This window comes from Aeromonas sp. BIGb0445 (assembly GCF_024809075.1).
GTDB lineage: Bacteria > Pseudomonadota > Gammaproteobacteria > Enterobacterales > Aeromonadaceae > Aeromonas > Aeromonas rivuli.
On sequence record NZ_JANUES010000005.1, the window covers coordinates 169,191 to 224,933 of the forward strand.

The following is a 55,743-nucleotide window of genomic DNA, read 5'->3' on the forward strand; positions in this document are numbered from 1 at the left end:
GTGTCGACCATGCTGGTGCTGTGGCGACTCGATAAACCCATGCACAGCAACGCATTGCGCTCTCTCGGACGTTTGCTGTGCCGGATCAAGCCCTGGTTGATGGTGGATGTGTTCCTCATCGGGGTACTCATCTCCCTGGTCAAGTTGATGGGCATGGCCGACATCAAGATGGGTCTCTCCTTCTGGGCCTTTGTCGGTTATACCCTGCTGCTTATCAAGACGATTTCATCGCTGGATCGCATGTGGTTCTGGCAGCGACTGTTTGGCCCGAGCGAGCCCCGTGAGCTGGATCCCACACTGGGTGCCCGGGAGGCGGGTCTGGTGGGCTGCCACGTCTGCGGTGCCCTCGGCGAATGGGGGCAGCATAGCTGTCTGCGCTGTGGTGCTCATCTGCACAGCCGTAAACCCGGTGGCATGGCACGTACCTGGGCGCTGCTCATCACCTCGGCCATTCTCTATATACCTGCCAACCTTTATCCCATCATGGACACCGTCTTCCTCGGCGATATCAGCCCCTCGACCATACTCGGCGGCGTTGTGCTGCTGTGGGGAATGGGCTCCTATCCCATCGCCGCGGTGATCTTCATCGCGAGCGTGGTGATCCCGCTTGCCAAGATATTGGCCCTGTTCTGGCTCTGCTACCGGGTACAGACCGGGGACGGCGCCTCGCCGCTCGGTAAACTCAAGCTCTATCGCATGACGGAGTTTGTCGGTCGCTGGTCCATGATAGATGTGTTCGTGGTGGCCATACTGGCAGGCCTCATCCGGCTCGATAATCTGATGACCATTTATCCCGGCCCCGCCGCCGTCGCCTTTGCTGGCGTGGTGCTGATCACCATGGTGGCCGCCATGAGTTTCGATTCCCGCTTGATCTGGGATTTACAACAAGGAGAACGCGAACGTGAGTGAGCGTAAGACAGTGAGAAAAGTCGGTTCCGACTTCCTCGGTTCGGCGGCGGCGATCTGGATGGTGCCTCTGGTGGCCCTGCTCATCGGTGCCTGGATGCTGTTTCAGCACTGGTACTCCCAGGGGCCCAGCTTCCAGCTGACCGTGGCTACGGCCGAGGGCATAGTCGCGGGCAAGACGGTGATCCGCTCCCGTGAGGTCGACGTGGGCCGCATCGAGGCGGTGGAGCTCAGCGATGACTACAGCCATGCCATCATCACGGCGCGTCTCTCCAACAATGCGGCCAATATGCTCAAGGGGGATACTCAATTCTGGGTGGTCAAACCCAGGGTTGGCCGTGAAGGGGTCTCGGGTCTGAGCACCTTGCTGTCCGGCGCCTACATAGAGCTCTCTCCCGGCAAGAAGGGCAAGGCTAAGTCGCGCTATGAGATCCTCGACAAGCCGCCACTCGCCTCCCTCGATGCCAAGGGGCTCAGGCTGACGCTCAACAGCACCGAGACCCGCTCCCTCAGTGTGGGCTCCCCCATCCAATATCAGGGCTACACCATAGGCCAGGTGGAGGAGGTGAAATTTTTACCCGAGAAGAGTGAGCTGGAATACCAGATCTTCATCAATGCGCCCTACGATGTGCTGATCACCAACAACTCCCGCTTCTGGATGACCCCAGGCTTCGAGGCGTCGCTGACCAGCGAGGGGATGAAGGTGAAGATGGACTCCCTGGAGGGATTGCTCGATGGCGGCATTACCGTTGGCTTGCCGGCTGGCTGGGTTCCGGGCGGTGCGGTCAAGAGCAAGGACTCCTTCACCCTGTTCAAGGATCAGGGCAGCGTGTTGGCCGGTAGCCTCAATCAGTTCATTGACTATGTTTTCTTGTTCGAAGACAGCCTGGCGGGTCTGCATCCCGGGGCTGCGGTGGAGTATCGCGGCGTGCGGGTCGGTACCGTCATATCGTCCCCCTATCTCATCGATGACAAGGCGACCCAGATCTTCAAGAGCAAGGTGATCCCCGTGCTGGCGCGCATCGAGGTGCAGCGTCTCTCCCACCGTTATGCCAACGCCGAGCGGGAGCAGTGGCGCAAGCTGTTCAGCACGCAATTCAAGGAAGGGCTCAGAGCCACACTCAAGACCGCGAGTCTGCTGACCGGTGGCAAGGTGATCGATCTCAACTTCTACCCGGATGCCCCCGCGTTCGCCGCGCGCCAGATGGCAGGTACCGAGGTATTCCCCACCACCCAGGGCGGTCTGGATCAGATAGAGCGCAAGGTGAACCTCATCCTCGACAAATTTGTCGATATGGATATGTCCACGACCCTGGCTCAGGTCAACAGCAGCCTGGCGAACCTGGACAAGACCATGAAGAACGTCAGCTCCCTGAGCGCCAATCTGGACAAGTTGACCAGCCAGCAGTCGACCCAACAGTTGCCAGCCTCCCTCAACGAGAGCCTGCTACAGCTCAAGGAGACGCTGCGCAGCTACGATGGGGCCTCCCAGACCAATCAGGATCTGCGCCAGTCGGTGCAATCCCTCAACCAGCTGATGCGCGAGCTGCAGCCCCTGGTGCACTCTCTCAACGAGCAGCCGAGTTCGCTGATCTTCGATCGCACTCGCCCCCAGGATCCTGAACCCAAGCGAGGTACCGAATGAAATCACTCTTCATGGCCCTGGCCCTGACCGGTTTGCTGGCCGGATGCAGCAGCGCCCCGGCGCTGCACTACTACTCTCTGGATGCCGACGGCACACCTCAGGCCGCGCCAGTCAGCCGGCCTCAGCATCAGCTGGTGCTGCGCCCGGTTCAGCTCTCGGATCAGCTCGACAATGTCAGCCTGGTCTATCAGCTGGAAGGCAAGGAGCTGCTCTTTACCGAGTACCAGCGTTGGGCAGGCTCGCTGGATGGTCAGCTGAACCAGCTGACCCAGAATGGCCTGTCTGCCCGCCTGCCCGGCTGGGTGGTACGCCAGGATGGCGCTCGTCAGGGGCCTGTGCTCAGTATCAGCGTACAGCGCTTCCAGGGTCGTTTCGATGGCCGCGCCGTGCTGAGCGGACGCTGGCGCCTGCTGGCCGAAGATGGTCGGGTGCTGCAGGATAACCCCTTCCATATGGAGCGCGTGCTGCCCGCCGATGGCTATGGTGCCTTGGTGGGAGAGTTGGGGATGGGTTGGCAACAGCTGCTCGATCAGATTGCTGCCGAGCTGCGCAAGGGCTGAGCTCAGCCACATGTTGCGCAATCACAGAATATAAAACGGGAGGCCAGGCCTCCCGTTTTTTTATCACTTCAGTCTGGCTTATTGTGCGACTTCCGAGATGCCTTCGACCTTGACTTCGACCCGGCGATCCGGGGCCAGGCAGACGATCAGCTCACGTTTGGAACCGCTGGCGCAGCTGTCGCCGGTGACAGGGTTGCTCTCACCCATGCCTTGTACTTGCACCTTGTCGGCGGGCAGGCCCTTGCCGACCAGGTAGTCGGCGACTGTGCGAGCCCTGTGCTCGGAGAGCGTCTGGTTGTAGCCATCAGCGCCGAGGCGGTCTGTATAGCCCATGACGGTGGCAGTGCCATCCTTGGGTCTGGCGGCTTCAATCTGGCTATAGAGGGTATCCAGAGCCTGGCTGGCTTCCGGTTTGAGGGTCGCCTTGTTGAAGTCAAACAGCACATCCGAGCTGAGGCTAAAGCTTTGTGTCACCGGGGTCGGCGCCGGGACGGGAGCGGGTACCACGGCGGCTTCGGGGGCCTCCTGGCCAAAGCGATACAACATGGCAACCGAGAGCAGACCATTGTCGAGTTCGAGCCCGGTATGATCCATGTCCATATCACCCAGCGGCGTGGTGTATTGGTACTCGAAGCGAGCGGCCCAGTTGCGATCGATGGCGTACTCGGCACCCAGAGCGCCGACAAAGGCAGCGCCATCATCGTTATCCAGCTCTCTGCTACTGGTCCAGGCATAGGCGCCACCGAGGCGACCATACAAATCCAGGCGCTCGGCGACCGGGAAACCGATCTTCATGGTCAGCTGTGCCATCTGGGCCGTCACTTCATCATCACCCTTCAGGGTGGGATCGATCTTGTCGGCGACATCATATTTGTACTTGCCGAGCCAGTCGTACCCCAGCTCTATCCCGACATTCTGATTGATCTGATAACCGGCGAAGGCGCCAGCCCCCAGAGCATCGTCGTCCTCATCGGTAATGTTGAAGTTATCTCTGATGGCGTCATTCTGATCGACACCATAGAAGTTGGACCAACCCAGCTTTGCGCCGCCATACCAGGTGTTGTCTTGTCCTGCCGCCTGGGCGTTGGCCGCCAGCAATCCAGAAACAATCAATGTAATCAATGATTTATTCATATCGTGCCTCTGCAATTTCATGTGAGGGAGGTTTGCCTCAATGGCCCTCCCTTATGGGTCCGGCGGTCATGGCCGTGGGACAGATTAAAGTTAGTCGCTTTTGTAAATGTCGCAACTAACTGAAATAACAATAATTGTTAATGTGCGGGTCTGAGCGCTAATCAACAAACAGGGGGCTGGTCAGCCCCCTGTTTTTTTACATCTCCGTTGGCGAGCGTCGCTGCTAGTTGGGCAGGAATTCGTACTGGCTCTCGATGAAGGCAGCGGCCCGCTCACCCAGGGCGGCATGGACGACTCGGGTGGGATGAACCTGATCCCAGTACATCTTGCCCTCGCAGTCAGGGGCGGTCGCCTTGCGCGCCATCGGGCTGGTGACGGCCTGAGCCAGCAGGGGGTTACCCGCGATGGCGATCCGCTCCTGCGGGCTGAATGCACTGAGGCGGGCGTCATCGCTTGCGCTGCTGGCGGCAAACGGCTTCCACACATAACCACCGTCATAACAGGCGTGCTCGGTGTCGCTCAGCCCGAAATTGTGTGGCTCACGCAGCATCTCATCGAACTGCTTGTCTATCTCGAACAGCCGTACCAGGCCGGTCGGAGCGAGCTGGCGCGCGAGATTGAGCAGCAGGGCGTTGTGGTATTGGGAGACATGGCTGGCTGCCTGGACGACCTGCTGGCTACGGGCCGAGGGGTTTTGACCCAGGTCCGGCAAGTTGAACAAGAGCACCTGCTTGGCACCATTGAGCACGATGCGGTTGGCGGCGTCACTGATGGCATCGCGCACCCGCTTGGCGTCGGTCTCACTGTTCCAGCCGTACGCGAGGTAGTCGTTGGCGCCGACCCAGATGATCACCAGATCTTCCGGTTGGAAGCCGTCTTTTTTCAGAAACTGGGTGACCTCGTAATCCAGGTTGTTGATCACCTGATATTGGGGGTGCCAGGAGATCTTGTTGTAGGCGACGGCGGTGGCGCCCCCTTCGGCCTCATTCGCGATCTTCAGGCCGGGAAACTGTGCATCCAGATGCTCCAGCCAGACGGGGCCGTTGGAGAAGCGCCCCTGATAATAGGGTGGGCTGGAGGGAAGATAACCGCGCATCTTGCCATACATCTTGCCGGTGTCGGACAGGCTGTCACCAAAGACGACAATGCGGGAGAAGGCGGGACGTGGCTCGGCCGCCTGGGCGGTCCAGGCCAGCAGGCCCAGCAGGCAGATAAAACAGGCTCTCATCATGGGGGTTCTCATCTCTGGAGGCAGGCTGTCCTGCGATAGTGCTCAGATCTCGCCATTTTGCGAGTCATTTGAGAATGATAACCCTGTCGAATTTAATTCAACAATCATTGATTTGTCCGCAAGCGATTGCGGTCACACCTCGATCCCCCAAATGGGGTGGCTTCACATATGTTTCACGCTCCCTCTGACATCATGCCTCCATAGCCGCTGTGGCAACCTGTGAAACCTGAGGAAACTGACATGAAAACATTGAGCGCTCTTACCCTGCTGGCCCTGATCTCTGTATCCACCTCCACCCTGGCCGCCTACACCGGACCTGCGGAGCAGAATGTGGTCACTGTCATCCAGCTCAAGGATGTTGCCGATGACAGCTGGGCGACGGTGGAAGGCAAGCTGGTCAAGCACCTGGGCGGTGAGAACTATCTGTTCCGCGATACCAGTGGCGAGGTGGAAGTCGAGATCGATGCGGACGTATGGCGTGGCCAGGAAGTTGGCCCGGATGACTCGGTGCGTCTGCGTGGCGAAGTGGATCACAGCTGGAACAAGACAGAGCTGGAAGTGGAGCAACTGGAGAAGGTGGGTGCCACCCCCCAGAGCAAGGGCGGTTTCATCTCCAAATAGTGCACGGCGCTGGCGATAGGTTGATGTTGATATGAAAAGGGCGCTCCTGGAGCGCCCTTTTGATGTTTTCAATCGTCCGGTTGGGGGATTGAGGGGTGGCTCCTTCAACCCGCCCGGCTGGGCACGGCTCGCTTGAACCCTTTCTCGGCCTGATCGACCTTGTAGAGGTAACGACGTGCTTCCGCTTTGGGATGCTGCTCGGTCAGGACCTGATAGACGGCCTCGGGGGAGAGGCGGTTGATCATGCCGGGTGCGGCCTTGCGGTCGCGGGAGAAGGTATTGAGTACGCCGCCTGCCCCCCCGTTATAGGCGGAGATCACGGCGTAGCGCCGCGAACGGGGATCGGCGATGTCGACCAGGTAGACGGTCTGCAACAGATGCAGATAGGCGGTGCCCACGTCGATGTTGTAGGCCGGATTGAACAGGTCATCCCGGGTCGGTTGACCACTCTTGCCCTTGACCCTGACATAGACATCGCGCCCTGCGGTGGCCGGTATCACCTGCATCAGGCCGTAGGCGTTGGCATGGCTGACCGCATAGGGGTTGAAACTGCTCTCCGTCTTGATCACCGCATAGATAAGGCTCTCGGCGACCCCGTATTTGCGGGAGGCATCGCGGATGATGCTGGCGTACTTGTAGCCACGCTTGTCTTCGTGGTTCGCCACCATGGGGATGTCGACGTAGAAGATGTTGCGAATGCCGAGGGTGCGCTTCTTCATGGCGGTGCTGAGCAGGTAATCGGCATAGCGCTCGGCACGCCAGTCGAAGCGGATCGGCTGACCATTGTTATCGAGCACCTGACCATAGAGGAAGGGCTCGCCGCCGGGCAGTATTTCTCTGTCCGAATAGAGATCCACCTCAGCCGGATCGTCCGGGGTGAGCAGTGTCTCTATGATGGCGCGGCGCAGATGGGACTTGGGATCCAGCCCCGAGACGGTCTCTATCATGATGTGGCCACTGGAGAAGTCGATGTGGGCACGGCTCTTGTATTCATCCGTGTATTTGACGTAGTCAAACTTGCCCGCAAACAGCGCCTCCCGCCCCCATATCTCGTTTACGTTATGGGAGAGGGCGCTGATCATGTGCTCGAAGCCGCGCACGTCCTTGCCGTTGACCAGGTTGTCATCCTGATCATCGCTGGATTTAGGGGGAGATGAGCAGGCACTGAGCAGCAGGGTGGCGCACAACAACCAAAAAATTCGGCCCATAGGATCCTCGAAAGGGGCGGCCAGGCCGCCCGTCACTCACTGGCTGTGGGCTAGGCGAGACGTCATCGCCGACACGTCACCGACGAGGGGGATTCCGCCTGGCTCACAGGTACAACACATTGGCTGCGATCTGGGCGAGGTGTCACCGTCAGCCTGGATCACAGCTACAGCATATTGGCTGTGATCCAGGTGAGGTGTCACCGACGATGGGTATTCAGCCCAGATCACAGGTAGCACTCACTGGCTAGGAGGGGTGTAACCTTCAATGTCGACTTCACCCGCTTCAAACAGGTAGCTCACCATCTCTTTCTCCAGCAACTGACGATGCTCGACGTTCATCATGTTGAGCTTCTTCTCGTTGATCAGCATGATCTGTTTGCGCTGCCATTCGGTCCAGGCTTCCTGGCTGATGTTGTCGAAAATGCGTTTGCCAAGTTCACCCGGGTAGAGTTGGAAAGCCAGGCCGGGGGCCTCTTTTTTCAGGCGTTGGCAAAAAACGGTACGGCTCATATGGACCTCTGTGGTTGCAAGTCGGGATAGCCCAGCAGGCGCGCGGTGGCGGCGGCCAGACCGACCTCATCTGGATGGCACAAGTTATACCAGAGTCGGGTATCGGCTTCCATGAGCGAGGCGGGTGGCGCCTGCTCAAGTTCGATGAGCAGGGGGCGGATATCCAGATGAAAATGGCTGAAAGTGTGGCGAAATCCGGCCAGCTCCCGATAGGGTTGCCCGGTCAGTCCCAGCCGGTTCAGGCAGGGGCCAACCGCCTCCAGGCTGTCAACCTGAGGGAAGCAGTAGAGGCCGCCCCATATCCCCTGGGGTGGGCGCTGCTCGAGCAGCAGTCGATTGCCCTGGCGGATCATCAGCATGATGCCGTTGCGGGCCGGGATGCTCTTCTTGGGCTTGCTGTTGGGGTAGGCGGTGGGGTTGCCCTGCGACAGCCCCTGGCAATCGGCCTGCACCGGGCAGCGTTCACAGGCCGGTTTGCTGCGGGTGCAAATGGTGGCGCCCATGTCCATCATGGCCTGGTTGTAATGGGCGACCCCCAGCCGTGGTGTGAGTCGGGTCGCCAGCTCCCACAGATCATTTTCCACCGGCTTCTGACCGGGCCAGCCGGGCAGGGCCAGCCAGCGGGTGAGCACTCGCTTGACGTTGCCATCCAGGATCGCATGAGGTTGGCCGAGAGAGAGGGAGAGCACGGCGCCAGCCGTGGAGCGACCAATGCCAGGCAAGGCGACCACCTCGTCGAACTGTTCGGGGAACAGGCCCTGGTGCCGGTCGCGGATCTGCTGGGCCGCCTTGTGCAGGTTGCGTGCCCGGGCGTAGTAGCCGAGCCCGGTCCAGTGGTGCAACACCTCATCGATGGGGGCATCGGCCAGGGCCATCACGTCCGGGAAACGCCCCATGAAGCGCTCATAGTAAGGGATCACGGTGGCGACCTGAGTCTGTTGCAGCATGATCTCGGAGACCCAGACCCGATAGGGGGTCTTCTCCTGCTGCCAGGGCAGGGTCTTGCGTCCATGGATCTGATACCAGTCCAGGATACGGTTGGCGAAGGTGGTGTCGCTCGGTGTGCTCACATTGTGCTCATGTTATCTATCTGAGAGCGGAAAGGAGTCACGGACGGCGGCCATGGCCGGAGCCCCGTGCAAGGGCTGGCTGGCGCAACGTGTTGACTCGCAATGCTCTCATCTTGTTGATTAAAAAGGGGAGCTCTGGGGCTCCCTCTCTTGTTGTTTGCCGCGTTGAACGAACCTGACCCGGCAGCCTAGTCGCGGCGGACGGGATTACCCCAGCCAATCCTGCAAGGCCTTCAGGCTGACGGATTGGCCGGCCACGCCGAGGACTATGTAGTCCTGGGCAATGGCTTGCAGGATGACGCCGGGCGCCACCTCGTTGCCTTCCCGTATCTCACGGCCATTGATCACCACGCTGCGCTTGGCCGGATTGGAAGAGTAGAGGTGGGCCCCATAGGCGAGTCGAGGGATCTGCTGACGCAGTGCCGGGGGCAGTGCCGCAATGGGGACGACCTGGGACGCCGCAGACTGGGTCTGAAGCGGGGCGGACTCTGGCTCGGGCTCCAGCGGCACATTGTTGAGGGCGCTTTGCAGTAGTGCGGCGAGATCCTGGTTGCCGGGTTCGTGGATCACCTGTTCCTGGACCGGCTTGGGCTGAACCACGGGTTCGGGCAGGGGGGGCGGCAGCGGGCGGGTGATCATCTCCCCGGGTTCGACCCGCATGAAGGGCGCCGTGACTATCTCCTTGACCTCGACTCTCTCTTCTATGGGGCGGTTATGAAGCAGATGCCAGCCATAATTGGCCGCGGCCCCCATGGCGATGGCCAGCGGTGCCAGCAACCACCAGATCCAGGCGCGGTTTGGTTCCTCTTCCCGGGTGACCGGCAGCCCCATGGCGGGAATATGGGGGGCGTGCTGGGGGGCATCGGCCCGTCGCAGGGCCTTGAGCAGGGTCGACATCAGGCAGTCACTCCAGGGAGAGGGCGGACGGAGGCAACATGGTTCGCTGCCAGGATGGCGGTTGGGGCTCGCATCAGGAGGCATCCTCCAGCTTGGGCATGGGTTCACCGGCCAGCACGTTCAGGTGCAGCAAGGTATTGCTACCGGCGATACCATCCGGATTGAGCCCCTGTTCACGCTGGAACTGCTGCAGCTTGGCCTTGAGCGCGCCATCGAAGCGCTTCACCTTGCGTTCGGGTTGCTGCAAGGCCCGGCTCAGGGCATTGTCGAGCCACTGCACCTGCTCGGCGCCAGCGTTGTTGCCAATCAGGGCCACACCCCCCTTGGGCAGGCGCCACAGCAGGGTGTAACTGCCCCCCCAGTTGTCTTCAAGCCATTGGCGTTCCACCTGCCAGCGCTGCTTGCCGATCAGCAAGGATGCCTTGTCTGGGCCGAGCTGGGTGAGGGTCGCGTAATAGAGACCGCCGTTCTCATCATTCAGACTGATGAGTGCCGGGTATTGCAGGGCTTGCAGCTCCAGGAGGGAAGCCTCGCCCTCCTGACAGCGCAGCCCGGCGCGGGGGGCATTGTCACAGATGGCCTCCTCCAGACTGGTCTGATAGCCCCACACCTTGAACAGATTCTGCATGGCGACATCGGGCTCGATGGCCTGATTGATGGCACGGGTCAGCTGCTCTTGCTGCTCGGCGCTGTTGTCGACCTTGACCGGCACTTCGACCTTGACCACGGGACGCTCGGGGAAGATGCCGACGAACTGCCAGCCCCACCAGCCGAGGGTGACCAGCAGGGCGCCAGCCAGGGCCACGGTCAGCCCGGATTGCCAGCTTCCTTCGTCGCGAATACCACTCACTTCATAGGCCGCCACACTGATGTCCTTGTGGCTCACCTTGTGGCTGGCCCGGGCAAAGGCGCCGATCAGGGCGCGGTCGCAGATGAGGTTGATGAGCCGCGGTATGCCGCCGGAGAGCCGGTGCAGGGTGGCGAGGGCCTTGGGGGTGAAGATGGGTTGCACGCAGCCCGCGACCTGGAGACGAAAGCGCACATAGGCATCGACGTCCGTGGCCGAGAGCGGCAACAGGTGATAACGGGCCGTGATGCGCTGGGCCAGCTGACGCAGCAGAGGCTGGCGCAGCATCTGTTGCAGCTCGGGTTGGCCGATGAGTATCACCTGCAGCAGCTTCTTCTCGTCGGTCTCCAGATTGGTGAGCAGCCGCAACTGCTCCAGTACCCCGGGCAGCAGGTGCTGCGCCTCATCGACCAGTACCACGCTGCGCTTGCCCGCCGCCAGATTGGCGAGCAGATGGTCGCGGATCAGATCAAACAGCGTCTTGAGACCGGCATCGGCTTCATAGGGCAACTGATACTCGTCACAGATGGCCGCCAGCAGATCCCGTTCGGTGAGCGAAGGATTGAGGATGTAGGCTATCTCGGTGTCGGCGGGCAGCTGTTGCAGCAGGCAGCGGGACACAGTGGTCTTGCCGGTGCCCACCTCGCCGGTGAGCAAAACGAAGCCTCCGCCATCTTGCAGGCCGTAGTTGAGATGGGCGAGCGCCTCCCCGTGCCGTTCACTCATATAGAGATATTTGGGATTGGGCGAGATGGAGAAGGGCGCTTCCGACAGACCGAAGAACTGTGTGTACATAAGGATCCATTCCATTGTTATGGCGGCAGGTTAAAGCCTCACCGGGGTTATGTCAAAGACCCGAAAACCCCGGCAAGCAGGGGCCATCGTGCCCGAGGGGCAAAGCCGATATAATCGGGGCAGCATCCATGAGGGAGAGAGTCGATTTGCAGATCTATCTGGTAGGGGGGGCGATCCGGGATCGCCTGTTGGGATTGCCGCAAGGGGACCGGGATCATCTGGTGGTCGGGGCCACGGTCGAGCAGATGCTGGCGCAAGGTTACAGCCAGGTCGGTCGCGATTTTCCGGTGTTCCTGCATCCCAAGACCCATGAGGAGTACGCCCTGGCGCGCACCGAGCGCAAGCAGGGCCAGGGCTACACCGGCTTCGTCTGCCATGCGGCGCCCGATGTCACGCTCGAGCAAGATTTGCTGCGCCGGGATCTCACCGTCAATGCCATCGCCGAGGATGAGTCTGGCCAGCTCCATGACCCCTATGGTGGTTTGCAGGATCTTGAGCAGCGGCTGCTGCGCCATGTCTCCCCTGCTTTTAGCGAGGATCCCTTGCGCGTCTTGCGGGTGGCCCGCTTCGCGGCCCGCTTCCATGCCCAGGGCTTCGTGGTGGCGCCAGAGACCCTGGCCCTGATGCGCGAGATGACAGAGGCGGGGGAGTTGGCCCACCTGACCCCGGAGCGGGTCTGGAAGGAGCTGGAGCGGGTATTGATGGGGCCGACCCCGGCGGTCTTCTTCGAGGTATTGCGCTCATGTGGCGCCCTCAAGGCGCTCTTCCCCGAACTCGATGCCCTGTTTGGGGTACCGGCGCCTGCCAAGTGGCACCCGGAGATTGATACCGGCATCCACACCCTCATGGTGCTGGAGCAGGCTTGCCAGCGCTCTTCCACCCTGGCGGTGCGCTTTGCGGCCCTGTGTCACGACTTTGGCAAGGGGTTGACCCCCAAAGAGTTCTGGCCCAGCCATCATGGCCACGGTCAGAAGGGATTACCGCTCATTCGTGATTTTTGCGAGCGCTTCAAGGTGCCTGGAGATTGCCGGGATCTGGCGCTCTTGGTGAGCGATCTGCACACCCATATCCACATCGCCTTCGAACTCAAGCCCGCCACCCTGCTCAAGGTGTTCGACAAGGCGGATGCCTGGCGCAGGCCGGAGCGCTTCGCCCAGCTGCTCGATGCCTGCCGCGCCGACTTCCATGGCCGTACCGGCTTTGAGGAGCGAGTCTATGCCGAGCCGGATTATGTGGCGCAGGCGCTCGAAGCGGCTCAGGCCGTGCCGGTCAAGGAGATAGTGGCGGCAGGTTTCAAGGGGGAGGCGATCCGCGAGCAGCTCGCCAAGCGGCGGCTCGATGCCATCAGCCGGGTCAGGGACGAGTGGACCTTCCTGGACGAGACATGAGGCTGCCAGGGTCAGGGGAACGCTGATAGGGCACCGTCCCTGGAGAGTGGGAGATGAGGATAAAAAAAGCCCGGGTCATTGACCCGGGCTTTTTGCTGGCAGAGTGGCCTGTATCAGGAGAAACAGGCTTCTAGCACATAGAAGATAACGATGGCCAGAATGGCACCCGCGGGCAGGGTGATGACCCAGGAGACCACGATATTGCGCAGCACGCCCAGGTTCAGGGCCGCGATACCGCGGGCCAGACCCACCCCCATGACGGCACCCACCAGTGTCTGGGTGGTGGAAATGGGCAGGCCGGTACCAGAGGCAATCACCACGGTGGCCGCGGTGGCCAGCTGGGCGGCGAAGCCACGGCTCGGGGTCAGGTGCGTGATGCCGGTACCGACAGTCGCCATCACCTTCTCACCCATGGTCGCCAGGCCAATGACGATGCCTATCCCACCCAGGGGCAGGATCCACCAGGCGATAGAGGAGTTGCCGGTGATCTGCCCTGCACTCTCGACGGTGGAGACCACGGCGGAGAGTGGGCCTATGGCGTTGGCGACATCGTTGGAGCCGTGGGCAAACGCCATGGCACAGGCGGTGATCACCATCAGGATGCCAAACACCTTCTCCACGTTGGCGAAGTGCATCTTGTTGTCATCGACCGGGTTGTAGTTCTGTCTACGAATGTAGAACCAACCCGCAATGGCCAGGGCGATGGAGATGCCCACGGAGAGCAGTATGCCCTCACTGTTGCTCAGATGCAGACCAACGTGGGACAGCCCCTTCTTGATGGTCACCAGACAGATGACCAACGCGGTCAGGAACATGTAGAAGGGGACGTAGCGCTTGGCGTTGCCCAGGGGATCATCGGTGTTGAAGATGAGCTTCTGCACGCTGATGAACATGAAGTAGGCGATGACACCGGAGAGCGCCGGCGTCACTATCCAGGAGCCCACTATGCCGCCGAACTTGCTCCACTGCACCGCTTCCGGACCGACGCTCACCACGGCAAAACCAACGATGGCGCCAATGATGGAGTGGGTGGTGGAGACGGGCCAGCCGAAGTAGGAGGCCAGGATCAGCCAAAGACCCGCCGCCAGCAAGGAGGAGATCATACCGAGCACCAGAATGTCCGGGCTATCGGTGAAGGCGTTGGTATCTATGATGCCATTGCGTATGGTGGCAGTGACTTCACCACCGGCCAGATAGGCCCCGGCGAACTCAAAGATCATGGCGATGATGATGGCCTGACGGATGGTCAGGGATTTGGTGCCGACCGACGTGCCCATGGCATTGGCAACGTCATTGGCGCCAATACCCCAGGCCATCAAAAAGCCGAACAAGGCCGCCACGATCACCAGAGTGGTGCCGTAATTCGCGATAATGTCCATTAGTAATTTTTACCCAGTCAGTCGATTAGGAACGAGCCAGCATCAGTTCCAGACGGGCGCCTACACGCTCAGCCTGGTCCGCCAGATCACCAACCCATTCGAGGATCTTGTACAGGAAAATAACGTCGATCGGATTGTAGTTGTGCTCCACAGTCTGGAGTTTCTGCCGCAAACCAATCTGCATGGTATCAGTATCGTCCTCGATCAAATCCAGCTGGTGGATCATCTCGGCAACCATCTCAACTTCACGTCCCTTGAAGCCGGTTTCGAGCAGCTCATCGAGTTCTCCGATGGCTTTTTCGGCTTGGGCGGTCGCATCGATACAGCGTTTGAGATAGGCCATGACGTCGGCACGCATCTCGGTGGGGAATTCCATATGACGGCCCAACATGCGGCCGGAAATGTCCTTGGCACGATTGGCTATCTTGTCCTGTTGGGTCAAAAGCTCCAGCAAGTCGGTGCGCGCAACCGGCAGAAACAGACCGCGAGGCAGTTTCAGACGAATTTCACGCTTGAGGATGTCGGCTTCTTTTTCCAGTTGGGAGATCTGCTGACGAATACGTTCGGCATCACTCCAACGACCATCGGCGATGGCGTCAAAGAAGGGGATAAGTTGCTGAGAACACTCGTGAACTTTCACAATATGCTTTTGCAACGGCTTGATGGGCGACTTGGCAAAAAGCCCTAAAATAGTATTTACTGGCATGGTAAAAACCTGTGTCGGTGAAAAAACACTCGATACGATTCTATGAGGCGCGCATGGTAACCGAACTGCGCGACCAATAAAACAGCGAACTTCATCTTAACGTCACGCAGGCAGTATATCCGCGCCGTCTGGTGGCCGCCTCCCTAAACTCCCTTTTTGCCCGGAAAACCTATGCAAACCGAGATTGAAATCAAATTTCTCATCGCTAGCGCCCCCCATGATGACTTGGCGCATAAGCTGAATATCCTTTTGAATTCACTAACTATTACCTCTCACTCCCAGGCCTTGCTCGGCAACACCTACTTTGATACCGCAGACTTGGCGCTGCGTCGGCTCGACATGGGGCTGCGTATCCGCCGCAGCGATGATTTCGCTGAACAAACCATCAAGTGTCGGGGCCAGGGAGTGGGGGGGTTGCATGCCAGACCTGAATATAATGCCCCTGTCATGGGGGACTCGCCGAATTTGGGCGATTTTCCTGCCACTATCTGGCCCAAAGGGGAGGATCTGGCCGCCTTGCAGGCTGCGCTGTTGCCTCAGTTTCGAACCGATTTCCTGCGCCGCCACTGGCTGATCGCCTATGAGGGAGCGGAGATAGAGTTGGCCTGGGATCAGGGGGAGATAGCGGGCAAGGGGGGATGTGAGGCTATCGATGAGTTGGAGCTGGAGCTCAAGACGGGGTCGACGGCGGCCCTGCTCGCCCTGGCAGAGCGCCTGGGGGCCATTCCCGGCTTGAGACTGGGCGTGCAGTCCAAGGCCCAGCGCGGTTATCGTTTGGCGGGGCTGGGCAAGGCGCTGGTGCCGCGCGCCATCCCCTCAGTGGCGCAGTGGGACGCCCTGTCGCTGCGCCAGCGAGTACAGGCTGGCCTCGAACATTGGCAGCATCATGAGCAGATCTGCGCGCTGCAAGAGGATATGAGCGGCTGGCCCGGCCTGATGGCGGGTCTGGCGCTGATAGCCAAGGGGCTGGATGGCGCTCAAGAGCGTCCGGAGTGGGCTCAGCATCTGACCGATACCCGGGCCGAGCTTACGAGCCTGGATGAGGCAGGGCAAGCGACCTGGCTGTCTCGGGCCGATTATGTACCGCTACAGCTTGCCATCATTGCCTGGCTGCAATCCTGAGCAAGGGCGTCCCCCGGGCGGCACTACTTTTCTACTCGCCGAGTTAATAGCCAGGCAGCAAAAAACAGGCAGCAAAAAGGAGTGAGGCCATGCCCCACTCCTTTTGTCTGTCTGGAGCCGGTGTTGTCTGCCCGGATGGGGCGTTAGCGTACCTGGGTGTAGATCTTGGCGGTGCTGGTGATGCTGGCGCTCCCCTCACAGGTCTGATCGAGCAGCGTGCGCTCGCAGGGTTCTCCGTTGAGTTCGATGCAGAAATCGAAGCGGGACTGGCTCTTGAGGGTTTGATGGCTCTTGTTGAATTCGGTCGGCTGCCACTGCCAGCGAGAGAGGGCCTCGATGGCGGCATCGGAGTAACGCTCATCGGTGCGTGACACTATGCGTATCTGGGCCGCCTCGCCGCTCGGGGTGATCAGATATTCCAGGGTGGTGCAGCCCATCTCACCGGCGGCGACCGCCTCCTTGGGATAGCGGGGCTCCACTGTGCGGCTGGGCTGCCAGTTGGCAGAGACTTCACTGGCCGAACTGAGTGGTCTTGGGCCGAAATCCAGCGATGGGGATTGCTGGCTACAGGCGCTGACTCCCAGTAGTGCGACGCTCAATAGAGTGATCTTGTTCATTTGCTTCCCTTCATGGGCCCTGGCGCCCTGTCCTGCTTATCATTTTGATTATTAATAAAATATCACGCTTCGATTGAAAACCTTTGGCTGTCAAAAATGATAAGGAAATCGTGAAAAGGCGGTTTTCCCAGCAGTTTCACATCAGTAATAACCGGGATCTTCCTTGCTGGGCCTGGTCTTGAAGCGACGATGCAGCCACATATACTGCTCGGGGGCTCGGCGCACGGCGGTTTCAATTTCCCGATTGACCCGCGCGGCATCCGCCAGCTCATCCCCACTAGGATAGTCCGCGAGTGGCGCCCCTATATTCAGTTCGTACCCCTTGGCGGTACGAATGTTGTAGCAGGGCAGGGTGACGCTGTTCTTGACCCGTGCCAGGGTGGCGGTACCTGTGATGGTGGCGGCCTTCTCGACCGCGAAGTAGGGCACGAAGACGCTGGCATGGCTGCCGTAGTCGTGGTCCGGTGCGTACCAGAGCGCATCCCCGTTGCGCAGCGCCTTGATCATCCCCTTCACGTCGGTGCGATCGACCAGGTACTTGTTGGAGGCGCAGCGGCCATGGTACTGGGCATACTCCAGCACTGGATTGGTATTGGGGCGATAGACGCCGACCCCGGGCCTGACCAGGCCGAAACAGCGGGCGTTGAGTTCCAGAGTCAAGAAGTGGCAGGAGAGCAGCAACATGCCCTGGCCCTTGGCCACGGCGTTGTGGACATGCTCTTCCCCCTTGACCGTCATCAGCTTGTGCATGCGCCAATCCGGCCAGAACCAGGCCATACCCACCTCGAAGATGGCGCAACCTACGCTGTCGAAGTTCTGCTTGAGCAGCACCTCGCGCTCGTCCCGGCTCAGTTCGGGCAGGGCCAGCTCAAGATTGCGACGGGCAATTTTCACCCTGGACTTGAGCAGACGGCGGGCGAGGGCGCCCAGGCCACGACCTAGCCACATCTGGGTACGCCATGGCAACAGGACCAGCAACCAGAGCAGGGAAAGCCCTAACCAGCTGCCCCAATAGCGGGGGTGAAATAGAGGAGGGGTGAGGCGGGGAGTATTATCTTGGGCCATGAAGATTCTCGTGTTCGCAAACTCAGTCGGGGGATTCTAGCCGAAAAATACGGCCGCTGGCGAATGGCGCGGCCAATGGCGTTGTTAACACGGCGCCAGAGACTGTGATAAAATCCTCTGCTGATTTTTCCGGTTGTGAGAGTCGATACAGATGAAGATCACCCTGCCCGATTTTGAAAAAGCCCGCGTACTGGTTGTCGGCGATGTCATGCTGGATCGCTACTGGCATGGCCCCACCGGCCGTATCTCGCCGGAAGCGCCGGTACCCGTGGTCAAGGTAGAGCACATCGAGGAGCGCCCGGGTGGCGCGGCCAACGTGGCGCTCAACTCGGCGGCCCTCGGCGCTCACGCCGTGCTGCTGGGCCTGACCGGGCAGGATGAGGCCGCCGATGCGTTGGCGAGCCAGATGGCCGGGGTCAAGGTGGCCTGCGACTTCGTGCGCCTCAGGGACTATCCCACCATCACCAAGCTGCGGGTATTGTCACGCAACCAGCAACTGCTGCGCCTGGACTTCGAGGAGGCCTTCCACGATGTCGACGCCTCGCTGCTGATGGGCAAGGTCGAGCAGGCGCTGCCTCATGCCGATGTGATGATCCTCTCCGACTATGGCAAGGGCGCGCTCAACGATGTGCCGGGCATGATAGCCCGTGCCCGTGCCGCCGGTATTCCTGTGCTGGTTGACCCCAAGGGGACCGAGTTCGAGAAGTACCGTGGTGCCACTTTGCTCACCCCCAACATGTCCGAGTTCGAGGCGGTGGTGGGCAAGGTGAAGAGTGAACAGGAATTGGTCAGCCGTGGCCTGGAGCTGGTCAAGCGCTTCGAGCTGGATGCCTTGCTGGTGACCCGCTCCGAGAATGGCATGACCCTGATCCGTGCAGGACAGGAAGAGTTGCATCTGCCCGCTCAGGCCCATGAGGTCTATGACGTGACCGGGGCCGGTGACACCGTCATCTCGACCCTGGCTACCGCTCTGGCCGCCGGCAAGACCCTGGACGAGGCGTGCGCCCTGGCCAACACCGCCGCGGGCATAGTGGTCGGCAAGCTCGGTACCTCCACCGTCAGCCCGGTCGAGCTGGCCAATGCGCTCTACAACGAGCACGAGACCGGCTTTGGTGTGCTCTCCGAGCAGCAGCTCAAGATAGCGGTCGATGCCGCTCGTCGTCGTGGCGAGAAGGTGGTCATGACCAACGGCTGCTTCGATATCCTGCACGCCGGCCATGTCTCCTATCTTGCCAATGCAGGCAAGCTGGGGGATCGCCTGATCGTCGCGGTCAACACCGATGAATCCGTGCGCCGCCTCAAGGGGCCGGGCCGCCCGGTCAATCCGACCGAGCGTCGCATGACCGTATTGGCCGCCCTGGGTGCCGTGGATTGGGTCGTGCCCTTTGCCGAGGATACCCCCCAGCGCCTGATCGCCGAGATACTGCCGGATCTGCTGGTCAAGGGGGGTGACTACCAACCCGAAGAGATCGCCGGTTATGACGAAGTGACCGCCAATGGCGGCGAGGTGCGAGTCCTCAACTTCGAGGATGGCTGCTCTACCAGCGACATCATCAAGACCATTCGCGAACGCGGATAAGCGATAGCCGCCCTGAAAAACCGGCCAAGGCTGGTTCTTCGGGCTGTTATTCAGCGCGGTTGTTCGCCCGGGATGGTGAGCGGCACTCATAAAAAAGGCGACCTCAGGGTCGCCTTTTTCGTTAGTGCAGGGTCAATCAATAGGTACGGCTGGTGCTCTTGGGGGCATCGGCTGGGGCAATCATCAGGCCCTGGTTGACCTCTACGATGTCTTTCTGTTCCAACACGCCCGCCGCCTGCTTGAGGGCGAGGATGCTGAGGATGTAGTTGTAACGTGCCTCGGAGAGCTTCTGCTTGGCGTCATACAGCTTGCGGGTCGAGTCGAGCACGTCGACTATGGTACGGGTGCCCACTTCATAACCGGCTTCGGTCGCCTTCAGGGCGCTCTCGGCGGAGATCACCGACTGGCTGTAGGCACGGACCGAGCCGATGCTGGCGTTCACGTTGTTATAGGAGGAACGCACGCTGCTCTGCACGGAGCGGAAGCTGCGCTCAAGCTGCTCGCTGGCTGCCACATAGTTGTATTGGGACTGTTTGACCTGGGAGGTCGTCGCGCCGCCGGTATAGAGCGGCAGCTTGAAGGTCAGCCCTATGTTGGCCTGGTTATCGTTACCGTCCGAGTTCATGGTCTCGTCCTTGTAATCGTAATAACCGGTGTTCAGACCGGCGCCCAGATCCAGGGTCGGCTCATGACCGGTCTTGGCCAGATCGATCTGCTCCTTGGCGATGTCTTTGCCGATGCGGGCGCTGTGCAGCTCCAGGTTCTTGTCCAGGGCAACTTCCAGCCACTTGTCAGAATTGAAACCGGTTTTTTGCGGCGTGAAGCGGTCGGTGTTGAGCACGTCCAGATTGCGGTGATCGACACCGGTTAGCTCACGCAAGGCTTCGTAGCTGTTATCCAGGTTGTTTTCGGCATTGATCTCGTCGGCAAGGGCCTGGTCACGAGAGGCTTCGGCTTCGTGCACGTCGGTGATGGCGGTCAGACCCACTTCGAAACGCTGCTGGGTCTGCTCGAGTTGACGCTCGACCGCGGCCTTGTTGGCGCGTACGAATTCCAGGGTGTCCTGGGCATTGAGCACGTTGAAATAGGCCTGGGAGGTCCGCACCATCAGACGCTGGTATTCCAGGTTGTAGGTGACGTCAGACTGGGTGGCGCTCTTCTCGGTCAGGTCCAGGTTGACCCAGTTGCTGCGACGGTAGATGGACTGGTCCAGAGAAAGGCTGCCGGTGGCATTGCCATTGGTCTGGGTGTCGCTCTTGTTGGCCAGGTAGTTGAGACCGGCACCCAGGTTGATCTGGGGCAGCAAGGAGGCGCGAGACTCATTGATCTTCTCGAAGGCCTGGTCGCGGCGGGCCTTGGACTCCAGCAGCTGGGTGTCCTTCTGTTGCGCCTGGGTATAGATGTCGAGCAAGTTTTCAGCGTGGGCACTGGCGCTGAGGCCGAGCAGGACCATGACTGACAGGAGTGTTCTGTTCATAGATTCTCTTAACCTTATGTATTAACTCGAAGCTGCCACTGGATGTAGGAAAGATATTGTCACCAACCAAACTGGATTTCAGCTTAATCGAGTCACTATCTGCAAAATTTCACGAAAGCCGTCCGGTTCTGACCCGAAGAAAAGGAACAAAAACAGCGGGGTTTTTCTCCCGCGAACGCCTAGCCAAATGCCCTGTGACTGCTAAAATCCATCGCTCATCGATATCAAGGGTGAGTGAATGAATGTTCATTCATGAACTCGGATTTTATGGTCTAACCGGGCCAAGTCAAGCCGACGGGAGCAGCAGATGTCGCAGCAAGCCTTGCCAGATACCGTCCATTATGGCGTGGAAGATGTAAAAATCATTGAAAAATCAGTAGGGTATAACGGTTTTTTCAAAGTGAACGTCTATCGTTTGCAGCACAGGTTATTTGCCGGGGGCTGGAATGAACCCATAGTGCGTGAGCTGTTCGAGCGGGGTCATGCCGCCGCGTTGTTGCCCTATGATCCGGTGCGCGACGAGATAGTGCTGGTCGAGCAGTTCCGTATCGGCGCCATCGAGACCAGTCCCACTCCCTGGCTGCTGGAGCTGGTGGCCGGCATCATAGACGAAGGGGAGACCGCCGAAGTTGTGGTGCGCCGGGAAGCGGTGGAAGAGGCGGGTATCGAGGTGGGTCGCTGTGAGCATGCCATCAGCTATCTGGTGAGCCCCGGTGGCAGCACGGAGCGCATCGAGGTGTTCGTGGGCGAGGTCGATGCCAGCCAGGCCCAGGGCCTGCATGGCTTGGCCGAGGAGGGGGAAGACATCCGGGTGCACAGGGTGAGCCGCGAGCAGGCCTATGCCTGGCTCAAGGAGGGGCGTATCGACAACGCCGCTTCCGTCATCGCCCTGCAGTGGCTGGCCCTCAATCACGGTGAGCTGCGTGCGCGCTGGCTGGCTGGGCGCTAAGGTGGCGCTCACCCTGCAGCAGGCTAAGCGCTATGTGCCTGATTTGATGTCCTTGCAGCGTACCTGCGAGGTTAACTATATGGCGTTGATGAAGTTGCTGCCTCCCGGCGGCAGCGTAGGAGCCGAGCGCCGCTATCAGGTCGGCAATGGCCTGCAGTTCCAGCTCACCGTCAGCGAGGAGAGCCGGTTCACCAGTCAGGTGATCCTGGCTCAGCACAACCCTGAGTTACCGGACTATTTGCAGACTCGCATAGAGATTCGTTTGTATCATGATGTGCGAATGGCGGAAGTGTGTGCGGCGCAACAGATTTCCAGGTTGCAACCACGTTATGATTACCCCAATACAAAAATGCACCAACGGGATGAAAAAGAGCAGGTAAATCTGTTCCTCGCCGATTGGCTCAAGTTTTGTCTCAGGCACGGTACCAGTCTGATTAACATCCTCTAGTTGAACCAATAAAAAGAAGCGTGATCTTGGACACAGAGCTACCTCAGGCGCCCGACGGCAGTGTGCGCCTGTTACAGATAACCGATACCCATCTGTTCGCCAGCGGTGAAGGCAGTCTGCTGGCCGTGCGGACCGCCGACAGCCTGGCTGCCGTACTCGAACGGGTTCAGGTCAATGCCCATCCGTTCGACCTTATTCTGGCGACCGGGGATCTCTCCCAGGATCACAGTCCGGAATCCTACCAGCGTTTTGCCTCCATGATGGCGCCCCTGTCGCGCCCCATCTACTGGCTGCCCGGCAATCACGACGACGGCCCCCTGATGACCGAGTACCTGCATGCGGCCGGGATCAGCGAGGCCAAGCAACTGGTGGGGGATCACTGGCAGATCATACTGCTCGACACCCAGGTGCGCGGCAAACCCCATGGGGTGCTTGGGGATCACCAGTTGGCGGCCCTGGATCTGGCCCTGCGCCAGCACCCGGAGCGCCATGCCCTCATCGCCTTGCATCATCAGGCGGTGCCGGTGGGCTGCGCCTGGCTGGATCAGCACAACCTCAAGAATGCCGATGATCTCTTCGCCGTACTGGCGCGCCATCCGCAGCAAAAAACCATCCTGTTTGGCCATGTCCATCAGGAGTTTGACGAGGTACACAGGGGAGTGCGGCTCATCGCCAGCCCCTCCACCTGCATCCAGTTCAAGCCGCTCTGTGAGGGCTTCACTCTGGATGAGTCGGGCCCGGGTTGGCGTTACCTGACCCTGCACCCCGATGGCCGTATCGCCAGCCAGGTGTGGCGCCTGCCCCTGGGCCAGTTTGCACCAGACCCGAATGCCACCGGTTATTGAGGGGCTGATATGAACGTGGTGCTACTTTATCCTTGGGATGTCAACGCGGCGCCAAGGTTGCTCGGAGGGGCACGATGAGTTCAGTGTTGCTTTATCTGCACGGTTTCAACTCCTCACCCGGTTCGGCCAAGGCGCACCAGATGGCCGATTGGCTCGCCGAACACAGGCCCGACATCGAGGTGCTGATCCCGGCGCAGCCCAATACCCCGGCAGCAGCCTGGGCGGCCATAGAGCAGACCATCGCGGCCGCGCAGGCCCGCCACGGCGACCGCCTCAGGCTCGGCGCCGTGGGCAGCTCCCTGGGCGGTTTTATGGCGACCCGGGTGAGCGAGCGCTATGGCTGCCGCGCCGCCTTGATCAATCCGGCGGTACGTCCCCATGAGTTGCTGCAAGATTTCTTGGGGCCACAGACCAATCCCTATACCCATGAGCGCTATGAACTGCTGCCCCGGCACATGGACGAGCTCAGGGCGCTGGCGGTGCCGGTGACGGCACCGGATCGGCTCTGGGTGCTGCAACAGCAGGAGGACGAGGTGCTCGACTATCGCAAGGCGCTGAGCGAGTACTCCTTTGCCCGGCTCTCCCTCGAGTGCGGTGGCGATCACAGCTTCGTCGGCTTCGAGCGTTTCCCGGCCCAGATAGTCCATTTTCTGGGGCTCTGAATCATGGCTCCCGACACCCACCCCCAGTCAGACCCCCAAGAGAGCCATCACCCGGACTCGCGATCCGGCCCAGACCAGCCTCGGCTGGCTTCTTTTCTGGAACAGGTACTGGCCACGGCCCAGGCCGGACTGACCTACTCCAGGGATCCCTTCGACATAGGGCGCTTTCATGCCTTGCGCGATGCCACCGCTGCCCTTATCGCCGAGCAGGGCACGCTGCCGACCCAGAAGATTGCTGACTGGATTGCCCTGGATAGCGGCTATCCGACCCCCAAGCTGGATGTGCGCGCCCTGATCCTCAACGAGCAGGGGCAGCTGCTGTTGGTGCGCGAGCGCAGCGATGGTTGCTGGACCTTGCCCGGCGGCTGGTGCGATATCGGTGACTCACCGGCGGGGGCCGTGGTGCGAGAGGTGGTCGAGGAGACGGGCTTGGTCTGTCGCGCCGTGCAACTGCTGGCGCTGTTTGACAAGCTCAAACATCCCCATCCGCCGCAGCTGCCCCATGCCCACAAGGCCTTCTTCCTGTGCGAGGTCGTGGGGGGGCAACTGCTCACCGAGACGGACGAAACCCAAGACGCCGCCTACTTCCCCATCGACGCCTTGCCCGAGTTGTCGCGCCATAGGGTGGTGGCGTCACAACTGCGTACCTTGCATGCCCATGTGCAGCAGGGGCGGTGCGAGACCCTGTTCGACTGATCCCGTCAGGGCGAGGCCCAGCGGCAAGGAGGCTGCATGATCAAACGCATCGGCAATACCCCCATCGAAGAGACACACAGGGCCAGCTGCCATTGCGGGGCCGTGGTACTGGAGCTCAGTCTGCCGGACGGCGTGGTGGATCCACGCCGCTGTGACTGCTCTCTGTGTCGGCGGCGCGGCGCCATCGTCGCCTCGGTACCGCTGGCGGCGATCCGCATACTGCAAGGGGAAGAGGTGCTGCGCTGCTACCAGTTCAATACTCGCACCGCCCGCCACTATTTTTGCGGGAGATGCGGCATCTATACCCATCATCAGCGCAGATCCAATCCAGCCGAGTATGGCTACAACCTCGCTTGCCTCGACGGTGTCAATCCGTTCGAGCTGGGTGAGGTGCCGCTGCGGGACGGGGTAAATCACCCGGCCGACCGATAAGGGGGCCATCTGTTGCTGTAGCGACCCGAATGGCTGTGTTAACCTTGGCAAGCCTGCCCCGGTGCAGGTCATAACGGGTTTCTTCAGCCCTTCTTCGCCAAACAGGGAGCACGCCAGTGATGACCCCTTCAGCACTGCCCGATCTGATCCTCGGCGCCTCGCTCTATTTTCCGCCCCTGTTCAAGGCGGTGTTGCTCGGGCTGCTCGGCTGGCTGCCGCTGCATCGTCTGGTGCGCGACTGGCTCTATGGCGGTGATGTCTGGCACCCCATGCTGATGGATCTCTCCCTCTTCGTACTCGCCGTGTGCGGCGCTCTCTGGATCTTGCTACATGGCTAAATCACCGCTGGCGACTCTCAAATATCTATCTACCCTGCTGGTCTGCGCCCTGGCGCTGGGGGCCGCCTGGTGGCTGTGGAACTACTACATGCAGGGCCCCTGGACCCGGGATGGCAAGGTGCGTGCCGAACTGGTCAGCGTCACCCCCGAGGTGTCGGGCAAGCTGCTCGATGTCCGGGTGCAGGACAACCAGTTGGTAAAGCAGGGAGAGCTGCTGTTTCGTATCGATCCCGAGCCCTATCGCATCGCCGAACGCAATGCCATGGCCGCTCTGAGCAAGGCGGAGTCCGACTTTGCCAAGGCCAGTCACGAGGCGAGCCGCAGACGCAACCTGGCGCGCAATGTCATCTCGGCGGAGGCGGTGGACGAGGCCAAGCTGAATCAACAGGCGATGCAGGCCGCCTTTGAGGTGGCCAAGGCCAACCTGGCCCAGGCGCAGTGGTCCCTGGCCAAGACAGATATCCATGCCAGCACCGATGGCTACATCACCAACCTGCAAACCCGGGTTGGCAACTATGCCAGTGCGGGGACCCCGCTGGTGGCGCTGGTCGATACCCACTCCTTCTATGTGCTGGGCTATTTCGAGGAGACCAAGCTGCGCCATATTCGTATCGGCAGGCGGGCCGAGATAGTGCTCTACAGCTCGGACAGGCCCTTGACCGGCACCGTGGAGAGCATCGGGCGCGCCATCCATGATCAGAGCCTGGCGTCAGGCTCCGGACTGCTGGTGGATGTCAAACCGAACGTGCCCTGGGTGCGCCTCGCCCAGCGGGTGCCGGTGCGCATTCGACTCGATGAGGTGCCAGCGGATGTCACCCTGATCGCCGGTACCACCGTCTCCATTGCCATCCATGACTGATATCCCCCTGTTTGTGCCCCTGCCGGGCTGCTGCGCGGGCTTGTGCCCTGACGACGGCAGGAGGCGGTGGTGAGGCTGGCGCTACCCCGCTGGCGCCAGAGCCCCTGGGGCAAGGCGAGCGCGGATCAGTGGCGTTATGCCCTGCGCAATGGCCTTGCCATGTGTCTGGCACTCTGGCTCGCCTTCGTGCTGCAACTCGACTCCCCTTACTGGGCCATGACCTCGGCCGCGGTGGTGAGTTTCCCCACGGTGGGGGGCGTCATCAGCAAGAGCCTGGGCAGGGTACTGGGCAGTCTGATGGGGGCCATGGCCGCCATCCTGATCGCCAGTTATGGTCTGGCCGATCCCTGGCTGTTCAGCCTGCTGATCGCACTCTGGATAGGCCTCTGTACCTATGTCTCCAACCACTATCAGAACAATGTCTCCTACGGCTTCGCCCTGGCGGGCTACACCGCGGCCATCATTGCGTTCTCCTGCGTCAACGTCGATGACTCTCTCTACATCTTCGACATCGCCCAGGCGCGAGTGAGCGAGGTGATCACCGGCATCCTCTGCGGCGCCTTCATGATGATGCTGCTGCCGAGTACCGGTGATGGCGAGACCCTGCTCGGCTCCCTGCGCCAGAGCCAGACCCGCCTGCTCGAACATGCCCAGCTGCTCTGGCAGGGGCAGAGCAATGCCGATATCCGCCAGGCCCACCAGGGCATCATCAGCCAGATCCTCACCATGAATGTGCTGCGTATCCAGGCGGTGTGGAGCCATCACAGGTTCAGGCGCCACAACCGGTTGTTCAACTTCCTGCTCCATCGCCAACTGCGCATGACCAGCCTCATCTCCGGGGTACGTCGCCTGCTGCACAACTGGCCAGCGCCCCCTGCCGGGCTCAATGAGTTGCTCGCCGCGTTGCTCAAGGCCCTGGCCGCCCCCGATTGCGACAAATACCGCATCGCCCGCCTGCTGGCGCCCCTGGCCGGGAGTGAGGATTATCGTACTCGGGTGTTCTGGCAGCGGCTGCGCCACTTCTGCTGGTGCTATCTGGAGGCGCAGCGCTGGCTGGACAGGCTGGTGCAGGCCAGGCAGAGAGGACAGGAGGAGCCAGTACAATGGCCCGCCCCCCCCAGACTGGCTTCCCTGACCATGCACACCGACAGCTATGAGGCTGCCTATAACGGCGCGCGCACCTTTCTCTGTGTGCTGCTGGGCTGCATCTTCTGGTTCCAGACTCAGTGGGATGGGGGCAGCGCGGCGCTGACCCTGCTCTCGATCAGTTGCGTGCTCTATTCGGCGGTGCCTGCGCCTCTTAAAAGCGTGACCACCATGCTGCAGGCCATAGTGCTGCTCAGTCTGGTCTGCTTCCTGGTGAAGTTCGGCCTGATGATCAGGCTGGAGGCGCTCTGGCCCCTCATCCTGTTGCTGCTGCCCGCCCTGATAACCATGCAGCTCCTCAAGTTGCAGCGGCCGGCCAGCGCCGCGCTCTGGGGTCAGTTGATCGTGATGCTTGGATCCTTTCTCGCGATCTCGAATCCCCCCAGCTATGACTTCCTGGGTTATATCAACGGCAGTCTGGCCCAGATGCTGGGGGTGATGGTCGCCGGGCTGGCGTTTCAGATCCTGAGACCGAGCTCGGATGGCCGCAAGAGCCGCCGCCTGATGCGCCGTCTGCGCCGGGATTTCATGGATCAGCTGCGCACCCGGCCGCAGCAGAGTGAGCACGAGTTTGAGTCCCGCATCTATCACGCCATCAGCCAGCTCAGCCAGGGCCAGGATCAGCAGGCCCGGCTCTGGGTGCTGCGCTGGGGGGTGGTGTTGCTCAACTGCAGCCACATCGTCTGGCAATTGCGGGACTGGCGCGGGCTCAATCCCGCTCTCTATCCGGTGCGGGATCGCTGCATTCGCAGCCTGAAAGGGATCTTGACCGAGGGGGGCGTGCAGCAGGCACACCTTGCCAGCACCCTGACCGAGCTGACGCGCCTGGATGGGCTGCTCGCCCGCGATCCGGACAGGGAGTCCCGGGCGCTGGCCGGGCTCATCTGGCGGCTCTCCAGCTCCCTCTCCCAGCTAGAGCAGGCGCTGCCCAGCGACTGAGTCGGGTCTGGGTCGGGACGGATTTTCCCTCCTGGCAGCAAGGGGGTTGCAAAGGGATGGCCTCCTGCCTTGGCTGCCATTTCTCTCGATCCGGTCACTCTTTGCCGTCGTCTCGTTTGTCCAAGGCCCTCGCAAGAGTTAAGATTCTCCCCAAACGTCAATTCGCAAGGCCCTCCATGTCCACTCAATACAATGCCGATGCCATTGAGGTCCTCAATGGCCTCGAACCGGTGCGTCGCCGTCCCGGCATGTACACCGACACCACCCGGCCCAATCACCTCGGCCAGGAGGTCATCGACAACAGCGTCGACGAGGCGCTGGCGGGCCATGCCCGTACCCTGGAGGTGACCCTGTTTGAAGACCAGTCCCTCGAGGTGATCGATGACGGCCGTGGCATGCCGGTCGACATCCATCCGGAGGAGGGGGTCTCGGGGGTGGAGCTGATCCTCTGCAAGCTGCACGCGGGGGGCAAGTTCTCCAACAAGAACTACCAGTTCTCAGGCGGTCTGCACGGGGTGGGCATCTCGGTGGTGAACGCCCTCTCCGATCGGGTCGAGGTGACGGTACGCCGGGACGGCCAGGTCTATGACATCGCCTTCGAGCGCGGCGACAAGGTGTCTGATCTGACCATCACCGGCACCTGCGGGCGCCGCAACACCGGCACAAGGGTGCGCTTCTGGCCAGAGGCGCGCTATTTCGACTCGCCGCGCTTCTCGGTCTCCAAGCTGGAACACCTGCTCAAGGCCAAGGCCGTGCTCTGCCCCGGCCTCACCATCAAGTTCCTCGACAAGAACACCGGCATCAAGCTGGAGTGGTGTTACGAAGATGGCCTCAAGGATTATCTGGTCGATGCGGTCAAGCAGTTCACCTGCCTGCCGGAGCAGCCCTTCGTCGGCTCGTTCAGTACCGATCAATCCGCCGCGGACTGGGCCCTGTGCTGGTTGCCGGAAGGGGGCGAGTGCCTCGCCGAATCCTATGTGAACCTGATCCCCACCGCCCAGGGCGGCACCCACGTCAACGGCCTGCGCCAGGGGCTGCTCGACGCCATGCGCGAGTTCTGCGAGTTCAGAAACCTGCTGCCGCGCGGGGTCAAACTGACCCCGGAAGATATCTGGGATCGCTGCGCCTACATCCTCTCCATCAAGATGCAGGATCCCCAGTTTGCCGGTCAGACCAAGGAGCGGCTCTCGTCCCGCCAGAGCTCGGCCTTCGTCTCCGGGATAGTCAAAGATGCGTTCAGCTTGTATTTGAACAGCAACACCGAGCTGGCGGAGCAGATCGCCGAGATCTGTATCTCCAGTGCCCAGCGCCGGCTGCGCGCCGCCAAGACGGTGGTGCGCAAGAAGATAACCCAAGGCCCGGCCCTGCCCGGCAAGCTCACCGACTGCAACTGCGCCGACCCCATGCAGGGGGAGCTGTTCCTGGTGGAGGGTGACTCCGCGGGCGGCAGCGCCAAGCAGGCGCGGGATCGCGAGTTCCAGGCCATCATGCCCCTGCGCGGCAAGATCCTGAACACCTGGGAGGTGGAGGCTGGCCAGGTGCTCGCGTCGCAAGAAGTGCACGACATCTCGGTGGCCATCGGCCTGGATCCGGACTCCGAGGATCTCTCCGGCCTGCGCTACGGCAAGGTGTGCATCCTCGCGGATGCGGACTCGGACGGTCTGCACATCGCCACCCTGCTCTGCGCCCTGTTCGTGAAACACTTCCGCACCCTGGTCAACAAGGGCCACGTCTATGTGGCCATGCCGCCCCTCTACCGGATAGATATCGGTAAGGAGGTGTTCTACGCCCTCGACGAGGACGAGAAGAACGGCGTGCTGCAGCGGGTCGAGGCCGAGAAGAAGAAGGGCAAGGTGATGGTGACCCGATTCAAGGGGCTGGGTGAGATGAACCCGAAACAGTTGCGGGAAACCACCATGGATCCCAACACCCGCCGCCTGGTGCAGCTCACCATGGGCGAGCTGGAGGAGGGGGACGAGACCCTGCAGCTGATGGACATGCTGCTGGCCAAGAAGCGCTCCGGGGATCGCCGGGAGTGGCTGGAAGAGAAGGGCAACCTCGCCATCATCTAAGCCAATGGTGTCCGTCGCCAGTCGACCCGAATTTCAGGCGCCCCACCCGGTGGCGCGCCCCAGCAAGAGCACAATCCTATGAGTGATGCTATCGAGCTCAGTCTGTTGGATGAAGTAGAGCGCCAACCGGCTCTATAACCGAAAGAGAACAAATCTATGAGCGATCTAGAGCTCAGTCTGGACGGGGTAGAGCGCCAGCCGATGCGCGCCTTCACCGAGCAGGCTTACTTGAACTACTCCATGTACGTCATCATGGACAGGGCCCTGCCCCATATCGGCGACGGCCTCAAGCCGGTGCAGCGGCGCATCATCTACGCCATGAGCGAGCTGGGGCTCTCCGCGCTCTCCAAGCACAAGAAGTCCGCCCGTACCGTGGGTGACGTGCTGGGTAAGTACCACCCCCACGGTGACAGCGCCTGTTATGAAGCCATGGTGCTGATGGCTCAGCCCTTCTCCTACCGCTATCCGCTGGTGGACGGTCAGGGCAACTGGGGTGCGCCGGACGATCCCAAATCCTTCGCCGCCATGCGTTACACCGAGGCGCGGCTGTCGCGCTTCTCCGAGCTGCTGCTCTCCGAGCTCGGCCAGGGCACGGTGGAGTGGACGCCGAACTTCGACGGCACCATGAAAGAACCCGTGGTGCTGCCGGCCCGTCTGCCCCACATACTGCTCAACGGCATCACCGGCATCGCGGTGGGCATGGCGACCGACATTCCGCCCCACAACGCCCGGGAAGTGGCCCATGCCTGCGTGGAGCTGCTCGACAACCCCAATGCGGGGCTGGATGTGTTGATGCAACACATCCAGGGGCCGGACTACCCGACCAATGCCGAGATCATCACCCCGCGCGATGATATCCGCAAAATCTACGAGACTGGCAAGGGCTCCATCAAGCAGCGGGCGGTGTGGAACGAGGAGGATGGCGACATCGTCATCACGGCGCTGCCCCATCAGGCCTCAGGCGCCAAGATCATGGAGCAGATCGCCGCCCAGATGGTGGCCAAGAAGCTGCCCATGGTCACCGACCTGCGCGACGAATCGGATCATGAGAACCCGACCCGTCTGGTGATCATCCCCCGCTCCAACCGGGTGGATGTGGAGGCGCTGATGGCCCACCTGTTCGCCACCACGGACTTGGAGAAGAACTACAGGGTCAACCTCAACATCCTGGGGCTGGACAACAGACCCCAGGTGAAGACCCTCAAGATGATCCTCGCCGAGTGGATTGTCTTCCGTCGCGAGACGGTGCGTCGCCGTCTGCAGTATCGCCTCGACAAGGTGCTGGCTCGCCTGCACATCCTCGAAGGCTTGCTGGTGGCCTACCTCAACATCGACGAGGTGATCGAGATCATCCGTACCGAGGATGAGCCGGGCAGGGTGATGGTGGAGCGCTTCAACATCAGCGAGACCCAGGCCGAGGCGATCCTCGAGCTCAAACTGCGCCATCTGGCCAAGCTGGAAGAGTTCAAGCTGCGCGCCGAACAGGACGAGCTGGCCATAGAGCGCGACAAGCTGGAACTGCTGCTGGGCTCGGAGCGCCGCCTCAATACCCTGCTCAAGAAAGAGCTGCTGGCGGATGCCGAGAAGTACGGCGACGATCGCCGCACCCCGCTGGTGGAGCGTGCCACCGCTGTGGCCCTGACCGAGAAGGAGCTGACCCCGAGCGAGCCGGTCACCGTCATCCTCTCAAGCTCTGGCTGGGTGCGGGCCGCCAAGGGCCACGACGTGGACGTGGAAGGCCTCTCCTACAAGGCGGGGGATGGTTATCTGGCCCACGCCTGTGGCCGCAGCAACCAGCAGGCGGTGTTCCTCTCAAGCCTTGGCAGAACCTACGCGCTGGAGGCCCATGGTCTGCCATCGGCCCGCAGTCAGGGGGAGCCGCTCACCGGCCGCTTCGCCCTGGGGGCTGGGGAAGAGGTGCGCCATCTGGTGATGGGCAACGAGGGTGAACCCTATCTGATCTGTTCCGATGCCGGTTATGGCTTCGTCTGCACCTATGACGATCTCATCGGCAAGAACAAGAACGGCAAGGCGCTGCTCAGCGTGCCGGAGGGGGGCCTGGTGATGGCGCCCCAGAAGATTGGCTCGCCGGAAACCGACCTCTGCATGGCCATCTCCAATGAGGGGCGCATGCTGCTGTTCCCGCTCAGCACCCTGCCGGTGCTCGGCAAGGGCAAGGGCAACAAGCTCATTAGCATCCCCTCCGCTCGCGTCAAGGCGCGGGAAGAGTTTATGGTGATGGCCGCCATTATCCCGCAGGGGCAATATGTCACCCTGTTTGCCGGCAAGCGCAAGCTGACCCTCAAACCTTCGGATCTGGACTACTACCGCGGCGAGCGCGGCCGCCGCGGCGCCAAGCTGCCAAGAGGCTTGCAGCGGGTGGATAGGATAGAAATAGAACCCGCCGCCGGCGAGACGGTAGTGGGGGACAATCAGGAAGGGTAATGGTAAAGAAGAGAGCGACTAGTCGCTCTCTTTCGCATTGAGTGGATGAGTTGAGATTTATGCTATCACTGCTTATTGTGGAAGATATTGGACTTCCTAAACCTAACCCAGTCACACTTGAAAAAATAACTAATTTCAATCAAGCACTTAACAAGCAACCATCTATTGTCAACCATGTCAGCAACAATGTGATGGCCGTCACAGACTCGAGCGGGCCTTAATGATTATTATGTAAATACCACCTTAATCCTGAGGTGGAATATAAAATCCATAAGGAATGTGAATATGTCTATGAAGAATAAAGTGCTGAGTGCTATCTCTATCACCATCAAGGGTATTTCTTCTTTTAATCCTCCGCGTTTGGTTCGTGCTAACTCTGCCTTCCAAAAAAATTAATTTTGGTGTCATTTAAGTGGGCGGATTATACCGCCCATTTTTCAACGAGGAAACACATGTGATCAAATTAGCAGAGGATTTATTCTCTCTGTATGAGAGAAATGAAATTACTATTTGTGAAAAATATAGGGGGATTGTCCTAGATAATCTTATTGCAGATTTATCTTACACATCTCCAATCATGGAAGGGATTGTTAGAACCGTCTTCAATAGCAAAAAAATGATGGCTTTCAATCTTATTCAAAATGCGATAGATGAAGCTAAAGGTGCTGCGCGAGTAAGGATAATTGCAGAACGATATGCCGATAAAGAACTTCGTGAGAAAATGCTAAAGCATGTCAATGATGAAATGAATCATTCGTCCATGTTTGCAGAGTTAGTGCAATACACAGGGTATGAAGTAGAAACAGAGGACTTTTCTGAACATGCTGAAGAAATAAATTCTGTTTTTGACTTTGATGATGATCTCAAACAGTTTATTTGTCGAGTGCATTCAATAGAGGTGCGTTCGTGGACTATGTTACGACACTATTTGAATGTTCTTAATGAACTTCAAGATGAAAAATTGTTAAAAATGAAGCCTGCAATTGAAAAAATAATGCGTGATGAAATCAATCATGTTTGCTATACCGGCCAGACTGTAAGTAATTGGCTTGAGGAAGATGAGTCCCTCTGTCAGATATTTGTAGAGTGCATTAATCACACGAATAAAGAGACTTGGCAGGATCTAACTAATATGAGTCAATTTATGTATGACAATATTGCTGAAATCATGAAAGAGGCAGCATAAATGTTATGGCTCAATGATGTTTTCAGGAAGTCCAATACGGGCTTCCTTATCTGGATCGGTGCTGCTGTAGCCATATCTAATACAGGATGGCGAGTGGTCATGAACAACTTTGCGGTTGATGTTGTTGGAATGGATGGAGATACACTTGGGGTCTTACAAAGCCTTAGGGAAATTCCTGGATTGCTTGCATTTACAGTTTTATTTTGGTTGATGTTTATTAAAGAGCAGAGAATGGCAATTATATCATTGGCCATTCTTGGTATTGGCGTATCTATAACTGGCATGTTTCCGAGTATTTACGGATTTTATTTTACGACCGTGATAATGTCGATAGGATTCCATTATCTAGAGTCATTGAGCTCTTCATTAACTACGCAGTTCTATACTCAATCAGAGTTTAATGAAAGAATGGGCCAGCTAAGGTCAGCTGATTCATTTTTTGGAATCATTGGTTTTGTTTTGATATTATCAATGCTGAACATATTTAATGTTACATTAAATATTGTATTTCTTGCCAGTGGAGTAAGTGCCGTATTAATAGCTCTGTATTTATCCACATTTCAACAAATAAAGACGACAACGCCACCTCAAAAAAACAAACCTGTGTTGAGAAAAAAATATAAGCTTTACTATCTACTTACTTTCCTCGCTGGTGCAAGGCGGCAAATATTTGTCGTGTTTGCAGGATTCCTGTTGGTTGAGAAATTTAATTTCAGTGCTTCAAATATGGCTGTGTTATTTTTCATCGCTCACATAGTAACTGTTTTTTTTGCACCAAAGATCGGTGTATTGGTAACTAGGTTGGGTCCAAAAAGAACCCTCTCCTTAGAGTATATAATCATTACACTTATCTTCATTTTATACTCACAAGTAGAAAGCCAAGCAAGTGCGTCTATATTATATATACTGGATGCTTTGGCATTTTCATTGTCAATAGCATTGAGAAGTTATTTCAAGTCAATAGCGACGCCCGATGATATATCCGCTACGACAAGTGTATCTTTTACAATAAACCACATTGCTGCAGTGTTTTTACCATTTATTCTTGGCGCAATATGGATAGAGGACTATAAGATTGTATTCTATACCGGTGCTGCATTCTCTATTGCAAGTGTTATAGTGGTCCAATTTATCAGAAAAGAACATGAGTATGATCCTGTGCACGGAAAGTTAACATCAGGGTTGTAGGTCTGATTAGCGAAACCTAATCAGATGTTCGCGAAAACTGGTTGCCAGCTTTCCTGCTGGCAACCCCTCTTATCTGCCATCTGCCATCTGCCATTTGCCATTTGCCGCAGAAAAAAACAAAAAACTGGGACACCCACCTTTTTGACAAAGGTGTAGAGCTGTACTTGGCTTGAGGAGTCACTGTCGAGGGATGCGCCATGACCATTGCCCGTTCACGTCAAATCAGTTTGCAGGATACGCCTTACTACCACGTGGTCAGGGCCGTAGGTTTGATTAGCGAAGCGTAATCAGACGTTCGCGAAAACAGGTTGCCGCCATTCTGCTGGTCATCCATCTGCTCTCTATATCCATAGCCACGGAGCTTGCGTTGCGGCCGATTACGCTGCACTAATCGACCCTACTTGATTCAACTCTCTGCTGCTTGCCGATTGTTGCAGCCTTGATGGCTTGCTCCCCCTCATCCCCAGCCCTTCTTCCCTTGTTGATGGAAAAAGTGGGAGAAGCAAGGGCCGTAGGTTTGATTAGCGAAGCGTAATCAGACGATCGCGAAAACCGATTGCCTCAATGTTGTCGGTATTTTTATTTCTCCGCCCCCTTATCCCCAGCCCTTCTCCCCTTGGGAGAGGGCTAGGGTGAGGGGAGGTAACCATAGGGTGCAATGAACAACGTGAATTGCACTGTTATTGACCCCGCGAGGTTGCCGGTGCAATGCGCTTCGCTTATTGCACCCTACGTCCTTTCTCTTTTGCCTGCTTGCGACCGGATAACCGGTGCGGCCGATTACGCTTCGCTAATCGACCCTACTTGCCTCTGTTTTATTTAAGGCTCTGTTGCTGGTCGATGGCTTCTGCTGTGGTGGCTTGCTCTCCCCTTTGCCAATTGCCACAGGTCAAGGAAATGGCCGATTAGGCCCCGCAAGTCGCCTCTGCTCGCTAACCTTGAAGGGAGTAGCACAGTGCCAGGAGGCCAGACATGGAAACGGAGAAAGCCATAGGGCTTATCGAGGCTCACGGGGCCTTTAACGGGGATCACTACAGCTTCAACAGCGACGAGTTCGTGCAGTGGTGCCAGCAGGATGCCCACCAGACCCTCAGCCTGGAGCAGGCCAATCACGAGCTTGCCCCCTTCTGCATCCGGGTCGGCTATGCAGAGCCGAGCAGGTCGTGGCGTTACTATCTCACCTGATGCCCATCCGACGCAGGCAAAGGCGAGGCAAGGGCCTCGCCTTTTCTATGGGCTGGGTAATGACGAAAGGAGCCAGCAAGGCTCCTTTCTTGTGATCATGCCCCGGCCTGTTGCCGGTCTTATATGCCAGCCTGGCCAGCACGCAGCAGCACCATGACGGTAAACAGCAGCCAGTCGTTGATGATGTGCGCGCCGGTCGATACCCAGATATTTTTGGTGATGAGGTAGCCACTGAGCAGCACTATACGGGCCGTCCCAATCACCAAAAAACATTGCAGAAAATTCCAGTCATAAGTGGGCAGGTGCATGGCCCCGAAGATAAGGGCGGTGCAGAGCCAGGCGGTGATGATGGCGGACTTGCGGCTCAGGCTGAGCTTGGTGTGACAAAACCAGAGGATGGCCAGAAAAGGCAGTATGGAGACCACCTCCTCGCCAAAGAGCTGGGGCGCCGTTTTTACATAAAAGAGGATGCGCGCCGTATTGGAGGCCTCTGCCAGCATGGCGCTGACCGGGTTTTCACTCATCTTGAACAGGTGCTGCAGTAGCAAGGCAACGGCGACCGAAACCAGGATGTTGACGCCGGCAATCGCCAGCATCAAGAGGAGATCCCGCCCCGTCGGCGTTCGAAACAGTGCCCGCCATGCTGGACCCGCCACCATGGCGAGCACGACCAGGGGGATGAGAGGAAACAGGATGGCGGGGACAAAGCCGCCCGCCGTGGTTTTATAAAACGCTATGGGGGCCGTCAGCACGGCAAAACCCAGCGCCACGCCAAGCAGGATCAGCACCCAGCTGCGGCCAGACAGGGCATTCGGGGACTGGCGATAAAAGGGGAAGTCTCCGGCACTTTTGCGCTCGAAGCCATAGCAATCAACGTCGTTCAATTCCGGCATTGCTGCTGATTGCTGCTCACCCATGCTGACCCCCGATAGTTCATTCAGTTGGCATGGAGACAACCCTACACCAAGTGGGGCACCTGAGCGGCCACGCCAGCCTCTTTATTTAACGGCCAATCATCAAGCTGTTATTGCGGCCTTCCTGGCCGTCGTCTCTTCAGCCCCTGGCATCATGATGCGCTCCACCAATGTCACCTATGTTGCCGGTGCCATGGGCTGCGCTTATTGCATCGCCGAAGTATTAATTATTGAAATTCCAGGCGATGGGCAGCTCAAAATCGAAGACAAGCTCATCCCCTTCCAGGCGAAAGGCCACGCTGGTCTGGTGCTGGTCATATTCGTTGATGATGAGGCAGCTCTCGGCGAAGTTGGACTCGTAGTTGAGGTGGGCCAGCCCCTTGCTGCCATCTTCATCGAGTTCGATGCTCAGCACCCGCAGCGGGTTCTGCTGGCTCAGGTTGACTCTGGTGTCCCCCACATCCACTAGCCGCTCCAGCAGGGGGAAGAAGTCCTGCTTGTGGGCCTCGATGGCTTGGGCGATGGCCTGCTTCAACGCGGTTTGACTGGCAAAGGGGCCGGGGAGGCGATATTGAGTCTGGATGCGTTCCTGGGTCATGTTCTTCTCCTTGAGAGGTTGTCTTGAATGAGCTCGCGGGGCTTGGGTTGTGAAAATATGGGTTGCGAAACTATGGGTTGCGAAAATATGGGTTGCGAACGTAGGGGCTCTGAGAGTATGCCCATAACCCTATGTAGCGAAAGCTCGGGGTTAGAGTCCCATGTTGTGAGAGAAGCGCCGGTGTATGTCGCTGCGCTCACAGGATCGCGGCCCTGCATAGCAGACCGGCCGATGGCTTATCTTGTTGCAGCCGCACTGTTTCTTGCGAGTCAACGCTGACAAACGGGCAAAACAACGCCCGGCGGGCCGGGCGTTGGGTGACGATGACATGGTGGCGGCAGTCGCCGTCAGAAGTCGTGGTAGAGGGGCCAGCCGAGCAGGGGGTGCTTGAGACCGGCGCGCATCTCGATATTGTCGAGCTTCTCCGGCGAAGCCCCCTCTTGCTGCAACTGCTGGTACTGGCGCACGAAGCCCAAGGTATGGAGCAGGTTGGGGACAAAACCCCGGCTGAGATCCTGACGCAGCCCTGCGGCCAGATCGCTGGGCAGTTCGATCAGCAACAGTTCAAGCTGGGCGGCCAGATAGTCGGTATCGAACCAGCGCTCTTGCAGCACGATTTCCCGGGCCAGGCGGCGCTTGAGATCCTGCTTGACCTTCAATGGCGCGGCGCCGCTGCCCTGACCGCAGAGGATGCGGTAGAGCAGGGCCTCGGCCAGCTTGTCCTCCAGGGTGGGGTGGTCATTCTCGTAGGCATAGAAGTGGCTGTCCATCAGGGCCATCAGGCGGGCCTTGTCATGTTCCAGCTGCGCCTTCTCGTACTCCTGCCAGCCTTGCCACTCTTCCACATCCGGCGGGCTGGATATTTTATCGAGCAGACGGGCATCCACATCGCCAAAGAGGTTATTGGCGCCCAGTTGCTTGGGGCTGACCGAGATCAGCATGGACCAGCCTTTCTGGAACGGTTTGATGGGCCCTTCCGGGGCCTGCAGCAGGGCGAGCGCCCGGGCTGTGTCCCGCCCGGACAGCTCCTGCAGCCCCAGGCTGATGACGCCAATCACGTCGTGGGCGGCTTGTTCGAGCAGATGCATCTTGTACTTGTTGTAGTACTTGTCGGCGAATTTCAGGCTCATCAACACCGCCTTGCCCTTGATGGCGGCCAGTTGCTGGGGGCTCAAGCGTTCACTGTCAGCACCAAAGCGCAGTACCTGGCTGAGGAAGGGGCCCTGATTGGCCTCGCGAATGATTAGCTGCGTTACCTGTGACATCGAAACGTCCCTTAATCCAGAAAGCTGAACATGTCGTCCACTTCGCTGTACTCGTCGCTGACCTGGTTCTTGTCTTTGGCCTGCATCACCAGCTCGGTGGCAAACTTGTTGATGATGCCGTCCCAAGTGCTGTTCTCGTTGCGCAGCAGGGCCTTGATGGCCTGCTCCACCTCGGGTGCCTGCTGGCGGATCAGCATCAGCAAGCTGCGGGGATCGTCGAGGGAGTAGTCGTGGGCATCCTCGCTCAGCTGGCGGTCACTGTAGGAGAGTGCCTCTTCCAGATCTTCCTCTTCGGCGTGGAGCAGGTCCGTCATGCCCTCTTCATCATCAAGCTGCTCACCGCGGTAGAACTCGATGAAGGGGATGGCGAGGTAGAAGAGACCGGCGGGATCCTCGGCGATGCACTCGAGGATCTCGCGCTGCTTGGCCTCGCTCTCCTGGGTGCGGATCAGGTAGTTGAGAAAGTCGAAGGTGTGCTGTTGCAGCTCCTCGGCATTGTTCTTGATGGCCTCTTCCCAGTAGAGGGGCTGCTGGCAGACGATGTCGCGGATCCGCTCCGGGGTCATCAGCTCGGAGATGATGGACGGGAAGGAGATATCATGCTGGCCGTTGATCTGGGTCAGGGTGACGATATCAATATTTTCAATGACTTCGGCCAGCTGATCGTCGGACATTGTCATGGCGATCAGCTCGAATCTCTCGCTGGCCTGCTTGGGCTCGATCACGGCCAGTTCTTTGATCTCGATGGCGGCAATTTCAATCAGACTATTCATTCTTTACCCCAAGTTGCCTCAAATTAGAAACGCACTTCGTCGTACATATCCTGCTCGCCCTCTTCGTCGCTGCCGTCATAGTCAGCGTCGGCGTTTTCTCCCTCGTCCTCATCCTCATCGCGGGGCATGGCATAGTCGTCATCGCGGGCGCCACGGGGCAGGGGGTTGTCCAGCAGATAGAGCACGGCGCAGGCTTCGATAAGGGTATCTTCGCTCTGGGCGCGTACTGCCTTGACCAGGGGCAGGTCGGCGTTGTTGAAGGCAACGGACACCTTGAACTCGTCCCAGCTGGGTTGCTCCCCTTGGCCAATCCAGTTGCGCCAGGCGGGCTTGGCCTGGGCAGAAAACTGCACCCGGCCATAGAGGGCCAGTGGCAGGTATTCGGGCATGAATTCCAGCATGCTCATGTCGGCCAGCAGCAGCGCTTTCATCTTGCCGGTGAACTGTTCCAGCGCCTTGGGCTGGTCCACATCACGGTAGGATTCGATGTTCTCGCTGGCGTCACTCATCAGCGCCTTGATACGCGCCAGATCCAATGTCTTTTTCATACAGCCTCAGGGATAGAATTGATCCCATAACTCCTGCATGGCAGAGGTCGGGTCGGTCACAATGACGTTGTTAAAGTCTTTGATGAAGGCGGCTTTTTTCTTGGGGTCCGAAAGAACCTCGTAGGCCTGCTTCACCTGTTGCAGCAAGACGGCTGCGCGCGCTTGTTCTTCGTCGGTGGCCCCGAGCAGCTTGTCGGGGTGATACTGGTTCGACAGTCGTCGATACGCTTTCTTGATGTCGTTTTCGTTGGCGTTGGATTTTACACCCAGCACCCGAAAGTAGTTGTTCATGGCAGATCCTGCATCACTGGCAACAGAGAAGTCACAATGCTGGCCCTGGCTGGTCGCTGAGAAAACCAGGTACGGCGAAAAACCCGTCATTTTAACGGAAATAGCGCGACACTGCCATGAATAGGATCTGATCGGCCAAATGAACTTGGCGCGGGCGGGAATTGGTCACTTGTCTCCCTTTGTGCCACCCGAAGAGGGGATGACCGGGCTGGTGACGGGGTGCGGGAACCTTTGCATTGGCCGAGGGTCAAATCGCGCAGCTCGTCTCAATGGCAGCGCCCCCGTCCGACCCGCCATCATTGGCCCGGTCGATGAGATAAAAGTGCAAATGAGGAAAACCACATCATGATGAAACGCTACTTTCTACCCCTGATGCTGCTCAGCAGCCTGGCGGTGGCCGCCGATGCCGTGCCCGGTGAGCCGCTCATCAAGGGGGATATCAGCAAGGCCCAGTTTATGGCGAGTGCCGAAAAGCGCTTTGCCAGGCAGGATCAAAATGGCGATGGGGTGATCTCGGTTGCCGAGAAGGAAGCCACCCTGGCCAAGATGGAGGCGGCGATGAAGCAGGCTGGCAAGGCTGTGCCGGAGCGAATGGGTAACATCAAGCCGAGACGGGAAACCACCAAGGCGCAATTTGTGCAGCGTCAGGAGAAGCTGTTCGCCCATCTGGACAAGAATGGGGACGGAGTGATCAGCGAAGCGGAGCGAGCGGACACCAGGGCCAGCTTGCAGAAACGGGCACAGCAGTCAGCCCCTTAAGCGGCACGTCCCCAACGGATATAAAAAAAGAGCCCAGTTCATCACCGGGCTTTTTTATATTGGACTGGATTACCAGCTGGCCCACAGCAGCCGCAGCTTCAATCCCCAACGACTACTCCAGCCAGTGGTAGTGCCGACCACCTTGCCATCCTTGAGGATCAGAAAGCTGGGGGTGACGCTCACCTGCCAGTGAGCGGCCAGTGCGCCCTGCTCGTCGTTATGGGTCGGGAAGCGCAATCCCTTGCTGGCCATGCCGCGGCGCAGTTGCTCATCGTTGCCCGAGCGCAGCGCCACCGTCAGCACGTTACCGCCGTCTTGCCACAGCTGCTCCACCGTCGGGGTGGTGAAGCGGCACACCCCGCACCAGCTCGCCCAGTAGTAGATCAGCAGCGGCTTGTCCCGGCTCAGAGCCTGCAAGTCCGCCGTGCTGCCATCTTGCAGGGTGAGAGCGGGAAGCGGGCTCCCCGCGGGCAGGGTCGGCCCGCGCCAGAGATCCAGCGCGGTCGTGAGGATGACGGCAAACAGCAGTAGCCACAGCGCCTCCTTGCCCCAGCGCCGCCAGCGTGAGGTCGGGTTGTTAGTCTCAGTCATGAGTCCCCTTAGCTCTGTTTGGCCAATTCGGCCAAGACCAGGTGTTCGAGCTCGTCATAGGAGATGGCCCCCGGCACCAGCTGGTTGCCAATCAGGGTGGCCGGTGTGCCCTGTACGCCGAGCAAGGTGCCCAGACGCAGTCTGTCTGAGCGCAGCTCCCATTGCGTGACCATCAGCCTTGCTTGGCCAACTCGGCCAAGACCAGGTTTTCGAGCTCGTCATAGGAGATGGCGCCCGGCACCAGCTGGTTGCCAATCAGGGTGGCCGGTGTGCCCTGTACACCGAGCAAGGTGCCCAGACGAAGGCTGGTGCGCAGCTCCTCGGTCGCCTTGTCTTCTGGCTTGAGGGCCACATTGCCGGTGGCGGCCAGCGCCTTGTTGATGTCCGCCTCGGTCAGCATGCCCTGCTTGCTCATCAACTTTTCATGGAGCGGCAGGAAGCGAGCCGGATCCTGCTGCCAGAGGGTCAGGCTGTACTGGGCGGCCTTGGCGGAAGTTTGCCCCTTGAAGGGCAGCAATTTGATCACCAGGCCGAGATCCGGATGCTCCTTGAGCAGACGGGTCAGGTGCGGATCGAACTGTTTGCAGTAGGGGCAGTTGTAGTCGGTGAAGGAGACCAGGGTCAGCTTGGGGTTTTTGGCCCCCAGGCGCGGGCTGGTCGGGCTCATGAACAGGGCCTGCTGGTTGCCCTTGATGATGTTGCCAAGCTGGGCGGCTTGATCCGCGGTGTTCTGTTTCTCCCAGGCATCGGCCGCCTCATCGAGGATCTTCGGGTTGGTCACCAGGGTCTCGCGGATCAGCTCCTTGATGCGCACCTCCTGTTCCGGGGTGAAGGGAGTGGCGTGCAGGGTGGGGGCGAGCAAGGCGCCGAGCAGACTCAGGGTGATCAGGGTAGGTTTCATCATCTTTTCCTTAGAAGCGAGTGGTGCCAGCCTTGATGAGGCCAGCCTTGTGCAAGGTGGTGAGCAGGTCGGCTTTGTCGAGCAGGGGGGAGAGCACTTCCCCCTTGGGCAGGCCGGGACCATAGATCTGGTTGAAGGGCACGGCCACGGCGCCCCGGGCCCGCAGGAAGGCGGCCAGGCTGTCGTTGGGCCGGGTCCAGTCACCGCGCAGGGCAACCACATCCGGGGCCGAGAGGGCGCTTTGCACCTCGTCTCGTAGCAAGACGTTGTATTTATTGGCTTTGCAAGTCACGCACCAGTCGGCGGTGACATCGATAAAGACCCGCTTGTTATCCGCCAAAGCCCGTTGCAGTGCCGATTCAGACAGGGGCTGCCACTGCACCGTCTCCCTTTGAGGGCTATTTGGCGCCGTGAGGGCGCCGCCGAGCAGCAGGGCACCGCCAATCAGGGTCGAGAGCGCCAGGGTCAGGGTGACACCGCGCATGCCATGGCGCCAGCCGATGGCGACGAGCAGGATCAGCAGCACAGCGGCCATCAGCCAGCCGGTGGTGAGCGTGCCGAGGTGTGCGGAGAGCAGGCTCAGCAGCCAGAGGCTGGATCCCAGCATCATCAGGCCGAGCACTATGCGCAGTCGTCCCATCCAGGGGCCGGGTGTTGGCAACCAGAGTGCGAGGCGTGGCCAGGCCGCGATGGCGAGCCAGGGCAGGCTCATGCCAAGCCCGAGGGCGGTAAAGATGAGCCAGAGCTGAGCCAGGGGCGCACCGAGGGCAAAGGCGACTGCTGTGCCGAGGAAGGGGGCCGAACAGGGGGTTGCCAGCAAGGTGGCGAAGCTGCCCTGCAGGAAGTGGCCGCCCAGGCTGTTGTCGCCGGTGGTCGCGAGCCGGGTGTTGAGCCGACTGGGCAGCCGGAACTCGAACAATCCCAGCAGGTTGGCGCAAAACAGCAGGGTCACCACCACCATGAAGCCGATAAACCAGAGGCTCTGGAACTGAATACCCCAGCCGACCGCCCCCTGAGTGGCGCGCAGCAGGGTGCTCATGAGGGCCAATGCCCAGAAGGAGACCAGGATCCCGGCACTGGCGGCCAGAAATTGCAGGCGAATGGGTCTGCGCTCCCGCGTCTCAAGCTGCAGCACTGACCCCAACTTGAGGGCCAGTACCGGCAGTACGCAGGGCATCAGGTTAAGGATGAGGCCCCCGAGCAGCGCAATGCCGACCAGCCAGAGTAGCGAGTGACCACTGTCAGGCCCGGCCGCTGGCAGCGCCAGGGGGGCGCTGATGGGTGTCTCCCCCTGCCAGGCCTGTTCGCCATCGACCAGCAGCACGCCCTGCAGCCTGCCTTTGAGATCCGGGGCATTGCCTTGCCAGCCATCGCTGACCGGGATGCGAGCCAGCAGACGCTGGCCTTCGACCTGCAGCTTGGGCTCGCCAAACTCGGCCTCTGCCTGACCGTCGAGGAAAATCGCCGGCTGCTGCCAACCCTGGGGCCGCTCGGCAATGAGTTGCAGCTCATTGGCGCCATACCCGGCCTCGAGCCGGATGTCGCTCGCCATCGATTGGGGCAACTTGCTCATGGCCTGGGCATAGGCAAAATCAAAGCCCGCGGGGGCCGCCTCACCCAGCGCCAGCTGGAAGGGGAAGTCGGTCAGTATGCAGACGTTGCTGCAGGTGGAGAGGCGCAGTATGCCGCTCAAGGTGCTGCCTGTCGGCGCACTCAGGGTCATGGGGAAGCGGACGTCCCCCTGATAACCCTGGGTGCTGAGCCCGGCGACCTCGAAGCGCTGCGGGGTCGGCCAGTGCCACTGGACCTGGGTTGGCTCTTGGCCTTGCCAGAGGATCTGGGGGGCGATGCCACCCTGGCCCGGGCTGCGCCAATAGCTCTTCCAGCCGGATCCGAGCTCGACTTCGAGCAGCAGGCGGCTCTGGGCCGGGTGGCTGAAATCCCCTTGCAGCCGGACTCGGGCATGGTCGTTTTGCGGGCTGGTCAGCCAGCCGCTGTCAGCGGCGACGGCTATCGTCTGCCAGCCAAGGCAGATCAGCAGCAGCGCCGTCTTGATCAATCTAGTCATCGATGTGTCTCGCAATAAATAAGTTGGGATCCGTCTAAAGTGGCGGATAACTCATTCGCGCAGCACGCAGAGCTGGAGGTGCAATCGGAGTTTGGGGGCTCTGCCATTCCTGGGTGGCGGCAGGGGGGGGCTATAGCGCCACAGGGGAGGCAGAACGGCAATGATGAGGGCGACGACGAAAAAGATAAGCTCGGCGGCATTGAGCTGGGTGGCGCTGAGCCACTTGCCCTTGAGCTCGCAACTGCTAGGCTGCGGGCTCTCCTGGCTCTGGCCCGTTTCGTCGGTGGACGTGAGGGCCTGACAGCTGAGCGCCTGGTCGAGTTGGGCCAGTTTGAGCAGGGGCTGGGCGGCGCAGTTGAGCAGCAGTATGCACACCAGTAGCAGGAGTCGTGTTGCTGTGCGCTGTGGTTGCGTCATACCGGGCCCATCGTCTAAAGAGGGCCACATCCTAACGGGCCGCTCTTGTCGATACAAGCCGTTGGGTCATTTTGGCTTCATAAGAGGCTTTGTTACGGTGTCAGACCACATGGAGAACGCGGCTGGGAGCAAGGTGACAGCGCCATGTGGTCACCCAGACGGGGCCCGGTTTTGTTTGGCTAACACTTGTTCACCCAAAGCGGCCTCAGTATACTGCGCCGAATCTTGTCTAGAGGTGTTCGATGCTCAAATTTGCCCGTATTCTGCTGCTTGGCCTGCTACTTGTCGTCTGGTTCATCCTGGCCCTGCTGCTCTGTCTGGTGCGCCCCGGTCATGCCAACAACGTCTACGTCTTCGCTCGCATGTACCATGCCGTCTGCCCGCTGATCGGCGTCAAGGTGACGTTGACCATGCCGGATGAAGTGAAAAACGTCGGCCCCGCCGTCTATGTCTGCAACCACCAGAGCAACTTCGACATCTTCACCGTGACTGGCGCGGTGCGCCCCGGCGTGGTGGCGGTGGGCAAGAAGAGCCTGCTGTGGCTGCCCTTCTTCGGTCTCATCTTCTGGCTGTCCGGCAATGTGCTGATCGACAGATCCAACCGCTCCCGCGCCATTGGCACCATAGGTCAGGTGGTGGATCGCATCAAAGGTCGTGGCACCTCCATCTGGATGTTCCCCGAGGGCACGCGCTCCCAGGGCCGTGGCCTGCTGCCGTTCAAGGCGGGCGCCTTCCACACAGCCGTGCAGGCCGAGGTGCCAGTGGTGCCTATCGTCTGCTCCAGCTACTTCGGCCAGATCGATCTCAACCGCTGGGACAATGGTGAGGTGCGCCTCGAGATGCTGCCGCCCCTGTGCAGCAAGGAGCATGGTGCCGCCGGGATCCGCGAGCTGTCCGAACAGTGCCGCGAGCAGATGAGCGCCAAGTTGGCCGAGCTGGATGCCGCCATCGAGCGGGATCGCGCCGCCTGATGAAGGTTCAGGGTGTAAAAAAGGGAGCCACTGGCTCCCTTTTTTATTGGTAATTTTCGCCATCCTCTTTGGTTAAAAACGCTAACTCATGGCTTGATTTTCGGATGTTAATCCCATATCTGATTGTAAGTTAACGAAAAAATATTCTGGCACGGCTCTTGTAACACTGATGGCACGAGAAACTGAAACCAGGGGCCCAGGCCCATCCCATGACAAGGAGCCAGACCATGAGTGTATTTAGCCGCCTCAGCGACATCATCAACGCCAACCTGCACAGCCTGCTCGACAAGAGCGAAGAACCCGAGAAGATGATCCGGCTCATGATCGAAGAGATGGAGCAGGTGCAAATTGAGATGCGCACCCAGGCCGCCCGTATCATTGCCGAACAGAAACAGCTGGAACGCCAGCAGAGTGCCCTGAGTCAGCAGATGCAGGGCTGGGCTGCCAAGGCCGAACTGGCCATTGGCAAGGGCCGTGAAGACCTGGCCCGTGCCGCCCTTGGCGAGAAGCTGGCCGAGGCCAAGCGCCTCGCACTGCTGGAGCAGGACAGGGATCGGCTGGCCGAGGTGCTGGCCCAGCTCAATGGCGACAGCGAGCGGCTGGGGGCCAAGCTGACCGAGGCGCGGGAGAGACAGAAGTTGCTGGTCCTGCGCGAGCAGACGGCCCACAGCCGGATCCGCGCCCGTGCGCAGATCGACCATAGCCGCATGCATGAACTGATGGCTCGCTTCGACGGCGTGCAGGGCCGGGTTGATCAGTTGGAGGCTCAACTTGAAGCCGCGACCCTGGGTCAGAATCCGTCTCTGGAAGCGCAATTTCGCGAGCTGGAACTCAATGACGAGATAGAGCGTGAGCTGGCTCGTCTGAAAGGCCAAAAGGTGGAGGTGTAATCATGACGCCCTGGCCGAAAGACCTGGCACATAGCAAGTTGACCGGCGTCTGCGCTGGCATTGCCAATCGGTTGGGGCTCTCCAGAGTGACGGTGCGGATAGTGGCGCTGCTTGCCCTGATCCTGCTGCCGCCATTTGCCTTGGCAGCCTACCTGTTGGCGGTGCTGCTGATGCCACCACGCCATGAACTGAAGCGCTGGCTGGATTGACCCCGCCCATACCCCATGAAGAGCAGCCCGGCTGCGAGGAGTAAATATGTTGGAATTTCTGGTGTTGCTGGCGGTGCTTGTCGTGATGGCCATGGCCGGGTTCACCGTGCTGGCCATGGTGGTGGTGAGTGGGGTCTTCATGATTTTCGGGGCCCTGGCAGGCATGATAGGCCTGGTGTTCAAGCTGGCGCCCTGGATATTGCTGGGGCTGGTGGTCTACTGGTTGCTGGGCAATCGGCGTCGCACCAGCCGCCCCAATCATTACCGTTGAGGCCTGGTTTGCGGAGGGTGATGGGGCAGAGGCGCCCTGGATGACAATGCCTGGCGCAGAGCACTCAGGATACATGGTTGACCATCACTGGCTAAGCGTGCCCCGCCAGTGACAGCTCTCCTTCTCTGGCCACCGATAGCGGTGGCCTTTCTTATGATGGCAATCCATCCGGTGTGAGCGCGGCATCGGGCTCTCGCTTGTCTTCCCGTCGGGCTGCACTGGGCGAGGTGAGCAGCCACTGCTGGCTCAAGGCATGCCAGTGGTCGGGGTGCAGGATCAGTTGCTCCTTGATGGCCTTGTTCTGCTGCTTGAGCCGGTATTCGAGACGCAGGGCCGCGCCGCGCTCCCCGACCTCCTGTCGCCAGGCCAGGATGAGGGGGCCTTTGCCGCGCAGCGCCCGTGCCCCTGTCCCGCGTTGATGCTGGGTCAGGCGGCGACCAGGATCTGTGCTGATCCCTGTGTAGAGGCTGCCGCTGCGGGTGCGCACCATATAGATAAACCAGATGGCACTCGCCCCTGGGGGGGCGACATCGGCAGATGGATGTCCCCTGGTCACGCAGACCGCTTCATCAGCGGCGCTGTCTGGTTCAAACGGGAGGCGTTCACTCATCTTGTACTCTGCTCTCGAACAGCGTCATGGCTCTGGGTGAGGGCATTATCGCAGCGCACCCTCAGGGAGCAAGGGTTCCATGGCAGAGCAGGCCGCCGCTCAAGGGGCATGGGCCTTGCGGTTCAACCTGTGCAGGGGCAGCAGGCTGATCAGCAGACCCGCCCAGACGAAGGCGAAGCCCACCATCTTCACGGGGTCTGGCTGCTCCTGGAACCAGAAGATGGCAAGCAGGAAGGCAAGGGTCGGCTCAATGTACTGCAGCAGACCCACGGTGCTCATGCGGGTGCGCAGCACCGCATAGCAGAACAGGCCAACCGGCACCAGGGTGGCAGGAGCGCTGCCCATCAGCAGCAGGCGATCTCCCCAGTCTCCCTGAATGAAGGTGCCCTGGCCCTGCCAGACCAGCCAGCCGATGCACAGCAGGGCCAGGGGCAGTTGCACCAGGGATTCGAGATAGAGGCTGGTGCTCGCCTCATAGTGCACCTTCTTCTTGAGCAGGCCATAGAGGGCAAAGTTGGCCCCCATGATGAGGGAAAACCAGGGCAGCTGACCGTAGGAGAACAGCATGTAGGCCAGCCCTGCCAGCGCCAGGGCAACCGCCAGGTGCTTCTGGGGAGTGAGTCGCTCACCGAGAAAGATCACGGCGAAGGCGATGTTGAATAGCGGGGTCATGAAGAAGGCGAGGCTGGTGGCCAGTACCTGACCCGTGGTCAGGCACCAGGTAAACATGCACCAGCTGACGGACATGATGGGACCGGCCAGCAGGATCAGACCGAGCTGGCGGGGTTCCTGGCGCAATCTTCCCCAGGGCAGCCGCTGGCCGAGCAGGCTAAACAGCAGGGCGAGCAGCACCACGGACCAGAGCACCCTGTGGGAGAGCAGCTCCCACATGTTGACCTCGGGCATGAACTGGTAATAGAGGGGCAGCAGGCCCCAGAGTGCGAACGACAGGGCCGCACAGCCCGTCCCCATCCAGCTTTTCATTCTCTTCCGTTTATTAAACTAAACAATCTGGGCCGCATGATAGGCTGCCTCTAGCGGGGCGGCAAGGGGCAGCCAGGACAAAAGATGTGGGCGAGAGGGGCGCTGGCGCCATGGCTGCGCCCCCTGCCAGCAGCTGATATCATGGGGTCATGAATCGACTCGACGCGCTATTTGAACAGATCCGCGCCTGCCGCCTGTGCGAGGCGCATCTGCCCCTGGGGCCCAACCCCGTGATCCGGGGGAGCGAACAGGCCCGGTTGCTCATCATAGGACAGGCCCCCGGCACACGAGTGCATGCCAGCGGCATCCCCTGGGACGACCCCTCCGGCGAGCGGCTGCGGGATTGGCTCGGGCTGGCCCCCGCCGATTTCTATGATGAAAAGAGGGTGGCCATCATGCCCATGGGCCTCTGTTACCCGGGGCGTGGCAAGTCGGGGGATCTGCCTCCTCGTCCCGAATGCGCCCCCACCTGGCACGACAAGGTGCTGATGCTGATGCCCCATGTCGAGCTGACCCTGCTCATCGGCCAATATGCCCAGCAGCGTTACCTCGGCAAGGCCCGCCATGGCACTCTGACCGAGACGGTGCAACACTGGCGTGACTATGGGGAGGCCTGGTTGCCGCTGCCCCATCCCTCTCCGCGCAACACCCTCTGGTTGCGCAAGAATCCCTGGTTCGAGACCGAGGTGGTGCCCGAGTTGCGCACCCGCATCCAGGCCCTCTTTCCCTGACGCTCGTTTCCCCTAGCTGACAGGCTCCGCCAGGGGTTTGGCTTTGCTCTTTCGCGCCATGGCAGCCAGGGGAATGATGATGCACAGGCAGCCAACCAGCAGGGGCAGGCCGGGCTGCTCGTCGAATAGCCAGGCGCCGATGACCACAGCGACCAGCAGGCCAGTGTATTCGGCCGAGGCAATCTTGCTCGCCTCCGCCTTGCGATAGGCCAGCACGCACAGACCCGCATAGACCATGATCAGCGCCGAAGATCCAAATGCGGGCCAGAGCAGGTGCCACTGCCAGGGGGTGGGATCCCAGCAGGCCAGGGCGAAGATGATGGGCATGCTCAACACATTGGTGAAGAACAGGGTCTGGGCTATGGGTTGCTGCAGGGGCAGGCGCTTGATCAACAAGTTGTTGAGGGCCAGGGAGAGCGCCACCCCGAGCGCCGCCAATGCGGCCCAGTTCACTTCGGTCGGGCGCAGCACTATCAGCACGCCGATGAACCCCATCAAGGCGGTCAGCACTTTTTGCCGGGATATGGCTTCCCCCGCGATCCAGACCGCGAGGGGCACCATCAACAAGGGGGCCGCGTAGAAGAGGGCGTTGGCGGTGGCCAGCGGCAACTGGGTCAGGGCTATCACCATGAGGCAGACACCCCCCGCCCAGATGTGGGCCCGCAGCAGGTGCCACTTGAGGGCGACCGGCGGGTGGCGACGCCAGGACCAGAGCAACCAGGGGGCGAGCAGCAGCGCCGCCGAGATCTGACGAAAGAGGACGAATTGGAAGATGGGCTGATCAGGATCCAGCACTTTGACCAGGACGTCGGAGAAGACGGCGATGAGGTTGCCGAGGACCAGATAGAGCATGCCTGCCGATACTGAATTCATACCACCTCCTGACTTGATGGGATCAGGGTAGCGGTGGGCTCACTATTGGGTAAAATGATAAATAATTGCCATCTATGAGATTTATAGATAATGAAGCTCCCCCCGCTGCGTGCCGTGCAATATTTCGAGGTGGTTGCCCGCCTGCTCAGCTTCTCCCGCGCCGCCCTCGAGCTCAATGTCAGCCAGAGTGCCGTCAGCCATCAGATCCGCCTGCTGGAAGACTTTCTCGGCGAGCGATTGCTGCTGCGCCAGGGGCGGCTCTTGTCCCTGACACTGCAAGGAGAGATCTATTTTGAGGGCATCGCCGCCGGGCTTGGCCAGATAGCCCAGAGCAGTGCCCAGCTCAGGGGCGGAGCCCAAATGCAGCTGCGGCTCGCCGTCTACAGCTCCTTCGCGGTCAAGTGGTTGATCCCCAGGCTGGCCGGGCTGCGCCAGCTCTACCCCGAGCTGGATCTCAGCCTGGAGATGGTGGCCGAGGATCCCGAACTCTCCGATCGGGTGGCGGACTGCTTCATTACTGTCTGCCCCAATGGGCGTGGTTATAGCCATGATCTTATCTATCAGGAGCGGCTCTTCCCGGTGTGCAGCCGTCGGCTGTTGCAGCAGGTGGAAGGGGAGTGGCCCGGCGCCATCTGGCAGTTGCCGCTGCTGTCTGTGCAGTCCATCTACAAGTCGCGAGGGGAGGATTGGCAGCGTTGGGCCGAAGCGGGCGGCATGAGGGTGCCGGAGGGGGTGCGGATGCATCACTTCAGCCATGTGTTGCTGGCCATGGAGGCGGCGGCCTGGGATCAGGGCGTCACCTTCGTCAATGACTACATGGTACGGCCGGATGATCCCCAGCTGGTGCGCCTGCCGGTGCATCAGCTGGAGACGGGGGATGCCTTCTACTTCACCTGCAAACGAGGGCGGGCCCATGAGCCCGCCATCAGCCGCCTGCGCCAATGGCTGCTGCTGGAAACCTGTCAGAGCCTGCCATCGCCTTAATCAGCGGTGCGAAGGATAGCTGACCATCAGGCCTTCTTGAACTGGCTCAGCACGAACAGGCTGGTGGCGCAGACCACCACGGACGGGCCAGCCGGGGTATCCTGGAACCAGGAGAGGCTCAGGCCTCCCAGCACGGCCAAACACCCGATCAGGGCGGCCAGGCCTGCCATCTGCTCCGGGGTCTGGCTGAAACGGCGCGCCGTTGCCGCCGGGATGATCAGCAAGGAGGTGATGATCAGCGCCCCGACGAATTTCATGGCCACCGCGATTACCAGGCCAATGAGCAGCATCAACACGCAGCGCAGCACATCGACCCTCACCCCTTCCACCCGCGCCAGCTCTTCCGAGATGGTCATGGAGAGCAGGGGATCCCAGAGTCGCCACAGGGTGAGCAGTACCAGGGCGCCGCCGCCGTAGATCCAGACCAGATCCACCGGCTGGACCGAGAGCAGATCGCCAAACAGATAGGCCATCAGATCGACGCGGACATTGTCCATGAAGCTCAAGGTCACCAGTCCCAGGGAGAGGGCGCTGTGGGCCAGGATGCCGAGCAGGGTATCGGTCGCGACCTGCTGATTGCGGCTCATGACCACCAACAACATGGCCATGGCGAGGCAGCAGACCACCACCGCCAGGGTGAGGTCCACTTGCAGCAAGATGCCGAGGGCTATGCCAAACAGGCAGGCATGGGAGAGGGTGTCACCAAAATAGGCCATCTTGCGCCACACCACGAAGCTGCCCAGGGGCCCGGCCAGGAGGGCGATGCCGAGACCGGCGGCGAGGGCATATAACAGAAAGCTGTCCACGTTAAGATCCTTACTTGCAGTCGGTTGGCCAAAGGAGATTCAGGCCTGGTTTGGCGCCATATTTATCCGTGCTTTGCACTGTCGCCCGCTTACTTGCGTGACGGCAGGCGGATGAGCGGGGCAGGCTCGGCATGTTCATGCTGGCCATCGCAGTGGTGATGGTGGGTATAGACGGCCAGCACCTCCTGCTCGGGTCGGCCGAACAGGCGGGCAAACTCCGGATGGCGGGCCACGCTTTCCGGTTCCCCATGGCAGCAGATGTGACCATTCAGGCAAATCACCTCATGGGTACTCGCCATGACCAGGTGCAAGTCGTGGGAGACCATGAGCACGGCGCAGTCGAACTCGGCCGCCAGTTTGCCGATGAGGGCATAGAGCTCGATCTGACCATTGATGTCGACCCCTTGCACGGGTTCATCCAGTACCAGCAGCTCCGGCTTGACCAATAAGGCGCGGGCCAGCAGTACCCGTTGCATTTCACCGCCGGAGAGCTTCTGCATTCGGTTATCGAGCAGACTCTGGCCACCGACCCGGGCAAGGGCCTCCTCAATGGAGAGGCGACCATTCTTGCCGAGCTGCAGGAAGCGGCGCACGGTGAGCGGCAGTGTGGGATCCAGGTAAAGTCGCTGTGGCACATAACCGACCCTGAGCCCGCCACTGCGTACAATGTGCCCGGAATCGGGCTTGAGCAGGCCCAGTACCAGCTTGCTGAGGGTGCTCTTGCCCGCACCATTGGGACCGACAAGGGTGGTGATTTTGCCTTTATTGAGGGTAAAGGAGACCTTGTCGAGCACGAGACGTCCGTCAAATGAGAGACAGACGTGCTTCAGCTCCACCAGTTGGGTCATGACAGCTCCGGGGTTTACAGCCAGTGAGAGTTATAATATAACAGTCGCGTTTTCTGTTATATTATCACATTCATCTGTCCTGACGAGATCCCTATGCGAATTCTTGCCCTGCTCACCGCGCTGCTCATGATCAGCCAGCCGGTGCGTGCCACCACAGTCTTGACCACCATCAAACCCTTGGGTTTCATCGCCGCAGCCATCACGGATGGGGTCAGTGAGCCCCAGGTATTGCTGCCGACCGGCGCCTCTCCCCATGACTTTTCTCTGCGTCCCTCGGACATTCGTGCCATCAAGCAGGCGGATCTGGTGGTCTGGGTCGGCCCTGAGTTGGAAGGCTTCATGAGCAAGCCCTTGGCGGGTCTTCCCCACGTGCTGACCCTGACCCGGGTCAAGGGCATGCCATTGTTTGATTATGCCAACCAGGCAGGCGAGTCTCATGAGGGTCATGATCATGACGATCATGGCCATGAAGGTCACGAAGGCCACCATCATGAGGGGGTGGATCCCCACATCTGGCTGGGCCCGGATCAGGCAAGGGTGATAGCCCAGGCGCTGGCGGATACCTTGAGTGCCCAGGATCCGGCCAATGAGGCCCGCTACCAGGCGAACCTGATCACCTTCAACCGCAAATTGGCCGAGAAAGAGCAAGCCATAGCGCCGCAAATGAAGGCCGTCAGCCAGCAAGGTTATTTCGTGTTTCACGAGGCATATGGTTATTGGGAGCGTCATTATGGCATGCGTTCCCGAGGCCACTTTACCGTCAGCCCTGAGCGACGTCCTGGTGCCCGGACTCTGGTCGAGATTCGCAAGGCACTCGAGGAGAAGAAGGCCACCTGCATCTTCGCCGAACCCCAGTTCTCGCCAGCGGTAATAGAGTCGGTGGCCCGCAATACCGGCGCCAAGGTATTGTTGCTCGATGAGGTCGGGGAGGACGTGGTGTCAGGACCGGATGCCTATCCACAATTTATGCAGCAATTGGCCGATGGCTTTGCACAATGCCATTAGATGGGGTGTCTATACTGACCATCAACACAATTTAATGAGCACCGTTTAAATGAGAAGGATCTCTCTGTTGATATGCAGTAGCTTGCTGGTCAGCTTGCCACTGCAGGCTTCCCAGCTTTCCACCTATCTGGCCGAACCCCAGTTGCAAGCCAAGATGGCTGATGTCTATGGCAAGGCGGCAGTGAAGCGGGCAGAGGCGTATGCCCGTCTGCTGAGCCCTCGGGCTGGCACCACTGATCAGCAGAAAATTGTCTTGGTAAACAACTACTTCAATAATCTCACTTATAGTGAGGATCCCAGGTTGTGGGGCATGGATGATTATTGGGCCAACCCGCTCGAATTCATCGGTGCCCGGGGAGGGGATTGTGAGGATTACAGCATTGCCAAGTATTACACCCTGATGGAACTGGGTGTCGAAGAGAAGAAACTGCGTCTCGCCTATGTCAAGGCGGTTGATTACAACGCGTTTCATATGGTGACGCTCTACTTCCCCACTCCCAAGGCCGACCCTTTGGTGCTGGACAACATCAAAAGCAGCATATTGCCAGGCAGTAAACGTCCCGATCTCATTCCCGTCTACAGCTTCGATGCCAAGAGCATCTGGGTCATGAAATCACGCCGTGATGGAACCCTGGCGGGCAGTGCCGATCGACTGGCCCAGTGGACCTCCATGAAAACCCGCTTCTCCAGCGAGCATCTGCGCTCCCCCCGTCGCCAGCTATAACTTCCCAGCCGCCTTGAGCTCCGCAAAATAGCGGGCAGCTCCGGGATGCTGCGGCGCCATCAGCACCGGACCTATCTTGTTGCGCGCTCTGTGAAACAGATTGGCGTAGCCATATGTCTGTTCGTTGAACGGGATCTGTTGATTCAGCATGGCTTTGGTGAGCCGATAGACCTGATCCTCCGGGACATCCTCCCGACTGACCAAGGTTGCGGCGATGGCGAAGGTTGGGACTGGCTTGGGGTTACCCGGATAGATGCGTGCCGGGATCTGGCTGCGCTGATAGTAGGGGAGGCCCTTGATGAACCGATCGCGTAGCTCGCCCTCTATGGACAAAAAGGTAATGGGGCAGCGTTTCGCCGCTTCCAGGGTCATGCGGTTTGGATGGCCTATCACCAGCGCGAAAGCATCAATCTGCTTGTTGCACAAGGATTCTGGCAAGTTGGCAACGCTCTTCAGATCGAGATCCTGCTCCTTGACGCCCAGCAGTGCCATCAGCGCCAGTGCCGTCTTGCGGGTGCCCGAATGCTTCAAACCAAAGTCGATAGGTGCCAGCTTGAGCTGTTCG

At 59.8% G+C, this 55,743-nt stretch carries 59 protein-coding genes (2 of these 59 running past the window's edge); 30 read left to right on the plus strand and 29 right to left on the minus strand.

The genetic code is table 11. From position 1 onward, the window contains the following. The 3 genes in view from M2367_RS12700 to M2367_RS12710 are tightly spaced (each overlapping or abutting the next) and all read left to right on the plus strand, a layout consistent with a single transcriptional unit that may run on beyond the window. Positions 1-909: the 3' portion of a paraquat-inducible protein A gene (locus M2367_RS12700; RefSeq protein ID WP_259236876.1), read on the plus strand. It extends 381 nt beyond the left edge of the window; 909 of the gene's 1,290 nt are visible here — the last part of the coding sequence; its start codon lies off the left edge, out of view; it ends in the stop codon at positions 907-909. Next, complete coding sequence (gene pqiB, locus M2367_RS12705; protein WP_042041723.1) at positions 902-2,551, plus strand: intermembrane transport protein PqiB; 1,650 nt, start codon at positions 902-904, stop codon at positions 2,549-2,551. The genes M2367_RS12700 and pqiB overlap by 8 nt, the downstream gene beginning before the upstream one ends. After that, positions 2,548-3,111: a membrane integrity-associated transporter subunit PqiC gene (locus tag M2367_RS12710; RefSeq protein ID WP_259236877.1), complete on the plus strand. Its 564-nt coding sequence runs from the start codon at positions 2,548-2,550 to the stop codon at positions 3,109-3,111. Before pqiB ends, M2367_RS12710 begins: the two co-directional genes overlap by 4 nt. 78 nt (positions 3,112-3,189) lie before the next feature. On the opposite strand, the gene ompA is transcribed toward M2367_RS12710, so the two are convergent. Next, positions 3,190-4,245 (minus strand): porin OmpA, encoded by a 1,056-nt coding sequence (ompA, locus tag M2367_RS12715; RefSeq protein WP_259236878.1) that lies wholly within the window; start codon positions 4,243-4,245, stop codon positions 3,190-3,192. Between the two features lie 223 nt (positions 4,246-4,468). Then, positions 4,469-5,473, minus strand: a complete 1,005-nt coding sequence (locus tag M2367_RS12720) for an SGNH/GDSL hydrolase family protein (RefSeq protein ID WP_259236941.1) — start codon at positions 5,471-5,473, stop codon at positions 4,469-4,471. Positions 5,474-5,716: 243 nt separating this feature from the next. Between M2367_RS12720 and M2367_RS12725 the strand changes: the two genes are divergently transcribed. Further along, a complete protein-coding gene (locus M2367_RS12725) occupies positions 5,717-6,097 on the plus strand; it encodes a YgiW/YdeI family stress tolerance OB fold protein (protein ID WP_259236879.1) in 381 nt (126 codons plus the stop codon). A gap of 104 nt (positions 6,098-6,201) precedes the next feature. Here the strand turns inward: M2367_RS12725 and mltC are convergent, their stop codons facing one another. From mltC to M2367_RS12750, 5 genes are all read right to left on the minus strand, one after another. Beyond that, a complete protein-coding gene (mltC, locus tag M2367_RS12730) occupies positions 6,202-7,305 on the minus strand; it encodes a membrane-bound lytic murein transglycosylase MltC (RefSeq protein WP_224431974.1) in 1,104 nt (367 codons plus the stop codon). A gap of 237 nt (positions 7,306-7,542) precedes the next feature. Beyond that, positions 7,543-7,815, minus strand: a complete 273-nt coding sequence (locus tag M2367_RS12735) for an oxidative damage protection protein (protein WP_005895067.1) — start codon at positions 7,813-7,815, stop codon at positions 7,543-7,545. Continuing rightward, positions 7,812-8,885 (minus strand): A/G-specific adenine glycosylase, encoded by a 1,074-nt coding sequence (mutY, locus tag M2367_RS12740; protein WP_259236880.1) that lies wholly within the window; start codon positions 8,883-8,885, stop codon positions 7,812-7,814. The genes M2367_RS12735 and mutY overlap by 4 nt, the downstream gene beginning before the upstream one ends. A gap of 207 nt (positions 8,886-9,092) precedes the next feature. Then, positions 9,093-9,782, minus strand: coding sequence for a GspB family T2SS assembly factor variant ExeB (exeB, locus tag M2367_RS12745; protein WP_259236881.1), 690 nt, complete (start codon positions 9,780-9,782; stop codon positions 9,093-9,095). Between the two features lie 73 nt (positions 9,783-9,855). After that, on the minus strand, positions 9,856-11,424 hold the full coding sequence (locus tag M2367_RS12750; RefSeq protein ID WP_259236882.1) for an ExeA family protein: 1,569 nt from the start codon (positions 11,422-11,424) through the stop codon (positions 9,856-9,858). A gap of 146 nt (positions 11,425-11,570) precedes the next feature. On the opposite strand from M2367_RS12750, the gene M2367_RS12755 reads away from it, so the two are divergent. Then, positions 11,571-12,812 carry a multifunctional CCA addition/repair protein gene (locus M2367_RS12755; RefSeq protein ID WP_259236942.1) on the plus strand — a complete coding sequence of 414 codons (1,242 nt, stop codon included), beginning with the start codon at positions 11,571-11,573 and terminating at the stop codon, positions 12,810-12,812. 113 nt (positions 12,813-12,925) lie between these two features. Here M2367_RS12755 and M2367_RS12760 read toward each other — a convergent pair whose 3' ends face one another. After that, entirely contained in the window at positions 12,926-14,191 is a 1,266-nt protein-coding gene (locus M2367_RS12760; RefSeq protein ID WP_042041709.1) for an inorganic phosphate transporter, read from the minus strand. A 25-nt stretch (positions 14,192-14,216) separates the two neighbouring features. Next, positions 14,217-14,897: a TIGR00153 family protein gene (locus M2367_RS12765; RefSeq protein WP_005894260.1), complete on the minus strand. Its 681-nt coding sequence runs from the start codon at positions 14,895-14,897 to the stop codon at positions 14,217-14,219. A gap of 171 nt (positions 14,898-15,068) precedes the next feature. Here M2367_RS12765 and M2367_RS12770 point away from each other — a divergent pair, with 171 nt between their 5' ends. Then, positions 15,069-16,019 (plus strand): inorganic triphosphatase, encoded by a 951-nt coding sequence (locus M2367_RS12770; RefSeq protein ID WP_259236883.1) that lies wholly within the window; start codon positions 15,069-15,071, stop codon positions 16,017-16,019. A 143-nt stretch (positions 16,020-16,162) separates the two neighbouring features. Here M2367_RS12770 and M2367_RS12775 read toward each other — a convergent pair whose 3' ends face one another. Next, on the minus strand, positions 16,163-16,636 hold the full coding sequence (locus M2367_RS12775) for an energy transducer TonB (protein ID WP_259236884.1): 474 nt from the start codon (positions 16,634-16,636) through the stop codon (positions 16,163-16,165). A 141-nt stretch (positions 16,637-16,777) separates the two neighbouring features. Beyond that, the gene (gene lpxL, locus M2367_RS12780; RefSeq protein ID WP_259236885.1) at positions 16,778-17,701 is read right to left on the minus strand and encodes an LpxL/LpxP family Kdo(2)-lipid IV(A) lauroyl/palmitoleoyl acyltransferase; all 924 of its coding nucleotides are present in this window, start codon (positions 17,699-17,701) and stop codon (positions 16,778-16,780) included. 151 nt (positions 17,702-17,852) lie between these two features. Here lpxL and hldE point away from each other — a divergent pair, with 151 nt between their 5' ends. Next, entirely contained in the window at positions 17,853-19,280 is a 1,428-nt protein-coding gene (hldE, locus tag M2367_RS12785; RefSeq protein ID WP_042041703.1) for a bifunctional D-glycero-beta-D-manno-heptose-7-phosphate kinase/D-glycero-beta-D-manno-heptose 1-phosphate adenylyltransferase HldE, read from the plus strand. Positions 19,281-19,416: 136 nt separating this feature from the next. Here hldE and tolC read toward each other — a convergent pair whose 3' ends face one another. Then, complete coding sequence (gene tolC, locus M2367_RS12790; protein WP_224431981.1) at positions 19,417-20,757, minus strand: outer membrane channel protein TolC; 1,341 nt, start codon at positions 20,755-20,757, stop codon at positions 19,417-19,419. A gap of 307 nt (positions 20,758-21,064) precedes the next feature. Between tolC and nudF the strand changes: the two genes are divergently transcribed. The 14 genes from nudF to M2367_RS12860 all read left to right on the plus strand — a co-directional run bounded on the left by nudF (position 21,065) and on the right by M2367_RS12860 (position 36,147). Continuing rightward, complete coding sequence (gene nudF / locus M2367_RS12795; RefSeq protein ID WP_224431982.1) at positions 21,065-21,706, plus strand: ADP-ribose diphosphatase; 642 nt, start codon at positions 21,065-21,067, stop codon at positions 21,704-21,706. A gap of 1 nt (position 21,707) precedes the next feature. After that, a complete protein-coding gene (locus M2367_RS12800; RefSeq protein WP_259236886.1) occupies positions 21,708-22,154 on the plus strand; it encodes a DUF1249 domain-containing protein in 447 nt (148 codons plus the stop codon). A gap of 26 nt (positions 22,155-22,180) precedes the next feature. After that, complete coding sequence (gene cpdA / locus M2367_RS12805) at positions 22,181-22,999, plus strand: 3',5'-cyclic-AMP phosphodiesterase (RefSeq protein ID WP_259236887.1); 819 nt, start codon at positions 22,181-22,183, stop codon at positions 22,997-22,999. A 74-nt stretch (positions 23,000-23,073) separates the two neighbouring features. Continuing rightward, entirely contained in the window at positions 23,074-23,661 is a 588-nt protein-coding gene (locus tag M2367_RS12810) for a YqiA/YcfP family alpha/beta fold hydrolase (protein ID WP_224431985.1), read from the plus strand. 84 nt (positions 23,662-23,745) lie between these two features. Further along, complete coding sequence (locus M2367_RS12815; RefSeq protein ID WP_259236943.1) at positions 23,746-24,357, plus strand: NUDIX hydrolase; 612 nt, start codon at positions 23,746-23,748, stop codon at positions 24,355-24,357. Between the two features lie 36 nt (positions 24,358-24,393). Further along, complete coding sequence (locus M2367_RS12820; RefSeq protein WP_259236888.1) at positions 24,394-24,789, plus strand: GFA family protein; 396 nt, start codon at positions 24,394-24,396, stop codon at positions 24,787-24,789. A gap of 119 nt (positions 24,790-24,908) precedes the next feature. After that, a complete protein-coding gene (locus M2367_RS12825; protein ID WP_005894245.1) occupies positions 24,909-25,127 on the plus strand; it encodes a DUF1656 domain-containing protein in 219 nt (72 codons plus the stop codon). Continuing rightward, a complete protein-coding gene (locus M2367_RS12830; protein ID WP_042041693.1) occupies positions 25,120-25,986 on the plus strand; it encodes an HlyD family secretion protein in 867 nt (288 codons plus the stop codon). Before M2367_RS12825 ends, M2367_RS12830 begins: the two co-directional genes overlap by 8 nt. 75 nt (positions 25,987-26,061) lie before the next feature. Continuing rightward, positions 26,062-28,071 carry an FUSC family protein gene (locus tag M2367_RS12835; protein ID WP_259236944.1) on the plus strand — a complete coding sequence of 670 codons (2,010 nt, stop codon included), beginning with the start codon at positions 26,062-26,064 and terminating at the stop codon, positions 28,069-28,071. A gap of 176 nt (positions 28,072-28,247) precedes the next feature. Next, a complete protein-coding gene (gene parE / locus M2367_RS12840; RefSeq protein WP_259236889.1) occupies positions 28,248-30,143 on the plus strand; it encodes a DNA topoisomerase IV subunit B in 1,896 nt (631 codons plus the stop codon). A 156-nt stretch (positions 30,144-30,299) separates the two neighbouring features. Further along, positions 30,300-32,588 carry a DNA topoisomerase IV subunit A gene (gene parC / locus M2367_RS12845; protein ID WP_259236890.1) on the plus strand — a complete coding sequence of 763 codons (2,289 nt, stop codon included), beginning with the start codon at positions 30,300-30,302 and terminating at the stop codon, positions 32,586-32,588. 454 nt (positions 32,589-33,042) lie between these two features. After that, complete coding sequence (locus M2367_RS12850) at positions 33,043-33,774, plus strand: ferritin-like domain-containing protein (RefSeq protein WP_259236891.1); 732 nt, start codon at positions 33,043-33,045, stop codon at positions 33,772-33,774. Further along, a complete protein-coding gene (locus M2367_RS12855) occupies positions 33,775-34,962 on the plus strand; it encodes an MFS transporter (protein WP_259236892.1) in 1,188 nt (395 codons plus the stop codon). Between the two features lie 972 nt (positions 34,963-35,934). Further along, the gene (locus M2367_RS12860) at positions 35,935-36,147 is read left to right on the plus strand and encodes a hypothetical protein (RefSeq protein WP_259236893.1); all 213 of its coding nucleotides are present in this window, start codon (positions 35,935-35,937) and stop codon (positions 36,145-36,147) included. 119 nt (positions 36,148-36,266) lie between these two features. On the opposite strand, the gene M2367_RS12865 is transcribed toward M2367_RS12860, so the two are convergent. From M2367_RS12865 to M2367_RS12890, 6 genes are all read right to left on the minus strand, one after another. Next, entirely contained in the window at positions 36,267-37,064 is a 798-nt protein-coding gene (locus M2367_RS12865) for a CPBP family intramembrane glutamic endopeptidase (RefSeq protein ID WP_259236894.1), read from the minus strand. A 220-nt stretch (positions 37,065-37,284) separates the two neighbouring features. Further along, a complete protein-coding gene (locus M2367_RS12870; protein WP_259236895.1) occupies positions 37,285-37,659 on the minus strand; it encodes a hypothetical protein in 375 nt (124 codons plus the stop codon). A 347-nt stretch (positions 37,660-38,006) separates the two neighbouring features. Continuing rightward, positions 38,007-38,924 carry a hypothetical protein gene (locus M2367_RS12875; protein WP_259236896.1) on the minus strand — a complete coding sequence of 306 codons (918 nt, stop codon included), beginning with the start codon at positions 38,922-38,924 and terminating at the stop codon, positions 38,007-38,009. 11 nt (positions 38,925-38,935) lie between these two features. After that, positions 38,936-39,697: a hypothetical protein gene (locus M2367_RS12880; protein WP_259236897.1), complete on the minus strand. Its 762-nt coding sequence runs from the start codon at positions 39,695-39,697 to the stop codon at positions 38,936-38,938. A gap of 23 nt (positions 39,698-39,720) precedes the next feature. Beyond that, on the minus strand, positions 39,721-40,245 hold the full coding sequence (locus tag M2367_RS12885; RefSeq protein WP_042041682.1) for a hypothetical protein: 525 nt from the start codon (positions 40,243-40,245) through the stop codon (positions 39,721-39,723). Positions 40,246-40,251: 6 nt separating this feature from the next. Continuing rightward, entirely contained in the window at positions 40,252-40,536 is a 285-nt protein-coding gene (locus M2367_RS12890; RefSeq protein ID WP_042041681.1) for a J domain-containing protein, read from the minus strand. Between the two features lie 345 nt (positions 40,537-40,881). Between M2367_RS12890 and M2367_RS12895 the strand changes: the two genes are divergently transcribed. Then, positions 40,882-41,295 carry a calcium-binding EF-hand protein gene (locus M2367_RS12895; protein ID WP_042041680.1) on the plus strand — a complete coding sequence of 138 codons (414 nt, stop codon included), beginning with the start codon at positions 40,882-40,884 and terminating at the stop codon, positions 41,293-41,295. 69 nt (positions 41,296-41,364) lie between these two features. Here the strand turns inward: M2367_RS12895 and M2367_RS12900 are convergent, their stop codons facing one another. Genes M2367_RS12900 through M2367_RS12920 form a run of 5 tightly spaced genes read right to left on the minus strand, consistent with a single transcriptional unit; the run spans position 41,365 to position 45,272 of the window. Beyond that, positions 41,365-41,886, minus strand: coding sequence for a protein disulfide oxidoreductase (locus M2367_RS12900; RefSeq protein WP_259236898.1), 522 nt, complete (start codon positions 41,884-41,886; stop codon positions 41,365-41,367). An 8-nt stretch (positions 41,887-41,894) separates the two neighbouring features. Further along, positions 41,895-42,059, minus strand: coding sequence for a copper resistance protein (locus M2367_RS12905; protein WP_259236899.1), 165 nt, complete (start codon positions 42,057-42,059; stop codon positions 41,895-41,897). Further along, positions 42,059-42,787, minus strand: a complete 729-nt coding sequence (locus tag M2367_RS12910; protein ID WP_259236900.1) for a DsbA family protein — start codon at positions 42,785-42,787, stop codon at positions 42,059-42,061. The genes M2367_RS12905 and M2367_RS12910 overlap by 1 nt, the downstream gene beginning before the upstream one ends. Before the next feature lie 10 nt (positions 42,788-42,797). Continuing rightward, a complete protein-coding gene (locus M2367_RS12915; RefSeq protein WP_259236901.1) occupies positions 42,798-44,855 on the minus strand; it encodes a protein-disulfide reductase DsbD in 2,058 nt (685 codons plus the stop codon). A gap of 51 nt (positions 44,856-44,906) precedes the next feature. Then, positions 44,907-45,272, minus strand: coding sequence for a hypothetical protein (locus tag M2367_RS12920; protein WP_259236902.1), 366 nt, complete (start codon positions 45,270-45,272; stop codon positions 44,907-44,909). 242 nt (positions 45,273-45,514) lie between these two features. Between M2367_RS12920 and M2367_RS12925 the strand changes: the two genes are divergently transcribed. The 4 genes from M2367_RS12925 to pspG all read left to right on the plus strand — a co-directional run bounded on the left by M2367_RS12925 (position 45,515) and on the right by pspG (position 47,613). Beyond that, on the plus strand, positions 45,515-46,243 hold the full coding sequence (locus M2367_RS12925) for a 1-acylglycerol-3-phosphate O-acyltransferase (protein ID WP_042041672.1): 729 nt from the start codon (positions 45,515-45,517) through the stop codon (positions 46,241-46,243). A 227-nt stretch (positions 46,244-46,470) separates the two neighbouring features. Beyond that, positions 46,471-47,133 carry a phage shock protein PspA gene (gene pspA, locus M2367_RS12930; RefSeq protein ID WP_259236903.1) on the plus strand — a complete coding sequence of 221 codons (663 nt, stop codon included), beginning with the start codon at positions 46,471-46,473 and terminating at the stop codon, positions 47,131-47,133. A gap of 2 nt (positions 47,134-47,135) precedes the next feature. Continuing rightward, positions 47,136-47,342 carry a PspC domain-containing protein gene (locus M2367_RS12935; protein WP_259236904.1) on the plus strand — a complete coding sequence of 69 codons (207 nt, stop codon included), beginning with the start codon at positions 47,136-47,138 and terminating at the stop codon, positions 47,340-47,342. 46 nt (positions 47,343-47,388) lie between these two features. Further along, positions 47,389-47,613 (plus strand): envelope stress response protein PspG, encoded by a 225-nt coding sequence (gene pspG / locus M2367_RS12940; RefSeq protein WP_042041668.1) that lies wholly within the window; start codon positions 47,389-47,391, stop codon positions 47,611-47,613. A gap of 151 nt (positions 47,614-47,764) precedes the next feature. On the opposite strand, the gene M2367_RS12945 is transcribed toward pspG, so the two are convergent. Beyond that, on the minus strand, positions 47,765-48,103 hold the full coding sequence (locus M2367_RS12945) for a GIY-YIG nuclease family protein (protein WP_259236945.1): 339 nt from the start codon (positions 48,101-48,103) through the stop codon (positions 47,765-47,767). A 219-nt stretch (positions 48,104-48,322) separates the two neighbouring features. Next, the gene (gene rarD, locus M2367_RS12950) at positions 48,323-49,207 is read right to left on the minus strand and encodes an EamA family transporter RarD (RefSeq protein ID WP_042041667.1); all 885 of its coding nucleotides are present in this window, start codon (positions 49,205-49,207) and stop codon (positions 48,323-48,325) included. A gap of 149 nt (positions 49,208-49,356) precedes the next feature. On the opposite strand from rarD, the gene M2367_RS12955 reads away from it, so the two are divergent. Beyond that, a complete protein-coding gene (locus tag M2367_RS12955) occupies positions 49,357-49,938 on the plus strand; it encodes a uracil-DNA glycosylase family protein (protein ID WP_224432934.1) in 582 nt (193 codons plus the stop codon). A 12-nt stretch (positions 49,939-49,950) separates the two neighbouring features. Here M2367_RS12955 and M2367_RS12960 read toward each other — a convergent pair whose 3' ends face one another. Continuing rightward, positions 49,951-50,811, minus strand: a complete 861-nt coding sequence (locus tag M2367_RS12960; RefSeq protein WP_259236905.1) for a DMT family transporter — start codon at positions 50,809-50,811, stop codon at positions 49,951-49,953. A 90-nt stretch (positions 50,812-50,901) separates the two neighbouring features. On the opposite strand from M2367_RS12960, the gene M2367_RS12965 reads away from it, so the two are divergent. Continuing rightward, positions 50,902-51,795 carry a LysR substrate-binding domain-containing protein gene (locus M2367_RS12965; protein ID WP_259236906.1) on the plus strand — a complete coding sequence of 298 codons (894 nt, stop codon included), beginning with the start codon at positions 50,902-50,904 and terminating at the stop codon, positions 51,793-51,795. A gap of 26 nt (positions 51,796-51,821) precedes the next feature. On the opposite strand, the gene znuB is transcribed toward M2367_RS12965, so the two are convergent. Together znuB and znuC are read right to left on the minus strand one after the other, a co-directional pair. Further along, complete coding sequence (gene znuB / locus M2367_RS12970) at positions 51,822-52,601, minus strand: zinc ABC transporter permease subunit ZnuB (RefSeq protein WP_042041663.1); 780 nt, start codon at positions 52,599-52,601, stop codon at positions 51,822-51,824. 89 nt (positions 52,602-52,690) lie between these two features. Continuing rightward, positions 52,691-53,449: a zinc ABC transporter ATP-binding protein ZnuC gene (znuC, locus tag M2367_RS12975; protein WP_042041662.1), complete on the minus strand. Its 759-nt coding sequence runs from the start codon at positions 53,447-53,449 to the stop codon at positions 52,691-52,693. A gap of 93 nt (positions 53,450-53,542) precedes the next feature. Here znuC and znuA point away from each other — a divergent pair, with 93 nt between their 5' ends. Both znuA and M2367_RS12985 read left to right on the plus strand, forming a co-directional pair. Further along, positions 53,543-54,454: a zinc ABC transporter substrate-binding protein ZnuA gene (znuA, locus tag M2367_RS12980; RefSeq protein ID WP_259236907.1), complete on the plus strand. Its 912-nt coding sequence runs from the start codon at positions 53,543-53,545 to the stop codon at positions 54,452-54,454. A 49-nt stretch (positions 54,455-54,503) separates the two neighbouring features. Then, positions 54,504-55,178 (plus strand): transglutaminase-like cysteine peptidase, encoded by a 675-nt coding sequence (locus tag M2367_RS12985; RefSeq protein ID WP_259236908.1) that lies wholly within the window; start codon positions 54,504-54,506, stop codon positions 55,176-55,178. On the opposite strand, the gene M2367_RS12990 is transcribed toward M2367_RS12985, so the two are convergent. After that, positions 55,173-55,743: the 3' portion of a TAXI family TRAP transporter solute-binding subunit gene (locus M2367_RS12990; protein ID WP_259236909.1), read on the minus strand. Its footprint extends 371 nt past the window's final position; the window shows 571 of its 942 coding nt (coding positions 372-942); its start codon lies off the right edge, out of view; the stop codon is at positions 55,173-55,175. The two genes, M2367_RS12985 and M2367_RS12990, sit on opposite strands and share 6 nt — an antisense overlap.

Excerpts from the sequence above, each read along its gene's own strand:
- M2367_RS12710 (WP_259236877.1), top strand. The coding sequence starts at position 2,548 with ATGAAATCACTCTTCATGGCCCTGGCCCTGACCGGTTTGCTGGCCGGA.
- ompA (WP_259236878.1), bottom strand. The coding sequence starts at position 4,245 with ATGAATAAATCATTGATTACATTGATTGTTTCTGGATTGCTGGCGGCC.
- M2367_RS12720 (WP_259236941.1), bottom strand. The coding sequence starts at position 5,473 with ATGAGAGCCTGTTTTATCTGCCTGCTGGGCCTGCTGGCCTGGACCGCC.
- M2367_RS12725 (WP_259236879.1), top strand. The coding sequence starts at position 5,717 with ATGAAAACATTGAGCGCTCTTACCCTGCTGGCCCTGATCTCTGTATCC.
- mltC (WP_224431974.1), bottom strand. The coding sequence starts at position 7,305 with ATGGGCCGAATTTTTTGGTTGTTGTGCGCCACCCTGCTGCTCAGTGCC.
- M2367_RS12735 (WP_005895067.1), bottom strand. The coding sequence starts at position 7,815 with ATGAGCCGTACCGTTTTTTGCCAACGCCTGAAAAAAGAGGCCCCCGGC.
- exeB (WP_259236881.1), bottom strand. The coding sequence starts at position 9,782 with ATGTCGACCCTGCTCAAGGCCCTGCGACGGGCCGATGCCCCCCAGCAC.
- M2367_RS12750 (WP_259236882.1), bottom strand. The coding sequence starts at position 11,424 with ATGTACACACAGTTCTTCGGTCTGTCGGAAGCGCCCTTCTCCATCTCG.
- M2367_RS12760 (WP_042041709.1), bottom strand. The coding sequence starts at position 14,191 with ATGGACATTATCGCGAATTACGGCACCACTCTGGTGATCGTGGCGGCC.
- M2367_RS12765 (WP_005894260.1), bottom strand. The coding sequence starts at position 14,897 with ATGCCAGTAAATACTATTTTAGGGCTTTTTGCCAAGTCGCCCATCAAG.
- M2367_RS12770 (WP_259236883.1), top strand. The coding sequence starts at position 15,069 with ATGCAAACCGAGATTGAAATCAAATTTCTCATCGCTAGCGCCCCCCAT.
- M2367_RS12775 (WP_259236884.1), bottom strand. The coding sequence starts at position 16,636 with ATGAACAAGATCACTCTATTGAGCGTCGCACTACTGGGAGTCAGCGCC.
- lpxL (WP_259236885.1), bottom strand. The coding sequence starts at position 17,701 with ATGGCCCAAGATAATACTCCCCGCCTCACCCCTCCTCTATTTCACCCC.
- hldE (WP_042041703.1), top strand. The coding sequence starts at position 17,853 with ATGAAGATCACCCTGCCCGATTTTGAAAAAGCCCGCGTACTGGTTGTC.
- tolC (WP_224431981.1), bottom strand. The coding sequence starts at position 20,757 with ATGAACAGAACACTCCTGTCAGTCATGGTCCTGCTCGGCCTCAGCGCC.
- nudF (WP_224431982.1), top strand. The coding sequence starts at position 21,065 with ATGTCGCAGCAAGCCTTGCCAGATACCGTCCATTATGGCGTGGAAGAT.
- M2367_RS12810 (WP_224431985.1), top strand. The coding sequence starts at position 23,074 with ATGAGTTCAGTGTTGCTTTATCTGCACGGTTTCAACTCCTCACCCGGT.
- M2367_RS12820 (WP_259236888.1), top strand. The coding sequence starts at position 24,394 with ATGATCAAACGCATCGGCAATACCCCCATCGAAGAGACACACAGGGCC.
- M2367_RS12825 (WP_005894245.1), top strand. The coding sequence starts at position 24,909 with ATGACCCCTTCAGCACTGCCCGATCTGATCCTCGGCGCCTCGCTCTAT.
- M2367_RS12830 (WP_042041693.1), top strand. The coding sequence starts at position 25,120 with ATGGCTAAATCACCGCTGGCGACTCTCAAATATCTATCTACCCTGCTG.
- parE (WP_259236889.1), top strand. The coding sequence starts at position 28,248 with ATGTCCACTCAATACAATGCCGATGCCATTGAGGTCCTCAATGGCCTC.
- parC (WP_259236890.1), top strand. The coding sequence starts at position 30,300 with ATGAGCGATCTAGAGCTCAGTCTGGACGGGGTAGAGCGCCAGCCGATG.
- M2367_RS12855 (WP_259236892.1), top strand. The coding sequence starts at position 33,775 with ATGTTATGGCTCAATGATGTTTTCAGGAAGTCCAATACGGGCTTCCTT.
- M2367_RS12860 (WP_259236893.1), top strand. The coding sequence starts at position 35,935 with ATGGAAACGGAGAAAGCCATAGGGCTTATCGAGGCTCACGGGGCCTTT.
- M2367_RS12865 (WP_259236894.1), bottom strand. The coding sequence starts at position 37,064 with ATGGGTGAGCAGCAATCAGCAGCAATGCCGGAATTGAACGACGTTGAT.
- M2367_RS12870 (WP_259236895.1), bottom strand. The coding sequence starts at position 37,659 with ATGACCCAGGAACGCATCCAGACTCAATATCGCCTCCCCGGCCCCTTT.
- M2367_RS12875 (WP_259236896.1), bottom strand. The coding sequence starts at position 38,924 with ATGTCACAGGTAACGCAGCTAATCATTCGCGAGGCCAATCAGGGCCCC.
- M2367_RS12880 (WP_259236897.1), bottom strand. The coding sequence starts at position 39,697 with ATGAATAGTCTGATTGAAATTGCCGCCATCGAGATCAAAGAACTGGCC.
- M2367_RS12885 (WP_042041682.1), bottom strand. The coding sequence starts at position 40,245 with ATGAAAAAGACATTGGATCTGGCGCGTATCAAGGCGCTGATGAGTGAC.
- M2367_RS12890 (WP_042041681.1), bottom strand. The coding sequence starts at position 40,536 with ATGAACAACTACTTTCGGGTGCTGGGTGTAAAATCCAACGCCAACGAA.
- M2367_RS12895 (WP_042041680.1), top strand. The coding sequence starts at position 40,882 with ATGATGAAACGCTACTTTCTACCCCTGATGCTGCTCAGCAGCCTGGCG.
- M2367_RS12900 (WP_259236898.1), bottom strand. The coding sequence starts at position 41,886 with ATGACTGAGACTAACAACCCGACCTCACGCTGGCGGCGCTGGGGCAAG.
- M2367_RS12905 (WP_259236899.1), bottom strand. The coding sequence starts at position 42,059 with ATGGTCACGCAATGGGAGCTGCGCTCAGACAGACTGCGTCTGGGCACC.
- M2367_RS12910 (WP_259236900.1), bottom strand. The coding sequence starts at position 42,787 with ATGAAACCTACCCTGATCACCCTGAGTCTGCTCGGCGCCTTGCTCGCC.
- M2367_RS12915 (WP_259236901.1), bottom strand. The coding sequence starts at position 44,855 with ATGACTAGATTGATCAAGACGGCGCTGCTGCTGATCTGCCTTGGCTGG.
- M2367_RS12920 (WP_259236902.1), bottom strand. The coding sequence starts at position 45,272 with ATGACGCAACCACAGCGCACAGCAACACGACTCCTGCTACTGGTGTGC.
- M2367_RS12925 (WP_042041672.1), top strand. The coding sequence starts at position 45,515 with ATGCTCAAATTTGCCCGTATTCTGCTGCTTGGCCTGCTACTTGTCGTC.
- pspA (WP_259236903.1), top strand. The coding sequence starts at position 46,471 with ATGAGTGTATTTAGCCGCCTCAGCGACATCATCAACGCCAACCTGCAC.
- M2367_RS12935 (WP_259236904.1), top strand. The coding sequence starts at position 47,136 with ATGACGCCCTGGCCGAAAGACCTGGCACATAGCAAGTTGACCGGCGTC.
- pspG (WP_042041668.1), top strand. The coding sequence starts at position 47,389 with ATGTTGGAATTTCTGGTGTTGCTGGCGGTGCTTGTCGTGATGGCCATG.
- M2367_RS12945 (WP_259236945.1), bottom strand. The coding sequence starts at position 48,103 with ATGGTGCGCACCCGCAGCGGCAGCCTCTACACAGGGATCAGCACAGAT.
- rarD (WP_042041667.1), bottom strand. The coding sequence starts at position 49,207 with ATGAAAAGCTGGATGGGGACGGGCTGTGCGGCCCTGTCGTTCGCACTC.
- M2367_RS12955 (WP_224432934.1), top strand. The coding sequence starts at position 49,357 with ATGAATCGACTCGACGCGCTATTTGAACAGATCCGCGCCTGCCGCCTG.
- M2367_RS12960 (WP_259236905.1), bottom strand. The coding sequence starts at position 50,811 with ATGAATTCAGTATCGGCAGGCATGCTCTATCTGGTCCTCGGCAACCTC.
- M2367_RS12965 (WP_259236906.1), top strand. The coding sequence starts at position 50,902 with ATGAAGCTCCCCCCGCTGCGTGCCGTGCAATATTTCGAGGTGGTTGCC.
- znuC (WP_042041662.1), bottom strand. The coding sequence starts at position 53,449 with ATGACCCAACTGGTGGAGCTGAAGCACGTCTGTCTCTCATTTGACGGA.
- znuA (WP_259236907.1), top strand. The coding sequence starts at position 53,543 with ATGCGAATTCTTGCCCTGCTCACCGCGCTGCTCATGATCAGCCAGCCG.
- M2367_RS12985 (WP_259236908.1), top strand. The coding sequence starts at position 54,504 with ATGAGAAGGATCTCTCTGTTGATATGCAGTAGCTTGCTGGTCAGCTTG.